Here is a 55,672-nt window from a genome sequence, read left to right on the forward strand (position 1 = left end):
AGTCGGTCTTCTCTTCGACCTCTTCGACAGCAGCGCCAGCAGCAGCCGGGCCGGCGACGGCGACGGGAGCAGCAGCGGTGACCTCGAAGGTCTCCTCGAACAGCTTGACGAACTCGCTGAGCTCGATGAGCGTGAGCTCCTTGAACGCGTTGATCAGTTCTTCGTTTGACAGCTTTGCCATGATTGTTCTCCTTGTTTCATGCCCTGCAACCGCATCACGCGGCGGACAGGTACGGGGTTGATTGTTCGCGGAACCGAATTACTCGGCCGCGGACTCCTGCTTCTCGCGCAGCGCCTCGACCGTGCGAACGGCCTTCGAGAGCGGTGCGTTGAAGAGGTAGGCAGCTCCGAACAGCGAGGCCTTGACGGCGCCGGCAAGCTTTGCCAGCAGCACTTCACGGGACTCGAGGTCGGCGAGCTTGCCGACTTCTTCAGCGGTCAGCGGGTTACCGTCGAAGTAACCGCCCTTGACCACGAGGAGAGGGTTTGCCTTGGCGAAGTCACGAAGAGCCTTCGCGACGGTGACCGGGTCACCGTGCACGAATGCGATCGCGGACGGACCGGCGAGCTCGTCGTCGAACGACGAGATGCCGGCGTTGTTCGCCGCGATCTTGGTCAGCGTGTTCTTCACCACGGCGTAGGTTGCGTCCGCACTGATGCTCTTGCGCAGGTTCTTGAGCTGAGCAACAGTGAGGCCGCGGTACTCGGTCAGCAGAACGGCAGTCGAGCTCTGGAACTTCTCCGTGAGTTCGGCAACCGAGGCTTCCTTGTTCGCCATGGCCACTCCTTTTCGAATCTTGAATGCATGCAGCGGAGGCCGCACACTCCAACCGCCGGGCCGGCGAAGGGTTCGGGCATGAAAAAAGCTCCGGCGCAAGCGCACGGAGCTGGGGAGAGGCGAGCCTCGATCAGATCTTCATACACCTGCGCTGGACGTCTCGTCATGAGAACCTTCGACTGTCTCGTTTGCACGCGACAGTGACCGGCGGTCTTTGGTTTCGACAACCATAACACACCCCCGGCCCCGTTCCGACAGGCGTGCACCGGGCGCTCACGACCGCCCGTCCGGATGTCCGAGGCGACCGGCACCATGGAGCCATGATCCAGACGCTCGCCATCTCCGGCTACCGGTCCATCCGAGACACCGTGCTGCCGCTGCACGGCCTCGACGTCGTGACCGGAGCGAACGGCACCGGCAAGTCCAACCTCTACCGGGCACTCCGACTCCTCGCGAGTGCGGGCGACGGCGATGTCGTCGGATCCCTCGCCCGCGACGGCGGGCTCTCCTCGACACTATGGGCCGGCCCCGAGCACGTGAGTCGCGCCATGGTCGACGGCTCCGTCCCGGTCCAGGGCACGCGCCGTTCGGGTCCGATCAGCCTGCGACTCGGGTTCGCGACGGACACGCTGGGGTATCTCATCGACCTCGGGATCCCGCAGCCGTCCACGACGCTGTTCGGTCGCGACCCCGAGATCAAGCGGGAGCAGATCTTCGCCGGTGCACTGGCCAAACCGAGCAGCCTGCTCGTCGACCGGCACGGTCCGGCGGTCCGGGTCCGCGACGGGTCGTGGCGTCCGATCGGTCGAACGCTCGGCACCTCGGAGAGCATCCTCACCGAGTTCTCGGACGCCGACGCGACGCCCGAGGTCCTCCGCGTGCGCGGCCAGGTGCGCGGCTGGCGGTTCTACGACCAGTTCCGGACCGACCGCGACGCCCCGGCACGTGCGCCGCAGGTCGGGACGAGGACGCCTGTGCTCGGACACGACGGCGCGGACCTCGCCGCCGCGGTGCAGACGATCATCGAGTCCGGCGGACGGGATCGCCTCGACGCAGCCGTCGACGACGCCTTCCCCGGCAGCGTGCTGCGCGTGCGCGCCGACGACGGGGTGTTCCGGCTGGAGCTCGAACAGCCCGGGATGCTCCGTCCGCTCTCGGCCGGCGAGCTGTCCGACGGCACGCTCCGCTACCTGCTGCTCGTCGCGGCGCTCCTCACTCCGCGCCCGCCCGAGCTCATGGTGTTGAACGAGCCCGAGACGAGCCTGCACGGCGACCTCCTCCCCCAGCTCGCTCGGCTCATCACCGCGGCGAGCGCCGACACACAGCTCGTGGTCGTCTCCCACGCCCGCCCACTCATCGAGGCCATGCTCGAGGCCGGCGAGGTGCACGAACACCGGCTGGTGAAGCGACTCGGCGAGACGACCGTCGAGGATCAGGGCCTGCTGTCGACGCCGCCGTGGGCCTGGCCGTCCCGGTGAGCGTCCGGCCCAGGTGACCGCCGGCTAGGCGCGGTCGGCCTGCTTGCCCAGGTAGCGGTCCGAACCGTAGCTGAGGATGAAGAACCCGATCAGCTGGAACAGGACGAGTCCGAAGATCCGGAACACCGTGCTCTTGTCGAACTGCTTGCCGATGTGCCATCCGACGATCCACCCGAACACGATGTTCACGAGCGGGATGAAGTAGAGGATGGTCGCCGCACCCGTGAAGCCGGCGAGCTTCACGACGACGTACCAGTTGTAGATCGGGATGATCGCGGTCCAGCCGGAGCGGCCAGACTTCTCGAACATCCCCCAGACGGATGCGACGAACAGCGCGTAGCCGATGATGCCGCCGAAGACGTTGGCGGGGGCGTTCATGAACTCGATGGCGGCACGACCGTTGTCGTCAGCGGCGAGCAGGATGGTGTCGATCACGGTGGTGGCGCTCCTTGTCGTCATCGCGGTCGACCGACCGCCTCATCCGACGAATGTAGCGCGCGGGTCGCACCCCGGACCAGCGGGTGTCCCGCAGACGCTCAGACGGCCCGGGCGGTGCGGGCGGCGTGCACGAACGAGCGGATGAGCTCCGGCGACTTCACCCCGCGCGAGGACTCGACCCCGCTGGACACGTCGACCCCCCAGGGCCGGAGTTCCGCGATGAGGCCCTGGACGTTCTCCGGCGTGAGACCGCCGGCGAGGATCCACGTGCGGGTGGGTGGGTTCGCCACCAGAGCGATCGTGTCGAAGGTCTTCCCGGCTCCCGGGTCAGGTGCATCGAGGAGCAACAGCTCCTCGGCGTAGGCGGCGCGCTCGGCGGCGTTCTCGGAGGCGTAGTGCACCGCCGAGGTCGCCCGGAGCGTCCGCCATCCCATCGCCTGCAGCTCCTGGAACGCCTCGGGTGGTTCGTCACCGTGGAGCTGGACGGCCTGCACCCCGGCAGCACCGGCGATCCGCGAGACCTCCTCGACCGACTGGCGCCGGAAGACGCCGACCGTCAGCACCGACTCGGGGACGTCGGCGAGCAGCGAGGCGACGCGTTCGGGCTCGATGGTCCGGGGCGACCCCGGCGCGAAGACGAATCCGATCGCGTCGACTCCGGCGTCCACCGCCGCAGCGACGTCGGACGCCTCGGACAGACCGCACACCTTGACCCACATGGGGACCACGCTACCCGGCCGCACGGATCACTCCGCCGTCGGGACGAGGACGTCCGGGGTGGCGACGGCCGGTAGCTCCACGCGGAACACCGTCCGTCCTGGTGTGCTCTCGCACCTGACCGTGCCGTGGTGCGCAGCCACGACGGCGTGCACGATCGCGAGCCCGAGGCCGGTGCTCCCGGTGGCCCGGGAGCGGGAGTCGTCACCGCGGACGAAGCGCTCGAAGAGGTTGGGCTGCAGCGCAGGGTCGATGCCGGGGCCGTCGTCCGACACGGTCAGCACGGCGATCTCGCCCGCAGGACCGCTCTCGACCGCCAGCCCCGTCCGCACGGTCGTCCCGGCGGGCGTGTGGGTCCGCGCGTTGGCGAGTAGGTTGACGATCACCTGTTGCAGTCGGGACGCATCACCCGTGACGAGGACGGGCTCCTCGGGGAAGTCCAGTTCGAACACGTGGTCCGGCCCGGCGACATGGGCGTCGCCGACGGTGTGGATGACGAGTTCGGTGAGGTCGACGGGGCGCTTGGCGAGTTCGCGTCCCTCGTCCAACCGCGCCAGCAGCAGCAGGTCCTCGACGATCGTGGTCATGCGACCGGCCTCGGAGCGGATCCGGCCGAGGGAGTGGGTGACGTCCTCCGGCAGCGCGTCCGACTTCCGGGCGGCGAGTTCCGAGTATCCGGCGATGGACGCCAGCGGGGTCCGGAGCTCGTGGCTCGCGTCCGAGACGAACCGGCGCACCTTGTTCTCGCTCGCCTGCCGGGCGTTCAGCGCGGACGAGACGTGCCCGAGCATGCGGTTGATCGCCGATCCGACGCGTCCGACCTCGGTGCGCGGGTCGGTGTCCGACTCCGGTACCCGGACGGCGAGCGCCACCTCACCGCGGTCGAGGGGCAGTTCGGCGACGACCGCGGCCGTCGCGACGACCCGGTCGAGCGGGCGGAGCGAGTACCGCACGATCGCGAACGCGGCCAGCCCGGCGAGCAGCAGGACCACGACGCTCATGATCGCGATGAGGGTGACGAGCTGCATGACCGTCGACGCGACCTCGGCGAGCGGCAGCCCGATGATCCTCGTCGCGCCGCTCGCGTCGGTGACCGCGACGACGCGGTAGTCGCCGAGATGCTCCCCGAGGTTGATGGTCGACGGTCGGTCACCGGCCGACACCGTGAGGATCATGGCGTCCTGACTCTCGGTGCACGGGACCGTGCTGCCGTCGGCGTTGAGGTATCCGGCGCTGACGATGGTGCCGTCGACGACGATCGCCCCGAGTGCGCCGGGCCCGAGGCCCGGAGCGCCGATGAAGGCGGGCGGCTCGCGCGTGCCCGAACCACCGCCGTAGCCGTCGGGGATGCCGGAGTCCGGCAGGGATTCCGGTGCGGGGAGCTGGCCGTTGCGACCGTAGTCGACGATCCGCTCGGCGGCCTTCGTGAGCTGGTTGTCGACGCCCTCGGTGAGGAGGCCGCTCACCGCTACCGCGCTCGCGACACCGACGACGGCGCTGCCGAGGGCGAGGAGCCCGACGACGACGACCATGAGGCGTCGACGGAGCGTCCACGGAGCGCGCTTGGGGTGGGTGGAGTCGGTGGTCGTCGCTGCCGGGTCGGTGACGGGGGCGCTCGTGGTCACGAACCGACCGTCGGGATCTTCAACATGTAGCCGGCGCCGCGCACGGTGTGGATCATGGGCTCGCGCCCGGCGTCGATCTTCTTCCGCAGGTAGGAGATGTAGATCTCGACGACGCTCGCACGACCGCCGAAGTCGTAGCTCCACACCCGGTCGAGGATCTGGGCCTTGCTCAGTACCCGGCGCGGGTTCCGCATGAGGAACCGCAGCAACTCGAACTCGGTCGCGGTGAGTTCGATGGGCTCGCCGTCGCGCGTCACCTCGTGGCTGTCCTCGTTCAGCACGAGGTCGCCGACCACGATGTCCGGGCCGGACTCGTCGGCGGCCAGCAGGGTCGAGCGGCGGATGAGCCCGCGCAGCCGGGCGACGACCTCCTCGAGGCTGAAGGGCTTGGTCACGTAGTCGTCGCCGCCGGCGGTGAGGCCCGCGATGCGGTCGTCGAGCGAGTCCTTGGCGGTGAGGAACAGGACGGGGACGTCGCTCCCCGAGGTCCGCAGGCGGTTCAGCACCTGCAGGCCGTCCAGGTCGGGCAGCATGATGTCGAGCACGATGGCGTCCGGGCGGAAGTCGCGGGCGGTCGTGAGGGCCTCGCGGCCGTCGGCGGCGGTCCGGATCTCCCAGCCTTCGTAGCGCAGGGCCATCTGCAGGAGGTCCGTGAGCGTCGCCTCGTCGTCGACGACGAGCACACGGACGGCGGTGCCGTCGGCCCGTTTGAGTGCGCTTCGCGCGGCACCGGGCGCCTGGGTCGGGATGTTCACGCGTTCAGTATTCGCCTCCGCCCTATGAGCTGTCTATGAACCGACCAGACGGATGCTGTGCCCTCCCCGAGCCGGCGAGGCGCCCACATCGACCTGGGCCGATTCATAGCCTCGCCGAGGCGCAGGCCAAGCGGGCCTCCGTAGCGTCCGGTCCAAGTCATCCGCGACGTGCGGATCGTCGGCGTCGCGCAACGGGGACGCCGGCACGTGCACCAGAGCAGAAGGAAACACAGACATGTTCGGAACGTATCTCCGGCGGGAACTCGTCGGTCGTCGGAAACAGACGATCATCATCGCCATCGGGATGGCGCTCGCCATCGCCCTCGTGATCATCGTCAACTCGGTCGCAGCCGGTGTGAAGACGGCGCAGGCGTCGGTGCTGGAATCCGTCTACGGGGTCGGAACGGACATCACCGTCAGTCAGGCCGCCGAGGCGCCGACGGAGGGCGGCGGCCCCGGCCAGAACTTCGACTTCGGCTCGGGCGACGGGTCGACGAGCGACGGCACGACGACCGTCAACCAGTCGCGACTCGAGGCGGCTCGAGGCACGTCGACCTTCGACGCGACGGCGCTCGGGACGATCACCGACGTCGCCAACGTCGAGGCCGCCGCAGCCACCCTGTCGCTCACGAACACGACCTTCACGGGCGAGCTGCCCGACTTCTCGCAGGCGCAGGGATCCGACGGGTCGGCAGGCGTGCCCGGCGGTGACGCGTCCGGTGCGACCCCGCCGCAGGGCGGTCCGGACGGCGCAGGCGGGAGTTCCTTCGGCGTCGACTCCTTCACGGTCCTCGGTCTCGACCCCTCGGGCGACGCCGTCGGTCCGCTCTCGGCCGTCACCCTCAGCGACGGTCGCTCGCTCGCAGTCGACGACACGGGCACGGACGTCGCCGTCCTCGACGCCTCCTACGCGACCGAGGCGGGGATCGCCACCGGCGACACGATCGACATCGCGGGCACCACGTTCAGCGTGGTCGGCACGGTGACCGCCTCCGGAGCCGACGCCACGACCGCCTCGAACGTCTACATCCCCCTCGACGTCGCGCAGACGCTCGCCGGACTCGACGGCCAGGTCAGCGACGTGTACGTGCAGGCCGCCTCGTCGACCGACATCACGCAGGTGCAGACGGACATCGAGGCGGCACTGCCCGACGCGACCGTGAGCACCCAGGAGGACCTCGCGTCCACCGTGTCCGGCTCGCTCGCCTCGGCGTCGACGCTCGTGTCCAACCTCGGCACCTGGCTGTCGCTCATCGTGCTCGCCGCCGCGTTCCTCATCGCGATCCTGTTCACGATCTCCGGCGTCACGCGCCGCACTCGCGAGTTCGGCACGCTCAAGGCGATCGGCTGGAGTGACCGGCGCATCGTCGGCCAGGTCGCCGGTGAGTCCGTCGTGCAGTCGCTCATCGGCGGCGCCGTCGGTGTCGCGGTCGGCCTCGTCGGCATCCTCGTCGTGAACCTCGTCGCTCCGACGCTCAGCGCGGCGGCGACGACCTCGGCCGGCGGCGGACTCGGCGGCCCCGGCGGTGCCGCGGGCATGCCGTCGGATGCGGCGGCGGGAGCGGCCGGTGGGTTCGGCGGTGCCCCGGGCGCTGCGGCCGCGACCACCACCGACATCGTCCTCCAGGCCCCCGTGACCGCGTGGATCATCGTCATCGCCGTCGGGATCGCCATCCTCGGCGGGCTGCTCGCGGGTGCCATCGGCGGGTGGCGCGCCTCACGGCTGCGTCCGGCCGAGGCGCTCCGCTCCGTCGCCTAGGCGACGCACCAGACGCCGCCGGGTGGTCGTCTCCCCCGCGACCACCCGGCGGTTTCACTTCTCACTCCGACCAGCAGAACGAAGGACCCCATGTACACGATCACCGGCCTCACCAAGCAGTACCGCCAGGCGAAGCGCTCCGTCACGGCGCTCGACGGCGTCGACCTCGACATCCCCGACGGACAGCTCGTCGCCATCCAAGGTCCGACCGGCGGCGGCAAGTCGACGCTCCTCCAGATGCTCGGCGCGCTGGACCGACCGACCGCCGGCAGCATCTCCCTCGCCGGTGACGACCTCTCGACGCTCAGCGAGACGAAGCTCGGCAGGATCCGCGCCACGGAGATCGGCTTCGTGTTCCAGGGGTTCAACCTCATCCCGACGCTGACGGCACAGGAGAACGTCGAGATGGCCCTGGTCCCGATCGGGACCCCTCGGGCCGAACGCGAGACCAGGGCTCGGGCGGCGCTCGCGTCCGTCGGACTCGCGGAGCGGGGTTCGCACCTCCCCGCCGAGTTGTCCGGCGGGCAGCAGCAGCGGGTGGCGATCGCCCGTGCGCTCGTCAAGGAGCCCGAGGTGCTGCTCGCCGACGAACCGACCGGCAACCTCGACGAGGAGACCCGCGACGAGATCATGGACCTCCTCGAGGGCCTGTGGCGCGACCGCGGGCTCACGGTCATCGTGGTGACGCACGACACCGCGGTCGCCAAGCGCGCCGAGCGTCGTCTCCACATCGCGAACGGGAAGCTCAAGGACGTCACGACTCGGCGCTGATCGGCCACTCGGCAGGCTCGGGGAGCGGCTCACATCCGCTCCCCGAGCCACCTATACCCTGTCGAAGGGCCACGGGAATACCCCGTCGTCGTGATTGGTTGACACTGATCAACTACTTCTCATATAGTTGACGCATATCAACTAGCTGACGTCATCACGATCGCGGAGCCCATGTCACACACCACCTCAACACCCGCCACGCCCGCTCGCGCGGACAACGGCATGACGCATCGCCAGGTGCTCGAGGCCCTCTCCGGCCTCCTCCTCGGCATGTTCGTGTCGATCCTCGCCGGAACCGTCGTCTCGACCTCCCTCCCCCGGATCATTTCCGACCTGAACGGCGACCAGACGGCGTTCACCTGGGTCGTCACGGCCACGTTGCTCGCCACCACCGTCTCGACGCCCATCTGGGGCAAGTTCGCCGACCTCTTCAACCGCAAGCTGCTCATCCAGCTGGCGCTCGGGATCTTCGTCCTCGGCTCGGCGCTCGCGGGCTTCTCCCAGGACACCGGCACGCTCATCGGCTTCCGCGTCCTACAGGGCCTCGGCGCCGGTGGTCTCACGGCACTCAGCCAGATCATCATGGCCGACATCATCAGCCCGCGTGAGCGTGGCCGGTACATGGGCCTCTTCGGTGCGGTCATGGCGGTCGGCACGGTCGGCGGCCCGCTCTTCGGCGGACTCCTCACCGACTCGCTCGGCTGGCGCTGGAACTTCTTCGTCGGCGTCCCCTTCGCGATCGCAGCGATCTTCCTCCTGCAGCGCACGCTCCACCTCCCGAAGCGGAACGTCGGCAAGGTCAAGATCGACTACTTGGGCGCAGCCCTGATCGCCGGCGGCGTCTCGCTGCTGCTCATCTGGGTCACCCTGGCCGGGACGCAGTTCGAGTGGGCGAGCTTCACGACGCTCGTCATGGTGGGCATCTCCGTCCTCCTGCTCGCCGCAGCGGTCATCGTCGAGATCAAGGTCGACGAGCCGATCATCCCGATGTCGCTGTTCAAGAACCGCACCTTCACCCTCGCGGTCGTCGCGAGCATCTCGGTGGGTGTGGCGATGTTCGGCACCTCGGTGTTCCTCAGCCAGTACATGCAGCTGGCGCGTGGAGCGACGCCGACCGAGTCGGGTCTACTGACGCTCCCGATGATCGGCGGCCTCCTGATCGCCTCCATCGTGGTCGGGCAGTTCATCTCCCGCTTCGGGCACTGGAAGCCGTACCTCATCGTGGGTTCGATCCTCCTCACCGTCGGCCTGTTCCTCATGAGCACGATCCACTACGACTCGAACTACCTGCTCGTCTCCGTGTACATGTTCATCCTCGGCGCCGGTGTCGGCATGGTCATGCAGAACCTCGTGCTCGTGGTCCAGAACGACGTCCTGCCGCAGCAGCTGGGCACGGCGAGCGCGGGTGTCGCGTTCTTCCGCAGCCTCGGCGGCACGATCGGCGTCTCGGTCATGGGCTCGGTGCTCGCGACGAAGGTCACCGACATGCTCTCCGACCGACAGGACGACCTGCAGGCGGCAATCGTCGCCCTCGGTGCTCCCGGCGCCAAGATCGCCGAGACGCTCTCGAGCGGCACGATCCCGAAGGTGAGCACGCTGCCCGAGTCGGTGCGGACCATCATCGAATCCGTCTACGGTGACGCGGTCGCCGACATCTTCCTCGTCGCCGCACCACTCGCGATCCTGACGATCATCGCCGTGATCTTCCTGCCGAACAAGAAGCTCGGTTCGAAGAACGCCGTGCAGCGCATGGCGGAGCAGGGCACCGGAGAGCCGGCCCTCGTCGGCGCGGCCACCGGTTCCGTCACGACGGCCACCGCGTCCACGTCGACCCAGTCGTTCGCGACCGGTGCGCTGGACGTGGCCGAGGCCATGATCGGTGGCGAGGCGGACACCCGACTCGAGCGAGGACGGGACGAGACCGCCGACGCCGACAGCGGCTCGGAGGCCGAGGCACACAGCCCCCGCCACGGCCGCTAGTCCGTACAATGCGAACGATGTCCATCGATCACGACGCCCAGGCCGGGCCGGCCGCTGCCGACGACGCAGCGGCCGGTACCGCGCACGACCTCGCGATCGGTGCCGTGGAGGAGCAGTTCGCGCTGCTCATCAACCGCATCCGCAACGGCATCCGCGACCGCGCCGAGCGGATCTCCCCCGGACTCCAGCCGGCCGGCTACAAGCTGCTCAGCATGGTCTCGCGCTCCGGAGCGATCCGCGCCGGTGCCCTGGCCGAGATGCTCGCGACGGACAAGAGCGCGGTGAGCCGCCTCATCCACCAGCTGGAGACGCTCGGCCTCGTGACGAGGACACCGGACCCCGAGGACGGCCGCGCGAGCCTCGTCGTCGCGACCGCCGAGGGCGAGCGCCGGATGGAGTCGACACGGGCCAACGACCAGGCGATGCTCTACCAGCAGCTCTCGTCCTGGGACGAGGCCGAGGTGCGAAGGCTCGCCGAACTCCTCGCGAAGCTCAACGGCGCCCTCTGAAGTCCCTTTCTCAGGAGTCCCCCGGAGCGCCGGGCTCACGAGCGAGTGACGCGCCGAGGAACTCCTGAGAACGGGTCAGCGCCAGCTGTGCTTCGGGTCGTACCCGAGGACCTCGCGCGCGTGGTCGATCGAGAGCAGCGTCCCGTTGCCGGCGATGTCGCCGTTGACGGGCACGTCCGGGAAGACCTCCGCGACGAGCTCGACGTTGTCGCGCGACATGACCGTGTCGGCCGCAGCGATGATGAACCGGTCGAACCCGGTGGCCTGGTGCTCGAGCGCGAGCCGCACGGCCTGCGCGCCGTCACGGCCGTCGATGTAGCCCCAGAGGTTCCACTTGCGGAGGGTGGCGTCGGCGTCGAACGACGGGAACGCCGCGTAGTCGGCCTCGTCCATCACGTTGGAGAAGCGGAGGGCGATGATCTTGAGCTCGGGGTGCCACCGCGTGAGTTCGATCGCCAGCTGTTCCTCGAGGTGCTTCGAGAGCGAGTACGTCGACTCGGGTCGGGCGGCGTAGGCCTCGTCGACGGGGATGTAGGGCGGCGGGGTGTCGAACGGCAGCCCGAGGACGGTCTCGCTCGACGCCGTGACGATGTTCGTGATGCCGGCCTTGATGGCGGCGTTGAACACGTTGTAGGTGCTGAGGATGTTGTTCTGAAAGGTCGCGGTGTTCGTCGAGAGCCCCGGCGCGGGGATGGCGCTCAGGTGGACGACCGCGTCGAACCCGTCGGGCGCCTGCTCGTCGACACCGGTGAGGGCGTCGAACACCTGGCCCGCGTCACGCAGGTCGACGCGGACGAAACCGTCACCGCGCTCTCCCGCCTGGTCGAGGTTGATCACCAGGTGACCGTGCTCCCGAAGATGGCCGACCACTGTTCGCCCGAGCTTGCCCGAGCCTCCCGTCACTGCGATTCTCATGACGCCCATCCTGGTCCATCAACCCGCGATCGCGTGGACGATTGACAACTCCCCCAGGATCGGGCGACCGAAGCGGAATGGTCGACCGCCGGGTCGCGTTGGACGAGACGTGAAGCTCACCCTGTACACCTCCGCGTTCTGCGCTCCCTGCATGCAGGCTCGCGCCGTCCTGGCCGAGGTCCCGGCGCTCGTGGCCGGTGCCGTCGTCGAGGAGCGCGACGTCGCCTTCCGTGCGGCGGAGGCGGAGGCCGACGGCATCCGCTCCACCCCCACGGTCATCATCACGGCCGACGACGGCACCGAGGTGTTCCGTGCGACCGGCGCGCCCACGCTCAACCAGGTGCTGGTGGCCGCGGCGAAGGGGCTGTAACCGGCGACCGCCCTTCGACAAGCTCAGGGACCGAAGAGGCAGCTCAGGGACCGGAGAAGCAGCTCAGGGACCGAAGAAGCAGTTCAGGGTCCGGGGCTACTGCGTGCTGAACGCCGCGTCGAAGGACTGCTCGGGCAGCTTCCAGAGCAGGTTCCGGATGTATCCGACGGCCTCCTCGGCTCCGTGCAGGCGGTCCATGCCGGCGTCCTCCCACTCGATCGAGATCGGCCCGGCGTAGCCGATGCTCGAGAGGGCACGGAAGGCGTCCTCCCACGGCACGTCGCCGTGACCGGTCGACACGAAGTCCCAGCCGCGTCGCGGGTCGCCCCAGGGCAGGTGCGAGCCGACGATGCCGGCGTGACCGGTGGCCGGCCGGATCCGGGTGTCCTTGCAGTCGACGTGGTAGATCCGGTTCGCGAACTCGACGATGAACCCGACCGGGTCGACACCCTGCCACATCATGTGCGACGGGTCCCAGTTGAAACCGAACGCCGGGCGGTGGTCGATCGCCTCGAGGGTCCGGACACTCGTCCAGTAGTCGTAGGCGATCTCGGACGGGTGCACCTCGTGTGCGAAGCGGACCCCTTCGGCGTCGAAGACGTCGAGGATCGGGTTCCAGCGGGTCGCGAAGTCCTCGTACCCGGCGTCGATGACGGAGGCCGGCACCGGCGGGAACATCGCGGAGTACTGCCAGATCTTCGACCCCGTGAAACCGACGACCGTGTCGACGCCGAGCTTGCGCGCGACCCGTGCGGACCGCTTCATGTCCTCGGCCGCCCGCTGGCGCACCCCCTCCGCGTCGCCGTCGCCCCAGGTGTAGTCGCGCACGATCGCCTGGTGGCGGAAGTCGATCGGGTCGTCGCACACGGCCTGGCCGGTGAGGTGGTTCGAGATCGCGAAGACCTCGAGGCCGTGCCGGTCGAGGATGTCGAGGCGGGACTGCAGGTAGGCGTCGTCCTCATCCGCGCGCTTCAGGTCGAGGTGGTCGCCCGAGGCCGCGATCTCGAGGCCGTCGTAGCCCCAGGAGGCGGCGAGGCGGGCGACCTCTTCGAAGGGGAGATCCGCCCACTGTCCGGTGAACAGGGTCACTGGGAGGCGGCTGGCGTACTGCTTGTCGGTGGTGTCGGTCATGCGGTGATCCTCTGCTCGTCGTCGGTGGAGGTGGCGATCGCTTCCCAGCGGCCGGTTTCGGCCGCGTCGAGGACGGCCTCGGTGATGCGCGCGGTGCGGAGTCCGTCGGCGAAGACGGGCAAGCCGTCCGGCGACTGCCCGGCCATCGCCGCGTAGCTGTCGGCCACGAACGCGTTGAAGGCGTCCTGGTAGCCCATCGGGTGCCCCGAGGGGACGATGGACAGGCGTGCGGCGTCCGGGTGCAGCTGGTCGGCGTCGCGCGGCAACACCTGCGTGCCCGACCGACGGCCGAGCCAGAGCGTCTCCGGCGCTTCCTGGTCGAAACCGATGCTGAGTTCGGTCCCGGCGATCTCGAGGTGCAGCCGGTTCTTCCGACCGGGCGCGACCTGCGAGACGAGCAGCGTGCCGATGGCGCCGCCCTCGAGCCGGATGACGACCGCGGCCGCGTCCTCGGTCGTGACCTCCGGGGTGTTCGCGCGTTCGGCGAAGAAGGTGCGGACCGTCGAACTCAGCTCGGTGATGCGCGCGCCCGTGATGAACTCGAGGAGGTCGACGAGGTGCGAACCGATGTCGGCGAAGGCGCGCGAACGGCCCCCGGCCGCCGAGTCGACCCGCCAGTTGTCGTCGGCTTGCGCGAGCAACCAGTCCTGGAGGTACGACCCGCTGATGGTGAGCAGGGTCCCGAGGTCACCGGCGGCGACGCGCGCCCTGGCTTCCCGGACGAGCGGGTGGAAGCGGTACACGAACGGCACCGTGCCGACGACACCGGCCTCGGCAGCGGCGGCGACGAGACGCTCGGCGGTCGCGCCGTCGGTCGCGAGGGGTTTCTCACAGACGACGTGCTTGCCGGCCGCGATGGCCGCGAGTGCCTGCTCGGCGTGGAGCGCGTTCGGTGTGCAGACGTGCACCACGTCGACCGCGGGGTCGGCCAGCAGCTCGTCGAGCGAGCCGTACCCGCGCTCGAACCCGAGGTTCGCGGCGACCTCCCGCGAGCGCTCGGGCGTCGAGGCGACGACACCGACCAGCCGGGCACCCGCAGCGCGGGCCGCCCGGCTGTGGACGGTGGCCATGAAGCCACCGCCCACCACCGCGATACCGGGACCGGCCACGGTCATGCTCCGAAGGTGCCGTCCGCCGGCGTCCACGACTCCGGCAGCGCGGGAGCGAGCTCCACGGTGCTGACGACGTCGACCGAGGTGCGGCTCAGGCCCGACTCGGCCGTCGAGACCATCACGTCGAGCACGTGGTAGGCGAGCTCACCGGAGGCGCGCTCGGGACGACCGGCGCGGATCGCCTGGGCGAGCTCGACCACCCCGGTTCCGCGACCCTGCGTCGGACCGGTCGACGGGATCGACTCGGGCTCCTCGCCACCGCCGTAGACGAGCAGGTCGCCCTCGAAGGTGTTCGGGTCGGGGACGACGAGCGTGCCGGTCGAGCCGGCGACCTCGAACTGCGTGCGGCCGAGCTTGGAGTCGAAGCTGAAGACGCTCTGCGCGAGCTGGCCGCTCTCGAACTCGAAGAGGGCGCTCACGTGCGTCGGCACCGTCACGTCGAACGACTGACCGGCGCGCGGGCCGGATCCGATCGTCCGCTGCGGGAAGGCCTGCGAAGCCAGCGCGGTGACGCGGGCGATCGGACCGAACAGCTGCACGAGCGCCGTGATGTAGTACGGGCCGATGTCGAAGAGCGGACCGGCGCCGTCCTGGAACAGGAAGTCGGGGTTCGGGTGCCACGACTCCGGGCCGGGACTCTGCATGAGGGTCAGCGCGGTGAGGGGCTGGCCGATGCCACCGGCCTCGACGAGTCGGCGAGCGGATTGGATACCGGCGCCGAGGAAGGTGTCCGGAGCCGTGGCGACGCGGAGCCCCTTCTCCTTCGCGGCGGCCAGCAGGGCCTGCCCGCTCTCACGGTCGAGCGCGAAGGGCTTCTCGCTCCACACGTGCTTACCGGCGCCGAGGATCTGCATGGCGACCTCGACGTGGACCTTCGGGATGGTCAGGTTGACGACGATCTCGATCTCGGGGTCGGCCAGGAGTTCGGCGACCGAGCCGTGGCCGGGCACCCCGTACTTCTCGGCCTGCGTCTTCGCCCGCTCGAGGTCGAGGTCCGCGACGAACCGGACGTCGAGGTCGGGGAAGGTGACCATATTGCTGAGGTACTGGTCGCTGATGACGCCGGCGCCGATGAGGCCGACACCGACCGTTCCGGTGCTGTTGCTCATGCCTGGACTCCGTTCGTGGTGAGGTACGTGAAGCTCTGCTCGAGCCCCTGGAAGATGTCGCCGTCGAACGCGTCGAACTCGACGACGCGGAGGGCCTGCGGTGCCGCGGCGAGGATGTCGAGCACCGGGACGACCCCGGCGCCCGCGGGCAGCTGCTTCAGCGTGTCGCGTGAGGCGTCGCCGTCCTTGACGTGGATGAAGCGCACACGATCGCCGATCGCACCGAGGACGTCGACCGCGCGGCGTCCGCCGACCTCGACCCAGTAGGTGTCGACCTCGAACACGACGGCCGGGTCGGTGAGCGCGGCGAGGTGCTCGAGCGGGCTGGCGCCCGCGACGTCGCCCTCGAGCTCCCACCAGTGGTTGTGGTAGCCCACCTGGACCCCGTGACCGGCGGCGACCGCCGCCGCGGCGTTCAGCTCGTCGGCGATCGAAGCGACCGTCTCCGCCGTGGCGAAGCGCTCTTCGGCGATGGCTGGGTCGATGAGGACCTGCACGCCCTGCTCCGCCGCCGCGCCGAAGGCCGCCGACAGGTCGATGTCGTCGGCGATGACCTTGCCGTGCGCGCTCGGGGTGGCGAGGCCGGCATCGTGGATGTCCTGCAGGCTGACGCCGGGACCGAAGCCGAACGGCTCAGCCTGGCGGAAACCGATCTCGGTCAGGCGCTGCAGCGCTGCGGCACGATCCGCGGTGAGCGGCTCCCGTACCGAGTAGAGCTGGACAGAGAGTTGGGAAGTCGACACGATGCTCCTCAATGATGATGGTGTCAGGCAGCCGCTGCTGCGAGATCCAGGCTAACCACACTTCTGTCGGTGGTCAAACAAAAGTCTCCCACCGGTCGCCGCTCCCCCGGCGACGAATACCGCAGGAGTCGGAAGCGTGGGGGACAATGGAGAGGTGAACTCAGCTCTGCTCTCCCGGATCGTCGCTGACTCCAGCGACCGCATCTCGTGGTTGCGGGCTCGTTCGCGCGGGATCACCGCGACCGACGTCGCCACCCTCTCGACCCCGGCCTCGATCCAGCGGGCGGCCGACGCGAAGCTCGGCGGGACGGGCTTCTCCGGCAACGCCTTCACCGACCACGGTCGCGCCCGCGAGCCGGAGATCGCCCGGTGGGTCGCCGCGACGCACGGGATCAACCCCTCGTCGGCGCTCTTCCGGGCCGAGGTCGAACACCGTCACCTCGCCACCCCCGACGGCATCGCCGTGACCGAGCGCGGGGCCGTCGTGCTCGCGGAGATCAAGACCACGACGAAGTCCTGGCGCTCGATCCCCCGCAACTACCTGCGTCAGGTGTGGTGGCAGCAGTACGTGATCGGCGCGGAGCGGACGCTCGTCGTCTGGGAGGAGCATAAGGACTTCGTCCCCATCGACGACGAACCGCTCTGTCGATGGGTCGAGCGGGATGACGTCGAGATCGCGAAGCTTGTGGGCCTTGCGAACGCACTCATCGACGAGCTGTACCACCGCACCAATCCAGCCGCCCGGCGCCCGGTCCTCCCGGAGCCTGCGCCCGTCACTCGGCAGCTCCGGGAACCACTGCTGAGCGCCGACTTCTGACGACAAGTCGACAGAAGTCGGCCGAGGTGGTTGACTGTCGCCATGACCGAGCCGCTACGCCCCTCCCCCGGAGCACCGGGCGCCGGCGACCTCTTCCAACTCTTCCGCGGCGGTGAGGCACGCACGAAGTCGGAGTTGTGCGCCCTGACCGGCCTGGCCCGCTCCACCGTCTCCCTCCGGATCGACGCCCTCGTGGCCGCAGACCTGCTCCGTCCCGCTGGAGAGGCAGCCTCCTCGGGTGGTCGCCCGCCCGCACGGATCGCATTCAACCCGCTCGCGCGCGTCGTCGTCGCCGTCGACCTGGGGGCGACGCACGGGACGGTGGCCGTCACCGACCTGGCCGGCGCGATCCTCGCGACGAGCCGCGCGGAGCTGCAGATCGCCGCAGGACCCGAGCCCGTCCTCGACTGGGTGGTCGAAGCGGCGTCGGCCCTGCTGGCCGCTCCGCAGACCTGGGCCACACCCCAGCCGGTCGCGCCCCCGGTCATCGGGATCGGGATCGGGCTTCCGGGGCCGGTCGAGCACTCGACCGGACGGCCGACGAACCCGCCGATCATGCCGGGCTGGGACCGTTTCGACGTCCCCGCCTACATCCGTCGGACCATCGACGTCCCGGTCCTCGTCGACAACGACGTCAACGTCCTCGCGCTCGGCGAGCACGCGATCTCCTGGCCGGACACCGACGACCTCGTCTACGTGAAGGTGTCCACGGGTATCGGTGCCGGCATCATCGCGGGTGGCGAGCTGCAGCGCGGGGCACTCGGTGCGGCCGGCGACATCGGGCACGTCCAGGTCCCCGTCGGCCGAGACTCCCCGCGCGCTGCGGACGACGAGCGCGACCTCGAGGCCATCGCGAGCGGGCCTGCGATCGCGACCGAGCTCCGCGCCCGCGGGATCGACGCCGTCAGCAGTCGCGACGTCGCAGCACTCATCCGCGCGGGCGACCGTATGGCCATCGAGACCACGCGGCAGGCCGGCCGGGAGATCGGTGAGGTGCTCAGTGTCGTGGTGAACCTCCTGAACCCCTCGGTGATCGTGCTCGGCGGGACGATGACCCGGGCGGGTGAACATCTCCTCACCGGTGTCCGCGAGGTGGTCTACCGCCGGTCGATGCCGCTCGCCACCGGACACCTCGGCATCGTCACCTCGACGGCCGGCGAGGAGGCCGGGGTGTTGGGAGCGGCGATCATGGTGCTGCGCGACGCCCTGTCCGCACCGGCGATCGACGCGATGACTCAGCCCCGGGCGCTCGAGGCCGCGTCGACCTGACGCGCGTCCTCCAGTGCGGAACCAGGGCGTCCGACGTCGTCCGCCTTCCCGACGGCGAGGACTTCCGCCAGGCCGTACCCGACGAGCCAGAACAGGGCGATGGTCATCGCCGCGAACTCCAGCCAACTGCCGACCTGCTGCCCGACCTCCGCGAGTGAGAGCAGGCCACCGAGCCCCGCGACCACCGCGACGGCGGATCCGGCGAACCAGGACAGCCGCCGGACGGCGCGCAGCCGCGACCCGAGGGCCGACCCGATCATCGCCAGGCAGGCGAGGGCGAAGCCCATCACGGCGAAGGAGATGTGCACCGCGTCCTGGAGCGTGAACAGCGGATTCGACGGGATCGGGCACTCGTAGGTGCAGGTCACCCGGGACGCCACGAAGAAGCACAGGCTCGACAGTCCGACGAGCAGCCAGGGGATGAGCAGCAGTCCAACCCTCGTGCGGCGCTGACCGGGCTCGCGGGACGGGACGGCTCGCTGCAGCGCCACAGCGATGCTGAGACCACCGACCGCGACCATGAGCAGTGCGGCGTTGAAGACCGGAGCCGTCACCTCGCCGGTGGCACCGAGGCCGCTCACGTAGCTGTTCTTGCCGAGGCTGAGTCGTGCGGCCCAGATCATGATCGTGGCGACCACGAGGAGCACGCCACCGATGATCGCGAACCCGAGGGCGACGGATCGGCGCCGACGGACGGCCGACGGGCGAGAGACCCGCTGGTCTGATGTGGCCCCCGTCATCCGCGGATGAGCCTCGTCCGGCTCAACGCGATGACGGCGCAGCCCATCAGGCCGATGAACCCGGCGATGGCGATCATGTAGACGACGACGGCTCCCCACCCGCCGGGCTGAGCCGGGTTGAGGAACGGGTACGGGTACCAGCCGACGATCGATCCGCGGATCATCGTGTAGACGGTCCAGACGAGCGGGAACGCGATGATCGCCCACACCTGACGCCATTCCAGGCGGGACTTGCCGGGCGTCACGATCCAGACGAGCACCAGATAGATCGGTGCGATGAGGTGCAGCACCTCGTTCGACCAACCGAGGGTGTGCCCCTGGTCGAGGGCGATGCCGCGGAGCAGCAGGTTGTAGACGACGCCCGTGGTCGCCATGTAGGTCACGACGCAGCCGAGGACCAGGTTGTACCAGGCCGGATCGCGTCGCAGGCGGAAGCAGAACCCGGCGCCGACCAACAGGACGATCGCACTCAGCGCGTTCGACAGGATCGTGAAGTAGCTGAAGAAGTTGACGAAGAAGTCGTCGGGCGCATCACCGAAGGACAGGGTGTAGACGAACTGGCCGACGATGGCGGCGATGATCACCCCACCCGCGATGATCCTGATGACTCCGAACAGTGCGCGCATTGCGCCACTGTATCGGAAGCACGCGCCCGAGGATCGGGCGACAGTCGGGCCGTCGTGTCCCCCGAAGAGAGGGAATCGTTTCCAGCCAATTGACACCCCCGTAACAGCGCCGACTCATTCGACGGCTTTGATGAGAACAGAGCCGGACCACGCACCGGAGCGAGACTCGTCGCCGAGCCGACCTCCGCCGGGTGGAGCTTTCGGGGGATGAACGACGAAGGAGTACTCGATGCGTCAAGGAGTCGGACACTCCTGGTCTCTGGCGACAACCGCGGACGCGGTGAAGCCGGCACCGGAGACCATGCGAGCCGCGGTGATCGACGCCGTCGGCAGCCCAGAGGTCCTCCGGATGGAGACCGTACCGACACCGCGTCCGGTCATGGCGGAGTTCCTCGTGAAGGTCGTCGCGGCCGGCGTGAACCCGGTCGACGCCAAGACCCGCGCGGGCCGGGGCGTCTCCTCTGCCATCACGGCGATGCCGGCCGTCCTCGGGTACGACTTCAGCGGCATCGTGGTCGAGTCGCCCTTCGCTGCCGCCGGCCTCCTGCCCGGTGACGAGGTCTACGGCATGACGAGCTTCCCGCGGACGGGCGGCAGCTACGCCGAGTACGTCGCGGTGTCCTCCCTGAGCCTGACGCGGAAGCCGACGACACTGTCGCACGTCGAGGCCGCCGGGGTCCCTCTCGCCGCGCTCACCGCGTGGGGCATGGTCGTCGACGTCGCGAAGGCGCACGAGGGGCAGCGCATCCTCATCCACGCCGGGAGCGGCGGTGTCGGGCACTTCGCCGTGCAGTTCGCCACCTATTTCGGCGCGCGGGTGATCGCCACCGGCTCCGGTCGCAACGTCGGTTGGCTGCGCGAACTCGGCGCCCATCAGGCGGTCGACCACGAGTTGCACCGGTTCGAGGACGTCGTCGACCAGGTCGACGTCGTGATCGACCTCGTGGGCAACACCGTGGACGACACGGGGTCGCGTTCCCTGCGGGTCCTCCGCCCTGGCGGGCTCATCATCAACGCGCCGACCGGTTCCTGGCCGACACTCGAGGAGGAGGCCCGGGCCGCGGGCGTCCGCGCGACGCGGTTCACCGTGGCCCCCGACGGCGCCACACTCGACACCATCAGCAGGCTGCTGGAGTCCGGGGACGTCCGGGTGTTCGTCGACCAGGTGTTCGACCTCGACGCCGTCCGGCAGGCCCACGTGCTTCTCGAGGGCGGTCACTCACGCGGCAAGATCGTCCTCAAGGTCGCCGACGGCTGACGACCGAGGCCGTCGGGTGACGACGCCGCTACGGCGCCGCCACCCGACGCTCAGCGGACGAGGATGAAGTCGTAGGGCAGTGTCCTGACCACCGTGCCACCCACGGCTTCCGTCACCGTGCCACCCGAGTACCGAGCAGGCAGGTAGTCCGACGGCCAGGTGATGCTCCAGTCGCCCTGCGGTCCGGCCGTGATGCTCCCGAGGTCCGTGCCCCAGGCCCCGCGGATCTTGATCAGGGCGCCGGGGTTCGCGTGGCCTGAGAACACCGGCCGGGTTCCAGCGATGGTGCCGCCGAGTGCGGGCGACACCACCTCGAGGCGTGGGACGACGACGGTGAAGTCGTAGACGACCGAGTGGGTCTGCTCGCCGTCCACGAACTGCCGGACGGTGCCGCCGACGTACCGTGCGGGCAGCAGGGTCTTGTTCCAGGTGATGGTCCATCGGCCGTCGTCGGCGACGCGGTCGACGGCGCCCAGGAGGTCTCCCGATGCACCGCGGATCTCGATCGCCGCACCCGGCTGCGCGGTGCCCGTGAACACGGGGTTGGTCTCCAAGACGATCGCCCCGACCGACGGGGAGGTCACGACGAGGGGCGCCACCCGCCAGTCGACTCGGAAGTCGTAAGGGACGCTCGTGAACGGCTTGCCGTCGAGGTACTGCCGGACCGAACCGCCCGAGTAGGTCCCGGGGGTCAGCGCCTTGTTCCAGGTGAGTGTCCAGGTGGCGTCCGTTTCCACGCGGGTCTCACCCAGGAGCGAACCCCACGCTCCGTAGACCTGGATCAGTGCACCGGGCTGACCGGTCCCGGAGAACACCGGGGCGCCGGGCTCGAGGACCCCACCGATCGCCGGTGAGAGCAGGACGACCGGGGCGTCGGGAACCGGCGCACCGGCCTCGACCGTCGCGGTCCACACCTGGTCGATCCCTGTGGCGCGCACGGCGCCGTCGAACACGCCGACGGCGGCATCGGCGTTCGCGGTCAGCGCCAGGGTGAACGATCGGTTCGCGGCCGTGATCGTGCCCCGGTAGCTGTTGCTCGCGGGGTACCAGCTGAATCCGGCCGGCGCATCGCCGGTGGGCCTGAGCCCGGCCGGGACGACGATCTCCGCGGATCCGGACACCGATTCGGTGAAGGCGACGGGGACCTCGACGGCGTCCCCCTGTCGTACGGTGACGTTCGGGATGGCGACACCAGGCGCGATGGGTGCCGCGAGGACGTTCGCCGTGAAGTCCGCGAGCTTCACCCGGTTCGTGGACCAGCTGACGCTCCCGCCGGTGGCCAGGCCGAGCCGCGCGTCGGCGTCGGCAGTGAGGGTGAAGGTGACGGCGGTGGTGCCGATCGGCAGGGTGCCCCCGGCACCGGTGCCGTCGAGCGCGAATGCCGGGTTCGCCACGGCGGTGATCCTGGTACCGAGCGGCGGCACGATGTCGATCCGTTGACCACCCGCGTCGGTGTTGAAGGTCGCCCGGACCTGGACCGATTCGCCCTGCCGGAGCGACGGGGTCGGCACGGAGGCCGACGGCGACAGGTCCGGCACCAGCTGGCTCATCACCAGCTTGCTGACGTCTGCGTCGTTGTTCGGCCCGAATCCGAGTTGCATGTCCTTCGTGCCGACCCCGAGGACGTTCAGGCGCCGCCCGGACGGATCGGTGAGGAACCCGTCGGCGGCCAGCGTGAACTGCGTGCTCGCCGAGGAGCAGCTCGCCACGCGCACGAGATCGGTCCTCGTGCCGCCCCGGTCCGTGGTGAGGCACTGGCCGTTGATCTCGATCCGACCGCTGGTGCCGACGGCAGGGAAGGTCGCGGTGGCGGCGGCCGCCAGCGCTGCCTCGTACGACAACCCGTAGGGCCCGCCGGTGCCGATCGACTGCGGGTGGGTGAGCCACTGCGAGGACCCCCGCGGCGCCCATCCGTGGAATCCGGTGGACCACGCCGGATCGGTCACGAACTTGCCGCGCAACCGCGGCTGCGTGGCGGTCACCGACGTCTCCGCGTCTGATCCGGCCTGACCGACGGGCGCGGCCGATGCCGGACCGGACGCCAGTGCTGTGGCGGCGACGGCCGTCAGGACGACCATCGAGAGGGTTGTGTGGGGCTTCATGGAGGGGCGTCCTTTCGTGATCGGGCCTGTCGGCCCGCGCCGCCTCGGCCTCCACCAGGAGGGAGACGTGCTTGGGAGGATCGAGGGCGCAGCTCACCGAGCGCCGCTCATTTCTTCCACAAACATATCAGTCGAACAGCTTGCTCGTCCGCACGCTTACCGAGGCCTGCCAGGGCTAGCCGATCAGGCCCCGTTCCGACATCCGCTCCATCACGAAGTCGTCGTGCCGCTCGGGCCCGACCAGGAACGTCTTCGTCCCCACCACCTCGAAGCCGCTCTTGCCGTAGAACCGGATCGCCCTGGCGTTCTGCTGGTTCACCCCGAGCCACACCGATCGCGCCCCGCGCGACCGGGCGTCTTCGAGCGTCGCCTCCATGAGCATGCGCGCTCCGCCGGCACCGTGGCTCGCGGGGAGCACGTACAGCTTGCTGAGTTCCGCTGTCGGGCGGTGCGTGACTGCGGCGAGCACGTCGGGGTCGATCGGATCACTGAAGACGAGCATCGTGTAGCCGATGGCCGTGCCGTCATCGTCGTCGACGAGGAGCCGGAGCGCGCGTCCGGGATCTGCCAGGTAGCCGGTGAACCGGTCGAGGGTGAAGTGCTCGGCGATGAACGCGTCGATGTGCTCCTGCGCGGTGCCGGGTGGGCAGGCGAGGGCGAAGGTCGCTGCGGCGAGCGTGGCGAGGGTGGCGGCGTCGTCGGCCTGAGCAGTGCGGGTGGAGACCATCCCTGCATCGTACGACGCCACCCCGGAGAACGACGAAGGCCCGGTCGCGTGACGCGACCGGACCTTCGTACTGGTGAGACTAGATGGAGTTGACGTCCAGCGGGATGCCGGGGCCGAACGTGGTCGACACGGCGCCCTTCTGGATGTAACGGCCCTTCGAGGAGGACGGCTTGAGGCGGAGGATCTCCTCGAGCGCGGTGTTGATGTTCTCCTCGAGCTGCGATGCGTCGAACGAGGCCTTGCCGACGACGAAGTGCACGTTGGAGTGCTTGTCGACGCGGAACTCGATCTTGCCGCCCTTGATGTCGGACACGGCCTTGGCCACGTCCGGCGTCACGGTGCCGGTCTTGGGGTTCGGCATGAGGCCACGGGGACCGAGGACCTTACCGAGACGACCGACCTTACCCATGAGCTCCGGGGTGGAGACCGCGGAGTCGAACGAGGTGTAGCCCTCGGCGACCTTCGCGATGAGCTCGTCGCCGCCGACCTCGTCAGCACCGGCCGCGATCGCGGCCTCTGCTGCCGGGCCCGTCGCGAAGACGATGACGCGGGCGGTCTTGCCCGTGCCGTGCGGGAGGATGACCGTGCCGCGGACCATCTGGTCCGCCTTGCGCGGGTCGACACCGAGCTTGAGGGCGACCTCGACGGTGCTGTTGAACTTGGCGGAACCGGTCTCCTTGGCGAGGGCGACGGCCTCGTTCGGGGTGTAGAACTTGTCAGCCTCGATCTTCTCGGCTGCGGCCCGGTAGGCCTTCGACTTCTGTGCCATGTGTGTTCTCCTATGAGAAATGTGGTCATCTGCGCCTGGCCGGCGCTGCCACGAGTGAAAAAGAAAGGTGCGAGGGTGTGGCCTGGACGGCTCACCCCGTGCGGTTCGGAAGGACTAGCCCTCGACCGTGATGCCCATGGAGCGGGCGGTGCCGGCGATGATCTTCGCGGCTGCGTCGATGTCGTTCGAGTTCAGGTCAGGAGCCTTCTGCTCGGCGATCTGACGGACCTGCTCCTTGGTGAGCTTCGCGACCTTGACGGTGTGCGGGGTACCGGAGCCCTTGGCGACGCCGGCGGCCTTCTTGATGAGCTCCGCTGCGGGCGGGGTCTTCAGGATGAAGGTGAACGAACGGTCCTCGTAGACGGTGATCTCGACGGGGATGACGTTGCCGCGCTGCGACTCGGTGGCCGCGTTGTACGCCTTGCAGAATTCCATGATGTTGACGCCGTGCTGACCAAGGGCGGGGCCGATGGGGGGAGCGGGGTTTGCGGCGCCGGCCTGGATCTGCAGCTTGATGAGACCCGTGACCTTCTTCTTCGGTGCCATGTTTCTTCCTTCTTCTGGGGTTCGAACGCCATCGGATGATGTGCGCTCTCCCGCGCGCCCGTCGGGCGGCGGTGGACTGTGGAGCCGTGTGGCTTAGAGCTTGGTGACCTGGTCGAAGCTGAGCTCGACCGGCGTCTCGCGCTCGAAGAGGGAGACGAGCACCGTGAGCTTGCCGCTCTCGGGCTTGATCTCGCTGATGGAGCCGGGGAGGCCCGCGAACGAGCCTTCCTTGATCGTGATGGTCTCGCCGATCTCGAAGTCGACCTCGGCGGGGATGACACGCTGCTGCGTGGCGCTGCCCTTGGTGCCGGAGCCCTTGACGGGCGCGGTCTCCTTGACCTCGACGAGCGACTTCAACATGTTGAAGGACTCTTCGAAGCGGAGCGGCGTGGGGTTGTGCGCGTTGCCGACGAAGCCGGTGACGCCAGGCGTGTGGCGGACGACCGACCAGCTGTCCTCGTTGAGGTCCATGCGGACGAGCACGTAGCCGGGGATGCGGACGCGGGTGACCATCTTGCGCTGGCCGTTCTTGATCTCGACCACGTCTTCCATGGGGACCTCGACCTGGTAGATGTAGTCCGCGACCTCGAGCGTCGACTTGCGCTGCTCGATGTTGGCCTTCACCTTGCGCTCGAAACCGGCGTAGGAGTGGATGACGTACCACTTGCCGGGCAGGAAGCGGAGTTCCTTGCGGAACGCGTCGTAAGGGTCTTCCTCGGACTCCTCGGCGGGCTCGGCGTCGGCGTCGGTGGGGTCTGCCTCTTCTTCGGCGATGGCCTCTGCTGCGGCTTCGACCTCGGCTGCCTCGTCGAGTTCGAGGGCGTCGTCGACGACGGCGTCGGCCTCGGGGTCGACGGCCTCGGCCATCGCGTCGAGCACGGCGTCGAGGTCGACCTCGGTGTCGCCGGTCTCCTCGACGTGGACGGCGTTGTGCTCAGCGGGGTCGACGGAGTGCTCGTCGGCCGAGAGCACGTTGCCCTCCTGGGCCTCGTCGTCCTCCGAGGACTGCTCGGCAGCGGTTGCCCAGTCGACGTCGTTCGAGTTTCGCTCAGACACTGATTTCCATTCCGTTTCTGTTGTGCGGATCGTGGGTGATCCCCGACCGCGGCGCCAGATCCTGGCGCGTGACGACTGCGTCGCCGTCTGTGATTGTGGAACCCGGGTGCCGGACCGGAGCACCGGAACCTGAGCGGAACTAGCTCGCGGTACCGAACACCAGCGTGACGACCCAGGCGAAGACGAAGTCGATGCCGTAGACGAGCGCCATCATGATGCAGACGAAGACGAGCACCACGGCCGTGTAGCTGAGGAGTTCCTTCCGCGTCGGCGTGACGACCTTCTTGAGTTCCGCGAAGACCTGCTTCAGGAACAGGACGATGCCCGAGAAGAAGCCGCGCCGTTCGGCACGGTCCGCCTTCGCCTTGACGACGACGTCCTCGCCGGGCGTGTCGGTACTCTTCGGGGCCACTCGTTACACCTTTCGTGTGCCGGTGCATACGCACCGACTCGCAGGGCGGACAGGACTTGAACCTGCAACCTGCGGTTTTGGAGACCGCTGCTCTACCAATTGAGCCACCGCCCTTCAGTGCTGACGCACCGGAGGGGTCGAAGCTACCCTGAACTCCTGAGCGTTGCCTCACCACACGGGTGAAAACAGGCGCAGAAAATCATGGCAGATTTCAACTACCTCCATCCAGTGTACGGCACGGTCGCCCGGCTGTAAAACCGGCGGGACCCTGCAGCCGACCACGGTCGGTCACGGGCGCCCGGCTGCCGCGTGATCGGCGACTTCCTCGACCGACAGCGCGCGCAGATGAACGCCGACGGCGTCGAGGTCGCCCCCGAACCAGGGCGACGTGGGGGCGTTCGGCCAGCCAGCCGTCACGTTGTCGAAACCGATACGCCAGTAGCCGCGGTAGTTCGTGGAACCGGTGCTCGGGTTCGACGCGACCAACTCGCCGTCGAGGTACAGCTCCATTCCTGACGACTCGGACATGACGGCGACCACGTGATGCCACTCGCCGTCCACCACCGGTTCAGGCGACATGACGACCTCAGGCGAACCGGACTGCACGCCGAACACCAGTCGTCCGTCAGGGCCGATGTACAGGTGCCGATCGGCCTTCCAGGACCCGACCGTCTGTGCCACGCCGAAGCCGATCAGCTTGCCCTGCGGGCGCGTGGTGCGGAACCAGGTCTCGAGCGAGAAGGTCCGCGGCGAAGAGACCTGAGGCATCGTCGTGACCTGGGTCCCGACTCCGTCCAGTCGGGCGAAGGGACCGTCGCCACAGACACCGTCGACGCGCACGGCCTCGTTGCTGATGAAGGCGAACCCGGGGCCGGACCCGGCGTTGACGAGCGCCGTACCGCTCGGCTCGTTGAAGTCGAACCACATCTCCGGAGCACCGAGCGGCTGGCCGAGGCAGGAGAACACCTCGGTTCCGAGGTGGTTGCCCGAGGAGTCCGCGGCGCTCGTCCAGGACGCACCGGCGGTCGGCAAGACTGCCGCGATCGCCAGGACACCGGCCAGAGCGACGCCGCCCACCGGGGCCATGGCCTGCAACCGCCCACGCGAGGTCGTGCGGCCACGCTCGTCGACGAGGAACCGCCGCGTCCACACGATGGCGCAGCCGGTCGCCGCCGCCGAAGGGGCGAGCAGGGCCAGCTCCGCCCACCGACCCTCGTGCGCCCAGACGACGGGGAGACCGATGTACGGGACTCGGAGGACGCCGACGCCACGAACGGCGTCGTCTTGGACGAGCTGTCGATCCGGTTGCCGGTTCGCGTCACCCTTCAGGCGGAGTCCCTCCGCCTCCCGCTCGACGACGCGGTGCAGGAGCAGCGCGTCGTCCTCGCCCGGTCCGTCGACGAGGACCACCTGCCCTGCCGCGGCGTCGGCGCCGTCGATCGGCATCGAGACGACGACGTCGCCGGTCCTGATGCGCGGCTCCATGGAACCTGACGCCACGGTGGTCGGAACCCACCCGACGAGCTTCGGCACAGCGGCCCATGCCAGGAGGCACAGCGCGAGCAACGCGAGGACGCGCGCACCGAGGGCGACGACCACGATGACGGACGACACGATGCGCCGGCGGGCGGATGACGGTTCCATGAGAGCTCCCGGAGGGACGAGGTGGACGGGGACAGGCGGGCCGCGGCGCTCCCGTCAGCGGGACGAGAGCACCGGAATCGCCTAGGAGGTGCGACCCTCCCAGACGAGGTCGACCGCCGCCGTGCCGCCCTGGACGGTGTTCGGCGCATCCGGGGACAGCGTGTACGTGACCTTGAAGACGCGCTCCTCGCCGCCGCCGACGGAGGCCCACGAGCCGAGTCCGGACGCGTGGTCGACCGCAGTGTTCGCGAGGCCGGCGAGGGTGCCGCTGTAGACGGACGCGCCCGAGGTCGCGGGGACGAAGTCCTCGCAGGACCCGTAGCCGCCGCCGGCGCCCTGGACGATGTCGAGCTGCAGGTGCTGGTCGAGGTCCTGCGTCTGCGCCGCGTTGTCCGCATAGAGACGGATGTCGGACGACAGCGAGCCGTCCGAGGTGACGGCGATACAGTTCACGCCGGTCGAGCCGGGCTGCAGGTCGTCCGCGGCGAACATGGCGGCGCCGGAGTCGTCATCGCTCAGCGCGATCGCTCCGGCGCTCCAGGCGTTGCCGGCGTTGTCGGTCGACGAGGTGAAGGCGGCGTAGGAGGCGGTCGAGACGATGACGCCGCTCGCCACGACGGCGACGGGCAGCGCGGCCCAGCGGACGAGGCGGCGGGATCGAGGGGACAGTGCGGTGGTCATGGTGATTCTCCAGGGTCGGGGCCGAAATCGGCACGTGTTGTACAACTAATATTCCATATGTTGCTCTGAAATACAACATGTGATGGCGATGTCGGTAGGGTGGACGCACGAATGCACGACGATTCGACCCAGGGGGACCGATGAGCAGCGCAGACGAACACGCAGTGACCGCGAACGCGGCGGAGACGGACCGCAAGGACGATCGCCGGATCCCGGCCCGGTTCGCGGATGACAGCCCGCTCCCGGGCGCCGGCCCGATCCAGGCGTTCCTCCGCTTCTGGAAGCGGTATCCGATCTTCACCGGGCGGGCCAGCCGGAGCGAGTTCTGGTGGTGGGTGGTCGTCCACGCGGTCATCGTCACCGCGCTCCTGGTGATCGGACGCGGTGTCGACGTCGCGACCGGGGTGACGGCCGGTTTCTGGGAGGGTCAGGTCACCGAAGGACCCGCATGGGGTGTCCAGAGCGTCCTGTCCGGGATCTGGGGCCTCGCGACGATCATCCCGGGGCTGTCACTGAACGCCCGTCGCATGCACGACACGGACCACAGCGGCTGGTGGCAGCTCATCAACCTGGTCCCGATCTTCGGCTGGTTCTTCTTCATCTGGCTCGCGGCGCAGCCGAGCGACCGGGGCGGTGCCCGCTACGACACGGGGCCGCACCGCGAGGGCGCCCAGATCAAGCCTGGTGACGCTCCGCAGTGACCCGCCGGTCCGGGAGGACCGTGTCGGCGATCGCGGCGAGGACGAGCACCAGCGTGCAGAGACACCCGAGGACGAGTTCCCCGAGCTGCGGCACGAGGAACGCGGCGACCGCGCAGCCAGCGAGCATCGCTAGGCCGATGACCGGCGCGAGTGGAACGGCACGGTCGACGACGAACCGGAACAGCGACAGCCCGAGGAGGTAGAGGACCGGGCCGCCGAGGATCACGACGCCCCCGGCGAGTTCGACGGCGTCGGCCGGTCGGTCGAGGATCTCCTTGTCCCCCACCGAGACGAGCACGATCCCGGCGACGATCACGACGTGGGCGTAGCTGTATCCGTCGCGCGCGATGCGTCCGAGACGTCCCGGTCCCCGTCGACCGGGACGACCCTCGTCACCGTCGGCGCGGTCGGCCTCCTCCTCGGCGGCCTCGACCGCTCGGCGTCCCGCCGCCTCCGTGCGGTGGAAGTACAACCACCACAGCGCGACCGCGGAGACGAAGGCACTCAGCATCCCGACGACGGCGGCGACCGACGTCTCGAGCTCGACGAACGCGAACCCGGTGACGAGCAGCGACTCGCCGATCGCGATGATGATGAAGAGCGACGCCCGCTCCGAGAGGTGCGCACCGGAGAGCTCCCAGCTCTCGACCTCCGAGGTCCGCACACCCGGCAACCGGAATCCGAGGGCCCCGCCGCCGTACTCGATGGCGACGGCGCAGATCCAGAACGCCAGTTGCCAGTCGGTCGGCACCAGCGCGCCGGCGATCCAGAAGACCGCGGCGAACGCGGTCCAGACGAGGACGCGTGCGAAGCTCAGGGCCACGTCGCGGTCGTGCCGCCAGGTCGCCACGACCATGAACAGCGTCCGGATGAGCTGGAGCACGACGTAGGCGACGGCGAACGCCAGCGCGCGGTCGGTGAACGACGCCGACACCGACACCGCCGCGACGAACGCCAACAGGCCGAAGCCGATGAGCGCGAGTCGCACCGCGAGCCGTTCCGGGTCGAGCCAGTTCGTCACCCAGCTCGTGGACACCCAGGACCACCAGAGCGCCAGGATGAGGACGATCGACTCGAGCGCGGCGGTGACGCTCTGGTCGTCGGCGATGAGCTTGCTCAGCTGGGTGAGCGCGAAGACGAAGACGAGGTCGAAGAACAACTCGACGAAGGTGACGCGCTCGGCGCGTTCACCGGACTCCGGGCGACGGAGGTCGGAGACGAGGCCGAATCTGGGGGCGGGCATCTTCGTATCCTGGCAGGGTTCCCGGTGCCGACGCCTCCCCCTCGGATTCGTCGACACCGGGTCGTGCTCGTCGCGAGCTGCGGGGACAGAGCCCGACGACCACACCGTGAGCCTAGCAAGAAGTATTCCAGATACACAAGGTCCAGAAGCATCATCGGAATATCGACGGCCGCAGCCGGGTTGCGTCCGGAGGCCGCGTCCTCCGCGAGCCGCATCCCCCACGAAAGGCATCACCCGTATGGATCTCTTCGCGCCCGTCCGACTCGGCGACCTCGAACTCGCCAACCGCGTCGTCATGGCCCCGCTCACCCGCATGCGGTCCGGAGCCGACGGCGTCCCCGGCGAACTCGTCGCAGAGCACTACAGCCAGCGCGCAGGGCTCGGGCTCATCATCACGGAGGGCACCTACCCGAGCGCCGAGTCGCGCTCCTACCCGGGCCAGCCCGGCATCGTCACCCCCGAGCAGGTCGAGGGTTGGCGTGGCGTCGCGAAGGCCGTGCACGGAGCGGGCGGGCTCATCGTCATGCAGCTCATGAACGGCGGCCGCGTCTCGCACACCGACATCACGGGCACCGACCGCATCGTCGCGCCGAGCGCGATCGCCATCGCCGGCGAGGTCCGGACGCCGGCGGGCGCCCAGCCGTACCCCGTCCCGCACGCGCTGAGCACCGAGGAGCTCGACACGGTCCGCGAGGAGTTCGTCCAGGCCGCCCGCAACGCGATCGAGGCAGGCCTCGACGGCGTCGAACTCCACGCCGCGAACGGCTACCTGCTGCACCAGTTCCTCTCCCCCGTCTCCAACGTGCGCGACGACCGCGCCGGAGGCAGCCCGGAGGCCCGCGCGTCGTACGTCGCCGAGGTCGTCAGCGCCGTCGCCGAGGCGGTCGGTGCAGCGCGCGTCGGCATCCGCATCTCCCCGATGAACGGCGCCGGTGACACGGCGGAGACCGACGAGGCCGACGTCCGCGCGACCTACGAGGCATTGCTCGACGCCCTGGCACCGCTCGGCCTCGCCTACGTCAGCATCCTCCACGAGGACCCGGCCGGCGCGCTCGTCCAGGACCTGCGTGGTCACTTCGGCGGCAAGCTCATCGTCAACAGCGGCTTCGGCACCGTCACGACGCGCGACGAGGCGATCGCCCTCGTCGAGCACGCGCACGCCGACGCCGTCGCCGTCGGGCGTCTCGCCATCGCGAACCCCGACCTCGTCGAGCGTTGGGCGGGCGAGCACGAGGAGAACACCCCGAACCCGGCCACCTTCTACGGCCCGGGCGCCGAGGGCTACACGGACTACCCGCGCCTCGCGAGCTGATCACGCTGAGGTGAGGCACCTCGTCGCTCGACACCTCGTCGGGCGACGAGCTGCCTCACCTCAGTCCGCCCGCGGCGCGTGCGACTCGAGGAACTCGTACACCTCGACGGAGTCGACCCCCGGGAAGGATCCGGTCGGCAGCGCGGCCAGCAGACTCGTCGGCGTCCGCGCCGCCGGCCAGGCCTTCCCCTCCCACCGTTCGGCGAGCGCCGGCGACGCCCGACGACAGCATCGCTCGTCGGGGCAGTTCGAGGTCGACCGATGCGGCGTCTCGCGTCCGCGGAACCACTTCACGTGCGCGAACGGGACGCCGACGCTGACCGAGTACTCGCCCTCCTTGGCCTTCTCGATCCGCGAGGTGCACCAGAAGGTGCCGGTGTCCATGTCGGTGTACTGATACCAGGGGCTGAAGCGGTCCTCGACGTCGAAGACGGTCCTGGCCGTCCAGTTGCGGCAGACGAGCGAGCCCTCCACTGCTCCGAGGACGTCGGACGGGAACGTCACCCCGTCGTTCTCGTACGCCTTGATGATCGTCCCCGACTCGTGCACCTTCATGAAGTGCACCGGCAGCCCGAGGTGCCTCGTCGCGAGGTTGGTGAAGCGGTGCGCGGCGGTCTCGTACGACACAGCGAACGCGTCGCGCAGGTCCTCCATCGAGATGCGCCGGAGCTGTTTCGCCTCACCGAGGACGCGCACGGCGTCACGCTCGGGCAGCAGGATGGCCGCCGTCAGGTAGTTGGTCTCGACGCGCTGGCGCAGAAAGTCCGCGTAGTTTCCCGGCTCCTCGTGTCCGCACAGGTGACTGGCGAACGCCTGGAGGATGGGGGAACGCGAATCACGGGACATCGAGGGTTCGGTCGGCAGGTAGATCCGACCGTTGCGCCGGTCGGTGACCGAGCGCGTCGAGTGCGGCAGGTCGCCGACGTAGTGGAGCGAGAACCCGAGGTGCTGTGCCATCTCCGCGACCGTCTGGTGCGAGACCGGCCCTCCGGTGTAGCCGACGGCGTCGAGCAGTCCTTTCGCGACGGCCTCGAGCTCGGGGAAGTGGTTGTCGGCCGCGCGCATGTCCGCCCGGAGGACGGCGTTGGCCCGGCGCGCCTCCTCGGGTGTCGCCGCTCGCTCCCGATGCAGGCGGGCGACCTCGTCGTGCAGCGCCAGCACGGTGCGCAGCGTCTCGTCCGCTGTCCCTTTCGAGACGCGGATGGGCGCGATCCCGAGGGCGGAGAAGACGGGCCCCCGCTGGGCACGCTCGACGGCGATCTCGAGCGCGGCCCGGTCGCTCGGCGGTTCGTCACGGAGGAGGTCGTCGACGGTGGTGCCGAGGGCCGCGGCGATGACGCGGAGCATCGACAGGCTCGGCTCCCGATGCCCGTTCTCGATCGCCGACGCCTGCGACGGTGCGCGGTCGATCGCCTGTGCGAGTTCGTCGAGGGTGAGGCCCGCACGGGATCGGGCCTCGCGGATCCGGCGACCGAGGACGAGGGCGTCCGCGTGCGGAGCAGGTCCGTCACCAGCGGTGGCGGAGACGGGTGGAGCAGCGGCGGTGCTGGTCATGGTGATCATGCTCACACGCGCCGGTTGTTCCGGCAAACAGAAGGTCGGCCGTTCTTCTGTCCACGGATGACGTCCGTCGGGGTTGCGGCGAGCGCAGGATCGTTCCCACAGCACGACCCGCCCCACCGACCTCGACACCACAGGAGTCATCGTGAGCAACGAAGCCACCCGACCGACCGACCACCGCACGCCCCTCCGCGCCGGCGACCAGACGCAGACGGCCGAGGAACTGCAGCGCGAGTGGGACACCGACCCGCGCTGGGACGGGGTCCGCCGCGACTACACCGCTGAGGACGTCGTCCGCCTGCGCGGCGGTGTCCGGGAGGAGCCGACGCTCGCCCGCCGAGGGGCGGAGCGCTTGTGGAACCTCCTCCACACCGAGGAGTGGGTGCCTGCCCTCGGCGCGCTGACCGGCAACCAGGCCGTGCAGCAGGTCCGGGCTGGCCTGCAGGCGATCTACCTCTCCGGCTGGCAGGTCGCCGCCGACGCGAACCTCTCCGGGCAGACCTACCCCGATCAGAGCCTCTACCCGGCGAACTCGGTTCCGGCGGTCGTCCGGCGGATCAACAACGCGCTGCTCCGGGCCGAACAGATCGACTTCGCCGAGCGAGCTGTCGGGGAGACGCCGGGACCCGAGGCGATCGACTGGCTCGCGCCGATCGTCGCCGACGCCGAAGCCGGCTTCGGTGGACCGCTGAACGCCTACGAACTCATGGCCGGCATGATCCAGGCCGGCGCCGCGGGCGTCCACTGGGAGGACCAGCTCGCGGCTGAGAAGAAGTGCGGCCACATGGGCGGCAAGGTGCTGGTACCGACGAGCCAGCACATCCGGACCCTCAATGCGGCCCGGCTGGCGGCGGACGTCGCCGGTGTCCCGACCATCGTCATCGCCCGCACCGATGCGCTGGCAGCAACGCTCCTCACGAGTGACATCGACGAACGCGATCTGCCGTTCCTGAACGGGAACCGGACCCCGGAGGGCTTCTACGAGGTGGAGAACGGCATCGGTCCGGTGCTCGCACGCGGCCTCGCCTACGCGGAGTACGCCGACCTGCTCTGGGTCGAGTCCGCGGAACCCGACCTCGACCTCGCCCGGCGGTTCGCCGAGGCCGTCCACGAGCGGTTCCCGGGCAAGCTGCTCGCCTACAACTGCTCGCCGTCGTTCAACTGGAAGTCGCTCCTCGACGATGCGCAGATCGCGTCCTTCCAGCGGGAGCTCGCCGCCATGGGATACGCGTTCCAGTTCATCACCCTCGCCGGCTTCCACGCGTTGAACCACTCGATGTTCACCCTGGCGAGCGACTACCGGGAGCGGGCGATGAGCGCCTACGTCGACCTCCAGGAAGCCGAGTTCGCCGCAGAAGCCAGCGGCTACACCGCCACCAAGCACCAGCGGGAGGTCGGTACCGGCTACTTCGACCTGGTCGCGACCGCCCTCAACCCCGGCAGCGCCACCCTCGCCCTCGCCGGATCGACCGAGGAACAACAGTTCCACTGATCCACACCAGCCCCGCCCTTCGACAAGCTCAGGGACCGCTCGAAGGACCCATCCGACGCACGACCATCCGAAACGGAGTCACCCCATGAACACCCTGCTCGCTTCCCCGTCCACACCCACCACCGGGCCGGTGCCCACGCAGCGCACCGGCCCCGCCATCGAGGTCGTCGGTCGTCTCGGTGACCGGTACGAGGAGATCCTCACCCCGGACGCCCTCGCCTTCCTCGCGGACCTGCACCAGCGGTTCGCGGGTGCGCGGCACGACCGCCTCGCCGAGCGCATGCGCCGACGCTTCGAGATCGGGAACGGCCGCGATCCGCGGTTCCGCGACGACACCGCGGCGATCCGGGAGGACCGCTCCTGGCGCGTCGCCGGCGCCGGGCCAGGTCTCGAGGACCGTCGGGTCGAGATCACCGGCCCCACCGATCCGAAGATGACGATCAACGCCCTCAACTCCGGCGCGAACGTCTGGCTCGCCGACCAGGAGGACGCGACGAGCCCGACGTGGGCCAACGTCATCGGTGGTCAGCTCTCGCTGCGCGACGCCGTCCGCGGTGAGCTGACGTTCACGAACGAGGCGGGGAAGGTGTACCGCGTCACCGCGACGGAGACACCGACGATCGTCATGCGACCGCGCGGCTGGCACCTCGTGGAGAAGCACCTGCGGTTCACCGACCGCTCCGGGGCGGCGATGGCGGCCTCGGGGAGCCTCGTCGACTACGGCCTCTACGTCTTCCACAACGCCCGCCCGCTCATCGACGCCGGCCGCGGGCCCTACTTCTACCTCCCGAAGTTGGAGTCGAGCGAGGAGGCGCGGCTCTGGGACGACGTCTTCACGTTCACCGAGGAACGCCTGGGTCTCGACCACGGCACGATCCGCGCCACCGTGCTCATCGAGACGCTGCCGGCGGCGTTCGAGATGGACGAGATCCTGTACGCGCTCCGCGACCACTGCGCTGGCCTCAACGCCGGCCGGTGGGACTACATCTTCTCGATCATCAAGAACTACCGGGGGCGCGGTGCCCGGTTCGTCCTGCCCGACCGCAGCGAGGTGACGATGACGGTGCCGTTCATGCGCGCCTACACCGAGCTCCTCGTGCAGACGTGCCACCGCCGCGGTGCGCACGCGATCGGCGGGATGTCCGCGTTCATCCCGAACCGGCGCGATCCGGAGGCGACGGCGCGCGCGATCGAGAAGGTCTCAGCCGACAAACGCCGCGAGGCGGGCGACGGATTCGACGGGACCTGGGTGGCGCACCCGGACCTCATCGAGACCGCGAGGGCCGAGTTCGACGCGGTCCTCGGCGATCGTCCGAACCAGCTCGACCGCCTGCGGGAGGACGTGTCGGTGACACCGGCGCAGCTCCTCGACGTCCGCATCGGTCGCGCGGTCACGGACGCCGGTCTCCGCGACAACGTGTCGATCGCCGTCCGCTACCTCGACTCCTGGCTGCGCGGGATCGGCGCCGCGGCGATCGACGGACTCATGGAGGACGCGGCGACGGCGGAGATCAGCCGATCGCAGGTGTGGCAGTGGATCCACCAGGACGTCGCGACCGACGACGGCCGTCCGATCACCCGTGAGCGGGTCGAGGGCCTCCTCGACGAGCTCCTCTCCTCACTCCCCCGCGCCGCGGACGACCGCTTCGACGACGCCGCCGAGCTGTTCCGCGAGGTGGCACTCCGCGACGAGTTCCCGACCTTCCTCACCGTCCCGGCGTACACGCGGTACCTCGTCGACCCCGCGTAGGTGCACCACGTCCACAACTCCTGCTCACCATGGACCGTCAACTCCGGCCCGCGCGCCATCCACGCGCGGCGGTCGAGGCCGTCGGTGCTGGAGCAGGAGTTGTGGACCGGCGCACGGCGGTTCCGGCGCCCTTGTCCGGTCCGCTCGGGCCCCCGTAGAGTCGGGCGTATGACCCGGAACGTGCAGGAAGCATCGACCGTCGGGACCATGTCGCCGGGTGGGCCGTCGTCGGCACTCCAGCAGGCGCATCGATGGAACGCCTCGAGCCGCTACGGCGCCTCGCTCGTGGCCATCGTCCTGGGCGGATACCTCGCCATGCGCGCCGGGCTGAACGTCATGTGGCTCCAGTCGGACGCCGACGTCATCGGCGCACTGCTCCTCCAGTTCTTCGTGGGCGGCGCGGTTCTCGTAGCCGGCGCCCTGATCGCCCCGGCCTCCCTGGCGCGCCGCGTGCTCGCCTCGGCCGTCGTCGTGGCCGGGCTCACGGTCCATGCGGTCGGGTCGGCGTCGGTGACCAACGCGACGCCGCCGTTCCTGCTCTACGGATCGATGTCGGTCACGATCGGCGCCTTCACCGCTGCCGCGGTCTGGTTGATCGTCCGTGGTCGATCCCTGCCGACCTTCGTCCTGCTCCTCGGGTTCGCCACCGTGCCACTGCTGACCGAGCGCCTGACCCACACCGGGTGGTCGGGCGTCACCCGAGACGACCTGCTCACGGCAGCCTCAGCCGCCATCGGCGTCGGGGTGGCCTGGGCGGCAGCGGCCGTCGACGGCGCCCGGTCCCGATAGGCTCCGCCCCCGACAAGGTCCGGTCCGCGTCACGCACTGTCCTCGCGACACCGGGTTCGGTACGCTCGGACTCGTGCCTGAATCGACTCCCACGCCCCGCCTGTCCACGAAGATCTCAGCGATCGCCGAGTCCGCCACGCTGAAGGTGGACGCGAAGGCGAAGGCGCTGCAGGCGCAAGGCCGACCCGTGATCTCCTACGCGGCGGGCGAGCCGGACTTCCCGACGCCCGAGCACATCGTCGAAGCGGCGCTCGTCGCCGCCCGCGACCCGAAGGCGCACCGGTACACCCCAGCGGCCGGCCTGCCGGACCTCCGCGCCGCCATCGCGGAGAAGACGCTCCGCGACTCCGGTCTCGAGGTCGACCCGAGCCGGGTCATCGTCACCAACGGCGGCAAGCAGTCGGTGTACGAGGCGTTCCAGGTCCTCCTGAACCCGGGCGACGAGGTCATCGTGCCGACGCCCTTCTGGACCACCTACCCCGAGGCCATCGCGCTTGCCGACGGTGTCGCGGTCGACGTCTTCGCCGACGCCTCGCAGAACTACCAGGTCACCGTCGAGCAGCTCGAGGCGGCGCGCACCCCGCGCACCAAGGTCCTCCTGTTCGTCTCCCCCTCGAACCCGACCGGGTCCGTCTACTCCCCCGAGCAGACGAAGGCGATCGGCGAGTGGGCGCTCGAGCACGGCATCTGGGTCATCACCGACGAGATCTACCAGAACCTCACCTACGACGGTGTCCGCGCGACGTCGATCGTCGAAGCGGTGCCCGAGCTCGCCGAGCAGACGCTCCTCGTCAACGGCGTCGCCAAGACGTACGCGATGACGGGCTGGCGCGTGGGGTGGACCGTCGGCCCGGCGGACGCGATCAAGGCGCTCGGCAACCTCCAGTCGCACCTCTCCGGCAACGTGAACAACATCGCGCAGCGCGCGGCGATCGCGGCCCTCACCGGTCCGCAGGATGCCGCTGAGGCGATGCGTGAGGCGTTCGACCGCCGCCGCAAGCTCATCGTCGGTGAGCTCAACAAGATCGACGGCTTCGAGACGCCGACCCCGCAGGGCGCCTTCTACGTCTACCCCGACGTCACGGCGCTGCTCGGCCGGACGTTCGGCGGGGTGACGCCCAAGACGTCGCTCGAACTCGCCGACCTCATGCTCGACCAGGCCGAGGTCGCGGCAGTGCCCGGCGAGGCGTTCGGGCCGTCCGGCTACCTGCGCTTCAGCTACGCGCTCGGCGACGACCAGCTCCTCGAGGGCGTCCAGCGCCTCCAGCGCCTGTTCGCATCCTGACCCGAGGTCCGCTCGCTCGTCCCCGGGCGAGCGGACCTCGCATCAGCGTCAGATCGTGACGCCGACCACGACGGGCTCGGGCTGCAGGAGGACGCCGAATTCGGCGTGGACGCGCGCCTGCACGAATCGCGCGAGCTCGGCGATCTCGGTGGCGGTCGCCCCGCCACGGTTCGTCAGGGCGAGCGTGTGCTTCGTGGAGACCGCAGCGTGCGATCCGGGGAGTGCGAACCCGCGACGGACGCCGGCCCGCTCGATCAGCCAGGCGGCCGAGAGCTTCGCGAGGCGCTCGGTCGGGGCCGGACGGGGCGGGTTGACGACCTCGCCGAGCGGGAAGACGTACTCGGTGTCGTCGTCGGCCGGCGGGTCGACGGGCCACCAGGGAGCATCGCCGGGGAGCGAGCGGGCGACGTGCTCCGACACGATCGGGTTCGTGAAGAACGACCCGGCGCTGGCGGTGTCGGGGTCGTCGGGATCGAGCACCATACCCTTCGACGTCCGGAGCGCGAGCACCGTCGTGCGCACCTGGGCCAGGCGGACCTGCTCGCCGACCTCCACGCCGAGCGCGAAGGCGAGCTGCTGATAGGCGATCGGTGCGGCCAGGCCGTCGGCGCCGACGTCGTCGAGGTCGAGGATGATCGCCACGACCACGCCGGAGCGCTCGGGCTCTCCGCCACCGTGGCGCTTCAAGACCGACGTCCGGTACCCGAGACCGAGCTCCGTGGCGGGAACGCGCTCGACGGTCTGCGACTCCTCGTCGAGCAGGTCGACGGCGACGAGCGACGACACGATCTCCTGCCCGTAGGCGCCGATGTTCTGGACGGGGGCCGCCCCGCAGGATCCCGGGATGCCGGAGAGCGCCTCGATGCCCGCCCAGCCGTGCTCCACGGTGAAGGCGACGAGCGCGTCCCAGTCCTCACCGGCCTGCACCCGCAGGCGGACACGGCCGGACGGCGCGTCGAGGCGTTCGATGCCGCGGTTGGCCGCCCGGATGACGGTCGCGTCGACGGGCTCGTCGCCGATCAGCAGGTTCGACCCGCCGCCGAGCAACAGCCACGGCTGGTCGGTGTTCCAGACGTCGAGCACGGCCTCGATCAGCGCTGCCTCGCTCGTGCACTCCGCGAAGGCTGCGGCGGGCCCGCCCACCCCGAGGGTGGTGAGCTCGCTCAGACGGATGGCGTCGTTCATGGTCCTCCGGGTCAGGCGAAGCTGACGACGAGCTGCGCCTTGCCGAGCACCGTCTGCTCGGCGTAGGTGACGGTGAGGTCGACGCGCGCGGTGCGGGCTTCCTCGTCGATCTTGCCGACCTTGGCGACGATCTGGAGGTCGGCGCCGGTCTCGGGGTCGACGACGACCGGTCGGGTGAACCGCACCTGGTACTCGAGCAGGCGACCGGGGTCGCCGATCCAGTCGACCACCGGCTGGGCCGCGATCCCCATCGTCAGCATGCCGTGGGCGAGCACGCCCGGCAGTCCAACGGACGCGGCGACGTCGTCGCGGTAGTGGATGGGGTTGAAGTCCCCGGAGGCGCCGGCGTACCGCACGAGGGCGTCGCGCGTCAGGTGGACGGTCCGCTCCGCGACGACGTCTCCGACAGCCGGCATGGTCGGGGTCTGCTGCACGTCGCTCATCCTTCGTCTCCTCGCACCACGAGCGTCGAGGTCGCGGTGACCACGGGCTCGCCGGTGGCATCGGTCATGACCGAGTCGCACGTCACCATCGAGTGGCCACCCAGGGACTTCACCGCGGTGACGGTCAGCTGCGCGGTGAGCTCGTCACCGGCGACGATCGGTCGATGGTGCACGAAACGCTGGTCGCCGTGGACCACCCGGCTGAAGTCGATACCTGCGTCGGGTGCGGCGAGCAGTTGCTGGAGCGTGTGCTCCTGGACGACGACGGCGAAGGTGGGCGGCGCCACGACGTCGGCGTATCCTGCGGCGCGGGCCGCCTCCGGGTCGAGGTTGATCGGGTTCGTCGCGAAGACGGCCCGCGAGAACTCGCGGATCTTCTCGCGTCCGACCAGGTACGGGGCGACGGGCGGGAAGACCCGACCGGCGAGCTCTGGGTTCACTGACACGCCCTCAAGCCTACCCGCTGCCCTGGCTCGCCGACCGGGCACGGACGGACCGGCAGCGGCCCGTCAGGAGCGCTTGATCGCCTGGAACACCATGCGGATGGCGATGACCACGAGGAACGCCGCGAAGAGCAGGTTGCCGACGAACGGCGGGACGACCGACGCGACGATGGCGCCGAGGGCGGTGGTCGTGCAGGCGGCGATGCCGATGATCGCTGCGGCCGTCAGGTCGACGTTGCCTCGCCGGACGTTGCCGATGGTGCCGGAGATCGCGGTCGGCACCATCATGAGCAGCGAGGTGCCTTTGGCGATGAGGTCGCTCGCGCCGAACAGCAGGATGAGCATCGGCACGACGACGACCCCGCCGCCGATGCCGAGCAGCCCCGACAGGACACCGGTCAGGAAGCCGAGCACGATGAGGCCGATGATCGAGCCGACGTGCAGGTCGATCTCGGCCGTGCGAGACGGGACGATGAGGAACAGCGAGACCACCACGACGAGCAGGAAGCCGATGAAGCCCCACTGGAGCGCCTTCTTGGGGAGCTTGGAGAGGAGGTAGCTGCCGAGTTGTGCCCCGCCGATCGCACCGATCGCCAGGAGGATCGCCGCCACCCAGTCGACGGTCCCGTTCACCGCGTAGGAGAGGACGCCGACGAGCGAGGTCGGGACGATCGCCGCGAGTGAGGTCCCCGCGGCGAGCCGCTGGCCGAAGCCGAGCAGGAAGACGACGGCGGGGACGATGAGGATGCCGCCGCCGACGCCGAACAAGCCGGAGAGGAATCCGGCGGTCAGTCCGATGCCGATGAGCCAGGCGATGCCCGACGGGGAGCGGACCGGACGGCCGGTCGAGTCGCTCCCGCTCACTGCGCGCTGGAGCCGGACAGCGCCGTCTCGAGCGAGGGCGTCGTGCGAGCGGTACCGGCGTCCAGGAGTGACCAACCGGTGTCGGTCGCCTCGATGACCGACACGGAGCAGTTCTCCAGCGGAGGGACCGTCGTACCCGAGAGGTGGCTGAGCGTGAGACGGATGAGCGTTCCGTGGCTGACCACGAGCACGTTCTGGCCGGGGAAGTCACGGGCGATGGCGTCGATGCCGCGGACGCCGCGTTCGATCACCGACTCCTCGGACTCGAGGTTCGGGTACTGGTGGTCGGGCCAGTTCTCGAGGACCATCTGCGCCGTCGCGCCCTCGGCGTCGCCGTAGTGCCGCTCGATGACGTCGGGATAGGACGGGCCGAGCTCCAGTCCGAGCGCGTCGGCGATGATCTGCGCGGTCTCGCGTGCGCGCCCCAACGGGGAGCTGACGACGACATCCCAGGTGCCGGTGAGCCGAGGGGCGACCGTCGCCGCCTGCTCCCGCCCGGTGTCGTTCAGGGGGATGTCCGTCGTGCCCTGCAGCCGTCGTTCGAAGTTCCAGGCGGTCTGTCCGTGACGGATGAGGGCGATGGTCATGTCTCAAGCCTAACCGGCGTCGGACCGAGGTCTTCCGGCCTTCACCGCGACACGGAGCTCACTGCTCGTCGACGGCGTCCTTCGCCCATCGGATCCGGATGGGTCCGCGGACCGTCGCGCGGTCGACCGCCTCGTCGCCCTGTGTGATCCGCACCCGGCCTTCGTCGACCAAGAGCCACGCGACCCGGCGGGTGTCGTCCATCAGCGCTCGCCAGTCGTCGCCACCGACCGCTCGTGCGACGTCGGACGGACAGATGGACGAGGTCGCGGCCCGCTTCCCCAGCAGGTCGAGCATCGTCGACTCCAGGAGGTCGTCGTCCACGGCTGCCGCCGGCGTCGGGTCCGGTGCGGCTTCGTCGGTCATGGTCCCAGTATGCGCGCGCCGCTAGGCGAGGCCGGCGTGCCGGGACAGATCCGCATGCTGCGCGACGAACGCCCGGGCCAGGCGCTTCGTGACGCCGAGTTCGGCGACGAGATGCTCGAGGTCCGGTGCCCAACGCGCGATGGCTCGGAACTCGTCGAGGTCGATGAGGTTCGACGCGGCGAAGCGGTCGGCCTGCACCTCGTGCTTCGGTCGGTCGTCCTCGTGGCCGAGCACGCAGTGCGCGATGCCATGGGCGAGGGCGTTCCGCCGATGCACGGACCGGAGCGACTCCTGGATGACGATCGTGTGCGCGGACGGCAGCCAGCGCTCGTGGGACACCCGCAGGGGCCGGAAGATCACCGCGAGACCGAGCTCCTCCGCGTGCGCATACGGGTCGTAGGCGCGTCCACGCTCACGGGGCTTCCGGCTCGGGTTGCTCCAGTTCTCCATCGGTGATTGCCGCCCCACGTTCCCCCTCCAACTGCTCCGTCGTCCACGACGCAGCTTCCCTCTGCCGGCGTCTGCGATCCAGCTCGTCATTCGTAGCAGTGGTGTCCGACACGGGAGCCACACGCTCGTCGTCGCTCGCCTGCAGTTCGGCCTCGATCCGGGTCATCCCCCCGACCGCTTGCAGGGCGTCGGCCAGGAGTCGCACCGGATCGGCACCGGTCGCGGCGCAGAGCGTGACGAAGGTCGGGCCACTGATCTCGCTGCGACCGGCGAGGACACGTTGCAGCGTCGTCGGACTCATCCCCGTCGCCTCAGCCAGGGCGCGCTGATTCATGCGTCGCCGCTTGTAGGCGGCCACGAGTTCGTCCGCCAACGCCTGATTGACCATCGCCTCTGCTGCGTTCACGTTCCGATCGTAGCCAGAAACCCTGTCACGAACGGCAGAAAAGCTGCCTCATGCGCTCTATAGTGTCACCTCCGACCTGAATGATGCCAGATGAGACAACTTCTGGGAACCATCCGGGTCGCATACCACCACCCACGACGCCTGAGGAGGCACCATGACCAAACACCGGACATCACCGGAACCACCACCAACACCACCGACGCCACCGCCCGTCCCGTTTCCGGCACAGCGGATCATCCGCACCGTGATCCAGACGACCGCGGCCGTGATCCTGAGCTCGGTGGCCTGCGTCACGACCGCGAGCATCATCGCGCCACAACTCCTGGAGGCGATCCGAGAACTCCTCCCGGACGACGTCTACGCCTGGGCGGCGGCAGCAGTGGCCACGACGGCGGCGATCGCCGCAGCACTGGCCCGCATCATGGCGATCCCCGGCGTGAACGGCTTCCTGACCAGGCTGAGCGCAGGATCCGCACCTCGCCACGCTCGACTCGATTCAGACGTCGAATCTGCCACTGGAGAAAGAATTTCAGGATGAATCGGCAAGATGAACTGGACAAGTTGACGAGATGGTCGTAAAGTCTCTCTCGAACACACGTTCGAATGTCGGAGGACACTTCCTCCATCAACAGAAAGGAGGGCTCATGGGCCTGAAGTACCAATACCCGTACGACCTCAGTCATTACGACAGCAGCGACGGGTACAACGCTCCACGAGCCGGCGGCTCAAACCATCGGGGTGCCGACTTCAACGGCTTCCCGGAGGGCACGCCGATTCCCGCGGTCGCAGCCGGAACCGTCGTCGAGAACTACCGGAGCGGAGGGCTCGGATGGCTTGTCGTCCTGGCGCACTCTGACGGTGCGTTCTCGGGGTACTGCCACATGTACCAGCAGTCCCCGCTCGCCATCGGCACCGCCGTCACGCGAGGGCAGATCCTCGGAGGAATCGGTGACACCGGCGAGTACTCCGAAGGCGCCCACCTCCACCTCACCATCGGGCTCAACCAGTCCGGCGCGACGGGCGGAGGCTCCCACTGGATCGATCACACCGATCCGATCCAGTTCATCAACGATCGCCTCAACGGCGACGACCCAGGCAACACCGGCGGACCGACCGCCCCGACTCAGGAAGAAATCGACGAAATGGCAGCTACGAAGAACGCATCGATCGTCCGCGACTACCAGAAGGAGAACGCGGGCACCCTCGCGATCGCCCTCGTGTACCCGGACGGCAAGGCCGTGAAGCTCGCGGGCAACATGGACGTGGACGGAGCGATCACCGCTCACGTGCAGGTCTACGGCATCTCGCCCACCAACCCGAACAACACGGCACTGCGCGACAAGTACGCGTCCCAGCTGACCACTGCTCAGTGGAACGCGTTCTGGGCCGTCTACCCGGGCACCAAGATCGGCTTCTGAGCCGAGGAGCCCCACCCGATGCCCCCGAGCAGACCGTAACTGCTCGGGGGCATCCCCATCGGCACCACGAAAGGAGCCTCATGGTTCTCAAGTATCAGCACCCGTTCGCTCAGATCGACCTCGCCGACGGCTGGGGATCGATGGCCGGCGGACGGACCCAACCGCACCGCGGGCTGGACTACCAGCCCGGCGCCGGAGCCGCGATCCCGGCGGTCGCAGCGGGCGTCGTCTCCGCCAACCGGTGGAACGCGGCCCTGGGGAACGTCCTGGTCATCGCCCACCCCGACGGCATGTACTCGGGCTACTCGCACCTGGCGGCCGCCTCACCGCATCAGGTCGGCGCGGCGGTCGTCCGTGGTGAACCCGTCGGCGTCGTCGGGAACACCGGATCCGCCTCCAGCGGAGCCCATCTGCACCTCACCATCACCTTCACCGCGGACGGCACGTGGAACAACGCCGACATCCGCGTCACCACCGATCCGTATCCGTTCATCAACGCTCGCCTGAACGGCGAGGACCCCGTCCAACCACTCAAGGAGTCAGACATGCCCAAGATCATCAGCGTGCCAGGCGGCACCATCGCACTCGTCACCGAGACGTTCGGCACGATGTACACCTCCACCAGCGGCGGGCAGGGGTTCTCCATCGCCGCCAACACGAAGGCGTACGGGCAGGTCACCGGCCTGACCCAGGACCAGGTCACGACGCTCGTCGCCGAGGCGAACGCCCGAGGCCAGCGCATCGCCGACCTCGTCGCGGCCGCGCGGTAACCCAGGCCGGAATGGAGGAAGCCCCCGAGCAGACCGTAACTGCTCGGGGGCTTCCTCCATTCTGCACCGTGCACGTCTCGTGCACAGCGCCCAGGCTCGATGCTCAGGCGAACTGCGCGTAGAACGCGTCAGGGTCGTGGGCGAGCGAGGCCTTGACCATGGCGCTCCAGTCGTCGACGACGACCTCGGAAGCGCCGTCCGCGACGCCGTCGAGGCTCGCCCGCGCGACGTCCGCGGGGTCGACCATGGGGCCGTCGTAGCCGGCCATGATGTCGGTGTCGGCGGCCCCGAGGTGGAGGCCCTGCACCGTGATGCCCTTCGAGGCGAGTTCCAAGCGGACCGCGTTCGTCATGTTCCACTCCGCCGCCTTGGCAGCTGCGTATCCGCCGGAGCCGGGGTGGGCGAACCAGCTCAGGGCGGAGAGCACGTTGACGATCGTCCCTCCGCCGTTCGCCTCGATCACCGGCGCGAACGCACGCACCATGGCGAGGTTGCCCCAGTAGTGCGTGTCCATCTCCCGCCGAGCGTTCGCGAGGTCGTCGGTCAGCATCGAGCCCTGCGTCGCGATCCCGGCGTTGTTGACGAGCAACGTGACGTCGGTCGCGATCTCGGCCGCCGCAGCGACGGACGCCTGATCGGTGATGTCGAGCTGCAGCACCTCCACGCCCGGGATGTCGACGAGGTCCGGGCGCCGCGCGGTCGCGTACACCTTCGAGGCGCCGCGCTCGAGCAGCTGCACGACGAACCTGCGTCCGATGCCCCGGTTCGAGCCGGTGACGAGTGCGACGGATCCTGCAATGTCCATGATTCCCTTCCGCGTGCGGGTCGATCCCGCAGCAGCCTGGTTAGGCTAAGACCTCACATCAATGTCAGGTGCAAGCCAGGAACGGAAGATCGATGCGCATCGGAGATCTCGCGGCTCGGACCGGGGTGAGCGTCCGCTCGCTCCGCTACTACGAGGAGCAGGGGCTGCTTACCGCCATCCGCACGACGAGTGGCCAGCGGACCTATGAACGAGCGGCGGTTGAACGCGTCGAGCTCGTGCAGCAGCTCTTCGCCGCCGGCCTGCCGAGCCGCACGATCGTCCAGCTGCTCCCCTGCGTCGATGCCGGTGTCGCGACGCCGGAGTCGCTCGAGCTGCTCCGGACCGAACGCGACCGCATCACCGCGCAGATGGCCGACCTCGAAGCAGCACGCGCCCGCTTGGAAGCGGTCATCGACATCACCCTCCACCCGACGCCGGAGCACTGCCCCGCCCTGCGGGAGGATCGACTCCCAGACCTTGATGCCGCCTGAGCGCCGCCCGCGCAGCTGATGCGGGCGGCGCTCAGGACCGACGTTCGGGTTCCGTCACGAGGAGTGCGAACGTCCGGGATCGGACTCGGCCCGCGCCTCCGTGATCCCGCACCACTCGGCGATGAACAGCGCGATGGACTTGGTGATGCGGCGGACCGACTCGATGCTCACGCGTTCGTCGTACCCGTGGATTGCCTCCGAGATCGGGCCGTACACCAGCGCGGGGATCCCGGCGTACTGGGTGAAGACCCGGCCGTCCAGGTAGCCGGGGGTCGTGAAGGTGCGCAACTCGTCGCCGAACACCTCGCGGTGCGTGCCCCGGAGGACGTTCTCGGCGTCGCTGCCCTCGTCGAGGACGTACCCCTCGGCGAAGAAGCCGTTGCGGGTGGTCCTGGCGGTGATCGGGTGCCCATGCTCGTCGTCGACGACCGTGGCCAGGTGGTCGGTGATCTCCGTCCACGCGTCTTCGGCGGTCACCCCCGGGTACAGTGCCACGCGCAAGTCGACCTCGCACCAGGCGGGGACACTGGATGCCCAGTCTCCACCGGCGATCTTGCCGAGGTTGAAGTTGATGGGGTGTTCGAGATCCTCGAAGTACCGGTGCGAGTCCTTCTGCGCATTCCACCGGTCCTCGAGCTCCCGCAGCCGACCCACGACGTGGTGAGCGGCGTCGATGGCGTTGAAGCCGGAGGACATCTCGCGAGGGTGGGTGGGTTTGCCAGACACTCGGAGCCGGAACCAGATGACGCCGACGTTGGCGCGGACGAGCATGTCCTCCTCGGGCTCGGGGATGACGACGGCCTCAGCCGTGTACCCGCGCTGCAGTGCGGCCAGCGACCCGTTCCCGGTGCACTCCTCCTCCACGACGGACTGGAAGTGGATGCGCCCGGCTGGGCTGAGCCCCGCCCGACGGATGGCGTCGAAAGCGAACAGGTTGGCGACGAGACCGGCCTTCATATCCCCGCTACCCCGCCCGGTCAGCCAGTCCCCGTCGATCCGCGAGTCCCACGGGGACGTCGCCCATTCGCTCTCCGGACCCGTGGGGACGACGTCGATGTGACCGTTCAGGATGAGGGAGCGGCCGGCTTCCAACGCGGGGTGGTAGGTGCCGACGACGTTGTCCACGTCGTCGTAGGAGACGTCGATGATGCCGGCGCCCTCATGCGACGCGATGTCGTCGACGTCCAGCTCCCAACGGTCCATCTCGAGGCCGCGATCCTGCATCGCCGCGAACATGAGGTCCTGCGCGCTGCTCTCCTCCGTTCGGAGCGAGGGGTGGCGGACGAGTTCCTGCGTGAAGGCGAGCTGTGCGTCGAACCCGGCATCCACCTCGGCGAGGATGCGTTCACGGGTGGCGTTGTCGAGTGTCATGCGGGTGACCTTTCGGTGTCGGCGGTGACGACGGCGTCTCGGATCCGGAGACGCTCTCCGATGAGACCGCCGACCGCGGTGATGAGGGATACGGCGACGAGCAGGAGCGCAGCGGACCAGGACTGGTTGCCGCTGGACGCGAGGAACGCCGTGGCGATGAGCGGCAGGAAACCACTGATGGCGCCGGCGAGGTTGTAGCCCAGCGCGACACCGCTGTACCGGAGGTGCGGCGGGAACAGATCGGTGAGCAAAGCGCCGGTGACGGCGTACGCGAGGGTGATCAGGAGGATACCGATACTCACTGCGGCGATGATCCCGATCGGGTTCTGCGTGTCGATGAGCCAGAAGAGCGGGAAGGCGGCTGCGGCGGTGAGGAGCGCACCGAACAGGGTCATGCGCCCGGGACCGAACCGTTCGGCGAGCCGCCCCGAGAAGATCGTCATCGGGATCTGCAGCACGGCGGCGACGAGCGTCGCATTGACCATCACCCCGCGGTCCACGCCGAGGGTGTTCGAGCCGTAGCTGACGACGAAGGTGGTCATCAGATAGAACCCGCCGACGCCGAGGAGGGCGGCCGCGATGGCGACGAGCAGGCGACCCCAGGCCTTCGTGAACACCTGCAACGCCGGGACCTTGACCCGCTCCTCCTGTTGGACGAGCTGCGTGAAGACCGGCGACTCCTCGACCTTGAACCGGATGTAGAGGGCTACGGCGAGCAACGGGAACGCGCCGAGGAACGGCAGGCGCCATCCCCAGGCGTCGAACGCCTCGGCCGGCAGGAGGAGGACGAGCGCGAAAGCACTGGAGGAGAGCAGGGTTCCCACTGGCGAACCGATCTGCACGAGTGCCGCGTACCGTGCACGCTTCTCGATGGGCGCGTGTTCCACGGCGATGGTGACCGCGCCGCCCCACTCCCCGCCGACGGCCAGACCCTGCACGAGCCGGAGGATCGCGAGCATGACGGGCGCCGCCACTCCGACGGCGAGGTAGTCGGGGAGTACACCGATGAGGCCGGTCGCGACGCCGATCATGACGATCGTCACCAGCAGCGCCGGGCGACGGCCGAACCGGTCGCCGATGATCCCGAACACGAACGCACCGATGGGGCGTGCTGCGAATCCGACGCCGAAGGTGGCGAACGCGGCGAGCGTCGCTGCGGTCGCGTCGAGGTCCGTGAAGAACAGGCGGTTGAAGACGAGGGCTGCTGCAGTGCCGAAGAGGAAGTAGTCGTACCACTCGAGCGCCGTGCCGACGAACGCAGCCCCGGCGATGCGCCGCGCGTCCTTCGAGCTGACGTGGACGGGAGCGGTGGAGCGCGGGGATGAGCGTTGCGTCATGAGTGCCTCCGGAAGTCGGGATGGGGACCTGCGCTTCAATACTCCGAAGGCGCTCGCCCGGTCGCAATGCCACCCTGCATCGTCTTGGGCCCTCTAATGTGTGCATATGCACACCACAGCGCTCCGCGACGTCGCCGACCGATGCCGCGGCCGCCTGTCCAAGATCGCCGAGGAGTACGCGCAAGAGGTGCGCCGACTCCCTGGGTACGCAGTGGCGACGGTGACGGACGACGAGCTCTCCCGCACCGCCCGCGAGGTCCTGGACCTCCTCATGCGGATGCTCGCGGGCGACGACGTCCGCGGCACGCTGAGCGCTGTCTCCGAGCGGGTCGGGAGGCATCGCGCACAACAGGGCCTCGCACTGGACTCGCTCCTGCGGGCAGTCCGGATGGACTTCCGGTTCCTCTGGGAGGTGCTCCGCGACGAGGCGGATGCGGACGAGGTCCTCGCGCTCTCCGAGGAGGTGGCCACGGTCTGGGAGGCGGTCGAGGTCCACACCAGCCACATCCAGGCCGCCTACATCGACGAGCTCGTGTCGATGAACCGGCAGTTGGAGCTCGAACGGGCCTCATTGCTCCGGCGCCTCCTCGTCGGCGAGACGAGCGACCCGACGCAGCTCGCACACCTGGCGTCGGCGCTCGGCCTGCCGGTCCTCGGCCGGTATCGGGTCCTCGTGGCGGCCCCGCGCTTCGCGGACGCCTTCCGACGCTGGGCGAAGGAACACGTGGCAGGTGCCGACCTGCACGTGATCGACGGCACGCAGTTCCTCATCGTCGAGCGATCCGGGCCGCGGACGCCGCCCGAGGCCCGGCTACAATCCGCGCCGGCGGGCCTGTCGCCCACCATCGACGGACTGGCGGGCCTCGGCGTCGGCTGGCAGATCGCCCGCCGTCTGGCCGACGAGGTGACGGAGCCGCAGAACGCCGCGACGCTGCTCACCCACTGGCCGATGCTCGTCGAGGAGGGCCTCGGCGAGGCCTGGCCGATCGCTCGTCGTGAACTCACGAGCCGACTCGACGCACTCTCGGCGGGGAAACGGAGTGCCATCGTCGACACGGTTCGTGCCTACCAGTCTTCCGGATCGATCGGCGACACGGCTTCCCGACTCTTCGTCCATCGCAACACCCTCCTGAAACGCCTGCAGCGGTTCACCGAGCTCACCGGTCTCGACCCCACGGTTCCGTCCGACGCCGCGCTCATCACCCTGATCCTCGCGCGGCCGTAGCGTTCCATCGCGGCTACCATGTCGATGTCGGAGGCCCGGGATGCGAGCCGGGCTCCGTCGTCATGGCAACCGAGCCGGGCCTGTTCGAGCCCGGCTCCCGATCCGGGGGTCAGCGATGAGTGAACCAGCGAAGCAGGGACCAGCGACCGCAACCGAGTCTGTCGCCGCCCAGGCGGTGCGCACCCGGCTCGAGGAGCGCGTGGCGGGCATCGAGTCGATCCTGATCTCGGTCCCGATGCTGCTGCTCGAGATCGCCCTCATCCTCTCGCTGTTCGTCCCCTACGCGAGCCAGACGAAGACGGATGAGGACCCTGAGTCCTTCAACCTGTTCTTCTTCCTTGCGGGATTCGCCGATCGCGACGACGACGGCGACCCGGAGGCCGCCTCGATCCTGTTCGCGAGTGCGTTCCTGATACTCATCGTCGTGATCGTCGGCACGATCTGCACCGCGCCGACCCTCGCGGGCAAGCGGGTCTCGTCGCGAGCGGGAGCGACCGCGGTGACCTTCATCATCGTGCTCATCCTCGGCAACATCGGCGCCTGGATGGTCATGCTGATGGGGGTCTACGCCGACTCGCCCTGGACCATCGGTCCAGCTCTGCCACTGCTCAACCTCGGCACCCTGCTCGCGGCGATGATCGCCTTCATGCCCGGCTACCGTCGCATCTGGGAGCGATGAGGCAGCCCAGTCCCCCGCCGATGCGATCAGCTAGTGCGCCTGGAGGACCGCCCAGGCGATGAGGCTGTCCAGACGACGGACGTCCACGCCCTTCGCGAGTTTGACCTTGATGTGCCCGGCCCGGGTCCAGAGCTCGATCTCGGAGTTCCAGTCGAGCGTTCCGGCGTTCTCCGATGACCACATGTTGATCGAGCTGTACGGCAGGGAGTAGATCTCGACCTTCTTGCCGGAGATGCCCTGCGCATCGCGCACAATCAGGCGCTTGGTCGTGAACACCGCGGAGTCGCGGAACGTCTTGAACGCTGCAACGGCCTGCTCACCCTGCACGAGCAGCTGTGTCACATCGGCGGGGATCGGAATCTCGTTCTGCAGTGTCCAGGCCATGATCGGTGCGCTTTCCATGGCCTGAGTGTGGCAGAGGATGGCGGTGGTGCGGTCGCATCGGGATGGGGACCTCTCCCCATCCGTCATTCACGTCGCAGTCCCGCGCCGTTGACATACTTGCTGCATGCCCGGAACCGACGACACCCGATGAGTGTGCTCGAGGACTATCAGTGGGCCGTGGACGCCGAGCTGCAGAACACCCCATTCACCGTCACCAGCCTCCCCGACGGGTTCCAGGTCGGATACGACCTGGCGGACGCCCGCTGGTGGAACGTCCTCCAGCTGAACGAGGTGTCCGACAGCATCACCTACACCGTGCGGGTCGATGAGCGACGGCGGCGGTTCAGCATCATCGACACGGTCAAGCGGATGAGCTGGTCGGCTGGTGTCTCCGGCTTCGTGCCGCGCCTCTCCTGGTCGTTCTCCTGGCAGTCCGGCCGTGTCCGGTACGGCAGGGTCATCATGCTCGGGACCTCTCCCGGCGGGTTCGAGATCGCGTTCAGCCCCGAGAACGAACGCGCGCGTATCAAGGAGATCGGCGAAGAACTCGGTCTGCGTCCTCGCATGAGCCCCCATGTCAGCATCGGGCTCTGGGCGGCGGCCGGTGGCGTCGCGATCGGCCTGATCGTGCCCGCCATCATCATGCTGAGTCTTTCCCTCACCGGGAACCACTGATGCAGGAGCTTCGAATCGGGACGGTGGCGCACTGGTGATGGCAAGCAAGCGCGCGGCGGGCGACACACGGGGCTTCCTGCACAGCAGGGTGTTCCAGACGGCGGCGATCGTCCTGATGCTGTTGGCCGGTCCGGTGGCCGTGGTCGTCGGCTCCTTCATGATGGCTGCCGACAGCGACCTGTTGCAGAACGGGGAGCGGACGAGTGGGACGGTCACCGAGGTCGACGACGGCCGGAAGGCATCTCACCACCGGTTCAGGACCGACTATCTGGCACCCGACGGTTCGCCACAGCGGGTCTGGTCGGACTGGCCCCTCGACGGCAAACCCGCCGTCGGCGACGTCGTCACGGTGATCTACCGCGCGGACGACCCCGGCACGGCGGTGCTCGAGGGCTATGACGGACCGGGGACATCGGTCGTCGGGATCGGTGTCGTGCTGACCGGCGTGAGTCTCCTGATCGGTACCGCGATGCTCGTCGGGGTCTTGCTTCGAGCAGGCCGGGGGCCAGACCCCGAGGGGATCTCGAAGCCGTGAACGTGCGGTGACCGAGGTCGCCGCGCGTCCGAGCATCTCGTCCACCGGGTCGACTCGCACAGCTCCTCGCTCTTGACGGACCAGGTCTGCATGCGCCAGGGTCGACATCACGATGTGAGCGATCACAATCCGTGACCCTGATCCCGAGACGATGGAGTTTCCAGGTGAGTCCACAACGCCTATCGACCATGCGACCCCGGCACCTGTCCCGTAACTGGACAACCCCGCTGGTGGCCTCACCCAAGCGGGCCGCTGCCTGGGGCGCGATGATCATGGTAGGAGTCATCTCCGCTCTGGGCGCCACGCCGGCGACGGCAGCCGCCGACTCGAGTGCACTGCTGCACTATCGATTCGACACGGCCGCGAACGGTGTGGTGCCGGATGTGAGCGGTAACGGCAACGACGGGACGCTCAGGAACGTGGGCGGCACGGTCGCCGACGGCCTGCTCACCCTGCCCGGCGGCTCGGCCGACTCGGCGCCCTATCTCGACATCCCGACCGACGATCTGGCCGGGGTGCAGACGTTGACCTCGAGCATCTGGCTCGAGTCGCAGTCACCAGCTGGGAACACCGCTGCAGCCTTCATCGGCACCCCGGTCGGCGATGGCCAGTTCTCAGCGGGCTACTGGTTGCTCAATCCGGCGAATCCGAACGGGTACGTCAAGTCCGTCATCACGGATTCGGTGAACCCCGGAGCACCCTGGACGACCGAGGTGGGCGCCGGTTCGACCAACGCGCCCACCAGCGGACTCCGGACCCCGACCGGGATGGCGCTCTACACGACCGTGATCGACGGCCCGGCCGGAACGTTGACGAGCTACGTGAACGGTGAGCGGATCGCGCAGACCGCCATCACGCGCGACGTGGCGTCCTTCGGCTCGGACCTCGTCGCCTACCTCGGCCGCTCCACCTACGCGGACGCCGGGTGGAAGGGCTCCATCGACGAGGTCGTCCTGAGCGATGTCGCGATGACGGCGACGGAGGTCCAGGACGCGTTCATCGAGCAGTCGATCGAGAAGGCGTCGTCCGGGCTGCGCGTACCGACGGAGGCGACGAGCGACTTCCCACTCCCCTCGACCTCCTATGGCACGCGTCTGAGCTGGACCTCGGATGACGCCGCCATCGTCGTGGAGGACGGGCTCGCGCGGGTGGTCCGGCCGACGAATGGCGAGCAGGACGCCACGGTGACCCTCACAGCCACGGTGACCGCCGGAGACCGACAGGAGACGCTGGCATTCCCCGTCCGGGTCGCCGCCGACCGCTCCGACGCTGAGAAGCTCGCCCTCGACCTGGAGGGCATCCGGATCACCAATTCGGATGACATCCGGTCCAACTTCTCCGTCCCAGGCGCGGGCCCGAACGGATCGTCCTTCACCTGGTCCGTCATCGGCGGCACCGAGGCGGCGACGGTCCGCGCGGGAGTCGACGAATCGTCGATGACCACCGACGTCGTACGCCCCGCCACCGGAAGTGCCGTGACCGTGACGCTCCGCGCCACCGCGCGCATCGCCGGATCCGAACTGACGCGGGACATCACCGTGTCCGTCCAGCCGCTGCCGGTGGACCAGCCGGATCCCGAAGCCTATGTGTGGGCGTTCTTCACCGGGGAGGGCAGTGGTGCCGAGCAGGTCAGCCTCGCTGCATCCAAGGGCAACGACGCGTTGAGCTGGAACACGCTGAACGAGGGCAAGCCGATCTTCACGTCGACCCAGGGCACGACCGGCCTGCGCGACCCGTTCATCCTCCGCTCCCCCGATGGCGACCGGTTCTTCATGATCGCCACCGACCTGAAGATCGACGGTCTTCCCGGCGGCTTCGCCACGGCCCAGATCAGTGGGTCGCGGTACATCGAGGTCTGGGAGTCGAACGACCTGGTCACCTGGTCCGAGCAACGACATGTGAAGGTCTCCTCGGACTTCGCCGGGAACACCTGGGCGCCCGAAGCCTACTGGGACGACAAGCTGGACACCTTCGTCGTGTTCTGGGCCTCGAACCTGTACGACACCACGGACGAGAGCCAGCGGACGAACGTGACCTACAACCGGATGATGTACGCGACGACCGACGACTTCATCACCTTCTCCGATCCCGAGCCGTGGATCGACGTCTCGCGTGGGCCCGGTCTCGGCACGATCGACTCCTCGGTCACGAAGTCGGGCGACTACTACTACCGGTTCACGAAGGACGAGGGGACGCTGACCATCCGCGAGGAGCGGTCGACGGATCTCCTCGCCACCGAGACGGGGACCCTGCCCGGTGCGGGAGGACCCG

The 55,672-nt window shown here is 69.1% G+C and carries 59 protein-coding genes and 1 tRNA gene (2 of these 60 only partly in view); 24 read left to right on the top strand and 36 right to left on the bottom strand.

Features of this window, described 5'->3' with window-relative positions; all coding sequences use genetic code 11:
• Positions 1-181 carry the 5' portion of a 50S ribosomal protein L7/L12 gene (rplL, locus tag IFU30_RS15200; RefSeq protein ID WP_056014124.1) on the bottom strand. The gene continues 203 nt to the left of window position 1, outside the view, so the window shows 181 of its 384 coding nt (coding positions 1-181); the start codon lies at positions 179-181; its stop codon lies beyond the left edge, outside the window.
• 78 nt (positions 182-259) lie between these two features.
• On the bottom strand, positions 260-778 hold the full coding sequence (gene rplJ / locus IFU30_RS15205) for a 50S ribosomal protein L10 (protein ID WP_079706724.1): 519 nt from the start codon (positions 776-778) through the stop codon (positions 260-262).
• Positions 779-1,098: 320 nt separating this feature from the next.
• On the opposite strand from rplJ, the gene IFU30_RS15210 reads away from it, so the two are divergent.
• On the top strand, positions 1,099-2,256 hold the full coding sequence (locus IFU30_RS15210) for an AAA family ATPase (protein WP_192005847.1): 1,158 nt from the start codon (positions 1,099-1,101) through the stop codon (positions 2,254-2,256).
• Between the two features lie 24 nt (positions 2,257-2,280).
• Here IFU30_RS15210 and IFU30_RS15215 read toward each other — a convergent pair whose 3' ends face one another.
• From IFU30_RS15215 to IFU30_RS15230, 4 genes are all read right to left on the bottom strand, one after another.
• Positions 2,281-2,691, bottom strand: a complete 411-nt coding sequence (locus tag IFU30_RS15215) for a DUF5684 domain-containing protein (RefSeq protein ID WP_079706722.1) — start codon at positions 2,689-2,691, stop codon at positions 2,281-2,283.
• 101 nt (positions 2,692-2,792) lie between these two features.
• Positions 2,793-3,413 (bottom strand): phosphoribosylanthranilate isomerase, encoded by a 621-nt coding sequence (locus tag IFU30_RS15220; RefSeq protein WP_124767341.1) that lies wholly within the window; start codon positions 3,411-3,413, stop codon positions 2,793-2,795.
• A gap of 27 nt (positions 3,414-3,440) precedes the next feature.
• A complete protein-coding gene (locus IFU30_RS15225) occupies positions 3,441-5,036 on the bottom strand; it encodes a sensor histidine kinase (protein ID WP_274500401.1) in 1,596 nt (531 codons plus the stop codon).
• Positions 5,033-5,791 (bottom strand): response regulator transcription factor, encoded by a 759-nt coding sequence (locus IFU30_RS15230; RefSeq protein WP_124767343.1) that lies wholly within the window; start codon positions 5,789-5,791, stop codon positions 5,033-5,035. Before IFU30_RS15230 ends, IFU30_RS15225 begins: the two co-directional genes overlap by 4 nt.
• A gap of 235 nt (positions 5,792-6,026) precedes the next feature.
• Here IFU30_RS15230 and IFU30_RS15235 point away from each other — a divergent pair, with 235 nt between their 5' ends.
• The 4 genes from IFU30_RS15235 (at position 6,027) to IFU30_RS15250 (ending at position 10,810) form a co-directional block, all read left to right on the top strand.
• Positions 6,027-7,550, top strand: a complete 1,524-nt coding sequence (locus IFU30_RS15235) for an ABC transporter permease (RefSeq protein ID WP_192005849.1) — start codon at positions 6,027-6,029, stop codon at positions 7,548-7,550.
• 90 nt (positions 7,551-7,640) lie between these two features.
• On the top strand, positions 7,641-8,321 hold the full coding sequence (locus tag IFU30_RS15240; protein ID WP_192005851.1) for an ABC transporter ATP-binding protein: 681 nt from the start codon (positions 7,641-7,643) through the stop codon (positions 8,319-8,321).
• 222 nt (positions 8,322-8,543) lie between these two features.
• Complete coding sequence (locus IFU30_RS15245) at positions 8,544-10,301, top strand: MDR family MFS transporter (RefSeq protein ID WP_192006451.1); 1,758 nt, start codon at positions 8,544-8,546, stop codon at positions 10,299-10,301.
• A 17-nt stretch (positions 10,302-10,318) separates the two neighbouring features.
• On the top strand, positions 10,319-10,810 hold the full coding sequence (locus IFU30_RS15250) for a MarR family winged helix-turn-helix transcriptional regulator (protein ID WP_192005853.1): 492 nt from the start codon (positions 10,319-10,321) through the stop codon (positions 10,808-10,810).
• A gap of 75 nt (positions 10,811-10,885) precedes the next feature.
• On the opposite strand, the gene IFU30_RS15255 is transcribed toward IFU30_RS15250, so the two are convergent.
• Entirely contained in the window at positions 10,886-11,725 is an 840-nt protein-coding gene (locus tag IFU30_RS15255; RefSeq protein WP_192005855.1) for an NAD-dependent epimerase/dehydratase family protein, read from the bottom strand.
• Between the two features lie 109 nt (positions 11,726-11,834).
• On the opposite strand from IFU30_RS15255, the gene IFU30_RS15260 reads away from it, so the two are divergent.
• Positions 11,835-12,095: a thioredoxin gene (locus IFU30_RS15260; protein WP_192005857.1), complete on the top strand. Its 261-nt coding sequence runs from the start codon at positions 11,835-11,837 to the stop codon at positions 12,093-12,095.
• A gap of 96 nt (positions 12,096-12,191) precedes the next feature.
• Here IFU30_RS15260 and IFU30_RS15265 read toward each other — a convergent pair whose 3' ends face one another.
• From IFU30_RS15265 to IFU30_RS15280, 4 genes are read right to left on the bottom strand one after another with little or no spacing between them, the layout of a single operon-like run.
• Positions 12,192-13,226: a sugar phosphate isomerase/epimerase family protein gene (locus tag IFU30_RS15265; protein ID WP_064294543.1), complete on the bottom strand. Its 1,035-nt coding sequence runs from the start codon at positions 13,224-13,226 to the stop codon at positions 12,192-12,194.
• A complete protein-coding gene (locus IFU30_RS15270; protein WP_192005859.1) occupies positions 13,223-14,341 on the bottom strand; it encodes a Gfo/Idh/MocA family protein in 1,119 nt (372 codons plus the stop codon). Before IFU30_RS15270 ends, IFU30_RS15265 begins: the two co-directional genes overlap by 4 nt.
• Complete coding sequence (locus IFU30_RS15275; protein WP_192005861.1) at positions 14,338-15,447, bottom strand: Gfo/Idh/MocA family protein; 1,110 nt, start codon at positions 15,445-15,447, stop codon at positions 14,338-14,340. The genes IFU30_RS15270 and IFU30_RS15275 overlap by 4 nt, the downstream gene beginning before the upstream one ends.
• Entirely contained in the window at positions 15,444-16,190 is a 747-nt protein-coding gene (locus IFU30_RS15280) for a TIM barrel protein (RefSeq protein WP_192005863.1), read from the bottom strand. The genes IFU30_RS15275 and IFU30_RS15280 overlap by 4 nt, the downstream gene beginning before the upstream one ends.
• A 154-nt stretch (positions 16,191-16,344) precedes the next feature.
• Here IFU30_RS15280 and IFU30_RS15285 point away from each other — a divergent pair, with 154 nt between their 5' ends.
• Both IFU30_RS15285 and IFU30_RS15290 read left to right on the top strand, forming a co-directional pair.
• Positions 16,345-17,007 carry a YqaJ viral recombinase family protein gene (locus IFU30_RS15285; protein WP_124767348.1) on the top strand — a complete coding sequence of 221 codons (663 nt, stop codon included), beginning with the start codon at positions 16,345-16,347 and terminating at the stop codon, positions 17,005-17,007.
• Between the two features lie 42 nt (positions 17,008-17,049).
• Positions 17,050-18,276, top strand: a complete 1,227-nt coding sequence (locus IFU30_RS15290; RefSeq protein WP_192005865.1) for an ROK family transcriptional regulator — start codon at positions 17,050-17,052, stop codon at positions 18,274-18,276.
• Here IFU30_RS15290 and IFU30_RS15295 read toward each other — a convergent pair.
• Both IFU30_RS15295 and IFU30_RS15300 read right to left on the bottom strand, forming a co-directional pair.
• Positions 18,243-19,016: a DUF998 domain-containing protein gene (locus tag IFU30_RS15295; protein WP_192005867.1), complete on the bottom strand. Its 774-nt coding sequence runs from the start codon at positions 19,014-19,016 to the stop codon at positions 18,243-18,245. The two genes, IFU30_RS15290 and IFU30_RS15295, sit on opposite strands and share 34 nt — an antisense overlap.
• On the bottom strand, positions 19,013-19,642 hold the full coding sequence (locus tag IFU30_RS15300) for a Pr6Pr family membrane protein (protein WP_159879921.1): 630 nt from the start codon (positions 19,640-19,642) through the stop codon (positions 19,013-19,015). The genes IFU30_RS15295 and IFU30_RS15300 overlap by 4 nt, the downstream gene beginning before the upstream one ends.
• A 301-nt stretch (positions 19,643-19,943) precedes the next feature.
• On the opposite strand from IFU30_RS15300, the gene IFU30_RS15305 reads away from it, so the two are divergent.
• Positions 19,944-20,900, top strand: a complete 957-nt coding sequence (locus IFU30_RS15305) for an NADP-dependent oxidoreductase (protein WP_124770005.1) — start codon at positions 19,944-19,946, stop codon at positions 20,898-20,900.
• 50 nt (positions 20,901-20,950) lie between these two features.
• Here the strand turns inward: IFU30_RS15305 and IFU30_RS15310 are convergent, their stop codons facing one another.
• The 9 genes from IFU30_RS15310 to IFU30_RS15350 form a co-directional block, all read right to left on the bottom strand.
• Positions 20,951-23,002, bottom strand: a complete 2,052-nt coding sequence (locus IFU30_RS15310; RefSeq protein WP_192005869.1) for a hypothetical protein — start codon at positions 23,000-23,002, stop codon at positions 20,951-20,953.
• 175 nt (positions 23,003-23,177) lie between these two features.
• Complete coding sequence (locus IFU30_RS15315) at positions 23,178-23,729, bottom strand: GNAT family N-acetyltransferase (RefSeq protein ID WP_192005870.1); 552 nt, start codon at positions 23,727-23,729, stop codon at positions 23,178-23,180.
• A 79-nt stretch (positions 23,730-23,808) separates the two neighbouring features.
• Positions 23,809-24,498 carry a 50S ribosomal protein L1 gene (rplA, locus tag IFU30_RS15320; protein ID WP_079706704.1) on the bottom strand — a complete coding sequence of 230 codons (690 nt, stop codon included), beginning with the start codon at positions 24,496-24,498 and terminating at the stop codon, positions 23,809-23,811.
• A gap of 114 nt (positions 24,499-24,612) precedes the next feature.
• Entirely contained in the window at positions 24,613-25,044 is a 432-nt protein-coding gene (gene rplK / locus IFU30_RS15325; protein ID WP_056014074.1) for a 50S ribosomal protein L11, read from the bottom strand.
• A 93-nt stretch (positions 25,045-25,137) separates the two neighbouring features.
• On the bottom strand, positions 25,138-26,100 hold the full coding sequence (nusG, locus tag IFU30_RS15330) for a transcription termination/antitermination protein NusG (protein ID WP_079706703.1): 963 nt from the start codon (positions 26,098-26,100) through the stop codon (positions 25,138-25,140).
• A gap of 139 nt (positions 26,101-26,239) precedes the next feature.
• The gene (secE, locus tag IFU30_RS15335) at positions 26,240-26,512 is read right to left on the bottom strand and encodes a preprotein translocase subunit SecE (protein ID WP_079706702.1); all 273 of its coding nucleotides are present in this window, start codon (positions 26,510-26,512) and stop codon (positions 26,240-26,242) included.
• A 41-nt stretch (positions 26,513-26,553) separates the two neighbouring features.
• A tRNA-Trp gene (locus IFU30_RS15340) sits at positions 26,554-26,626 on the bottom strand.
• A 174-nt stretch (positions 26,627-26,800) separates the two neighbouring features.
• A complete protein-coding gene (locus tag IFU30_RS15345; protein ID WP_192005872.1) occupies positions 26,801-28,156 on the bottom strand; it encodes a signal peptidase I in 1,356 nt (451 codons plus the stop codon).
• A gap of 81 nt (positions 28,157-28,237) precedes the next feature.
• The gene (locus IFU30_RS15350; RefSeq protein ID WP_192005874.1) at positions 28,238-28,837 is read right to left on the bottom strand and encodes a hypothetical protein; all 600 of its coding nucleotides are present in this window, start codon (positions 28,835-28,837) and stop codon (positions 28,238-28,240) included.
• A gap of 140 nt (positions 28,838-28,977) precedes the next feature.
• Here IFU30_RS15350 and IFU30_RS15355 point away from each other — a divergent pair, with 140 nt between their 5' ends.
• Positions 28,978-29,538: a DUF805 domain-containing protein gene (locus tag IFU30_RS15355; RefSeq protein WP_137243902.1), complete on the top strand. Its 561-nt coding sequence runs from the start codon at positions 28,978-28,980 to the stop codon at positions 29,536-29,538.
• On the opposite strand, the gene IFU30_RS15360 is transcribed toward IFU30_RS15355, so the two are convergent.
• A complete protein-coding gene (locus IFU30_RS15360; protein ID WP_164486849.1) occupies positions 29,513-30,781 on the bottom strand; it encodes a low temperature requirement protein A in 1,269 nt (422 codons plus the stop codon). The genes IFU30_RS15355 and IFU30_RS15360 overlap by 26 nt on opposite strands.
• A 238-nt stretch (positions 30,782-31,019) precedes the next feature.
• Here IFU30_RS15360 and IFU30_RS15365 point away from each other — a divergent pair, with 238 nt between their 5' ends.
• Positions 31,020-32,093, top strand: coding sequence for an alkene reductase (locus tag IFU30_RS15365; RefSeq protein ID WP_192005875.1), 1,074 nt, complete (start codon positions 31,020-31,022; stop codon positions 32,091-32,093).
• A gap of 60 nt (positions 32,094-32,153) precedes the next feature.
• On the opposite strand, the gene IFU30_RS15370 is transcribed toward IFU30_RS15365, so the two are convergent.
• Positions 32,154-33,647 carry a helix-turn-helix transcriptional regulator gene (locus tag IFU30_RS15370; RefSeq protein WP_192005877.1) on the bottom strand — a complete coding sequence of 498 codons (1,494 nt, stop codon included), beginning with the start codon at positions 33,645-33,647 and terminating at the stop codon, positions 32,154-32,156.
• A gap of 151 nt (positions 33,648-33,798) precedes the next feature.
• On the opposite strand from IFU30_RS15370, the gene aceA reads away from it, so the two are divergent.
• The 4 genes from aceA (at position 33,799) to IFU30_RS15390 (ending at position 38,969) form a co-directional block, all read left to right on the top strand.
• Positions 33,799-35,145, top strand: coding sequence for an isocitrate lyase (gene aceA / locus IFU30_RS15375; protein ID WP_192005878.1), 1,347 nt, complete (start codon positions 33,799-33,801; stop codon positions 35,143-35,145).
• An 85-nt stretch (positions 35,146-35,230) separates the two neighbouring features.
• Entirely contained in the window at positions 35,231-36,895 is a 1,665-nt protein-coding gene (aceB, locus tag IFU30_RS15380; protein WP_192005880.1) for a malate synthase A, read from the top strand.
• A gap of 168 nt (positions 36,896-37,063) precedes the next feature.
• Positions 37,064-37,684, top strand: coding sequence for a hypothetical protein (locus IFU30_RS15385; protein ID WP_192005882.1), 621 nt, complete (start codon positions 37,064-37,066; stop codon positions 37,682-37,684).
• Positions 37,685-37,757: 73 nt separating this feature from the next.
• Positions 37,758-38,969 (top strand): pyridoxal phosphate-dependent aminotransferase, encoded by a 1,212-nt coding sequence (locus IFU30_RS15390; protein WP_192005884.1) that lies wholly within the window; start codon positions 37,758-37,760, stop codon positions 38,967-38,969.
• 48 nt (positions 38,970-39,017) lie between these two features.
• On the opposite strand, the gene IFU30_RS15395 is transcribed toward IFU30_RS15390, so the two are convergent.
• From IFU30_RS15395 to IFU30_RS15430, 8 genes are all read right to left on the bottom strand, one after another.
• Positions 39,018-40,154 (bottom strand): UDP-N-acetylmuramate dehydrogenase, encoded by a 1,137-nt coding sequence (locus IFU30_RS15395; protein ID WP_192005886.1) that lies wholly within the window; start codon positions 40,152-40,154, stop codon positions 39,018-39,020.
• An 11-nt stretch (positions 40,155-40,165) separates the two neighbouring features.
• Positions 40,166-40,597, bottom strand: coding sequence for a MaoC family dehydratase (locus IFU30_RS15400; protein WP_249404838.1), 432 nt, complete (start codon positions 40,595-40,597; stop codon positions 40,166-40,168).
• Entirely contained in the window at positions 40,594-41,043 is a 450-nt protein-coding gene (locus IFU30_RS15405; protein WP_085512810.1) for a MaoC family dehydratase N-terminal domain-containing protein, read from the bottom strand. Before IFU30_RS15405 ends, IFU30_RS15400 begins: the two co-directional genes overlap by 4 nt.
• Positions 41,044-41,106: 63 nt before the next feature.
• A complete protein-coding gene (locus IFU30_RS15410) occupies positions 41,107-41,904 on the bottom strand; it encodes a TSUP family transporter (RefSeq protein ID WP_192005888.1) in 798 nt (265 codons plus the stop codon).
• The gene (locus IFU30_RS15415) at positions 41,901-42,491 is read right to left on the bottom strand and encodes a histidine phosphatase family protein (protein WP_124767362.1); all 591 of its coding nucleotides are present in this window, start codon (positions 42,489-42,491) and stop codon (positions 41,901-41,903) included. The genes IFU30_RS15410 and IFU30_RS15415 overlap by 4 nt, the downstream gene beginning before the upstream one ends.
• Before the next feature lie 58 nt (positions 42,492-42,549).
• Positions 42,550-42,855, bottom strand: coding sequence for a DUF3253 domain-containing protein (locus tag IFU30_RS15420; RefSeq protein WP_192005890.1), 306 nt, complete (start codon positions 42,853-42,855; stop codon positions 42,550-42,552).
• 21 nt (positions 42,856-42,876) lie between these two features.
• Positions 42,877-43,323, bottom strand: a complete 447-nt coding sequence (locus tag IFU30_RS15425; protein ID WP_192005892.1) for an ImmA/IrrE family metallo-endopeptidase — start codon at positions 43,321-43,323, stop codon at positions 42,877-42,879.
• The gene (locus tag IFU30_RS15430) at positions 43,268-43,711 is read right to left on the bottom strand and encodes a helix-turn-helix domain-containing protein (protein WP_192005894.1); all 444 of its coding nucleotides are present in this window, start codon (positions 43,709-43,711) and stop codon (positions 43,268-43,270) included. The genes IFU30_RS15425 and IFU30_RS15430 overlap by 56 nt, the downstream gene beginning before the upstream one ends.
• Before the next feature lie 244 nt (positions 43,712-43,955).
• Between IFU30_RS15430 and IFU30_RS15435 the strand changes: the two genes are divergently transcribed.
• From IFU30_RS15435 to IFU30_RS15445, 3 genes are all read left to right on the top strand, one after another.
• Positions 43,956-44,249 (top strand): hypothetical protein, encoded by a 294-nt coding sequence (locus tag IFU30_RS15435; RefSeq protein ID WP_192005896.1) that lies wholly within the window; start codon positions 43,956-43,958, stop codon positions 44,247-44,249.
• Between the two features lie 106 nt (positions 44,250-44,355).
• Positions 44,356-45,129, top strand: coding sequence for a M23 family metallopeptidase (locus IFU30_RS15440; protein ID WP_192005898.1), 774 nt, complete (start codon positions 44,356-44,358; stop codon positions 45,127-45,129).
• Positions 45,130-45,209: 80 nt separating this feature from the next.
• Positions 45,210-45,899 (top strand): M23 family metallopeptidase, encoded by a 690-nt coding sequence (locus IFU30_RS15445; RefSeq protein WP_192005900.1) that lies wholly within the window; start codon positions 45,210-45,212, stop codon positions 45,897-45,899.
• Between the two features lie 103 nt (positions 45,900-46,002).
• On the opposite strand, the gene IFU30_RS15450 is transcribed toward IFU30_RS15445, so the two are convergent.
• Positions 46,003-46,704, bottom strand: coding sequence for an SDR family oxidoreductase (locus IFU30_RS15450; RefSeq protein WP_192005902.1), 702 nt, complete (start codon positions 46,702-46,704; stop codon positions 46,003-46,005).
• A gap of 92 nt (positions 46,705-46,796) precedes the next feature.
• Here IFU30_RS15450 and IFU30_RS15455 point away from each other — a divergent pair, with 92 nt between their 5' ends.
• Complete coding sequence (locus tag IFU30_RS15455) at positions 46,797-47,195, top strand: MerR family transcriptional regulator (RefSeq protein WP_192005903.1); 399 nt, start codon at positions 46,797-46,799, stop codon at positions 47,193-47,195.
• A 54-nt stretch (positions 47,196-47,249) separates the two neighbouring features.
• Here the strand turns inward: IFU30_RS15455 and IFU30_RS15460 are convergent, their stop codons facing one another.
• Both IFU30_RS15460 and IFU30_RS15465 read right to left on the bottom strand, forming a co-directional pair.
• A complete protein-coding gene (locus IFU30_RS15460; protein ID WP_192005905.1) occupies positions 47,250-48,566 on the bottom strand; it encodes an ArgE/DapE family deacylase in 1,317 nt (438 codons plus the stop codon).
• Positions 48,563-49,903: an MFS transporter gene (locus tag IFU30_RS15465; protein ID WP_079706684.1), complete on the bottom strand. Its 1,341-nt coding sequence runs from the start codon at positions 49,901-49,903 to the stop codon at positions 48,563-48,565. Before IFU30_RS15465 ends, IFU30_RS15460 begins: the two co-directional genes overlap by 4 nt.
• A gap of 106 nt (positions 49,904-50,009) precedes the next feature.
• Between IFU30_RS15465 and IFU30_RS15470 the strand changes: the two genes are divergently transcribed.
• Positions 50,010-51,128 carry a PucR family transcriptional regulator gene (locus IFU30_RS15470; protein WP_082915928.1) on the top strand — a complete coding sequence of 373 codons (1,119 nt, stop codon included), beginning with the start codon at positions 50,010-50,012 and terminating at the stop codon, positions 51,126-51,128.
• Between the two features lie 115 nt (positions 51,129-51,243).
• Positions 51,244-51,807, top strand: a complete 564-nt coding sequence (locus IFU30_RS15475; RefSeq protein ID WP_192005907.1) for a hypothetical protein — start codon at positions 51,244-51,246, stop codon at positions 51,805-51,807.
• 30 nt (positions 51,808-51,837) lie between these two features.
• Here the strand turns inward: IFU30_RS15475 and IFU30_RS15480 are convergent, their stop codons facing one another.
• Positions 51,838-52,209 carry a PH domain-containing protein gene (locus tag IFU30_RS15480; RefSeq protein WP_056014031.1) on the bottom strand — a complete coding sequence of 124 codons (372 nt, stop codon included), beginning with the start codon at positions 52,207-52,209 and terminating at the stop codon, positions 51,838-51,840.
• Positions 52,210-52,338: 129 nt separating this feature from the next.
• Here IFU30_RS15480 and IFU30_RS15485 point away from each other — a divergent pair, with 129 nt between their 5' ends.
• The 3 genes from IFU30_RS15485 to IFU30_RS15495 form a co-directional block, all read left to right on the top strand.
• Positions 52,339-52,866, top strand: a complete 528-nt coding sequence (locus IFU30_RS15485; RefSeq protein WP_192005909.1) for a hypothetical protein — start codon at positions 52,339-52,341, stop codon at positions 52,864-52,866.
• A 37-nt stretch (positions 52,867-52,903) separates the two neighbouring features.
• Positions 52,904-53,401: a DUF3592 domain-containing protein gene (locus tag IFU30_RS15490; RefSeq protein WP_192005911.1), complete on the top strand. Its 498-nt coding sequence runs from the start codon at positions 52,904-52,906 to the stop codon at positions 53,399-53,401.
• A gap of 272 nt (positions 53,402-53,673) precedes the next feature.
• Positions 53,674-55,672 carry the 5' portion of an immunoglobulin-like domain-containing protein gene (locus tag IFU30_RS15495; protein ID WP_192005912.1) on the top strand. The gene runs 803 nt beyond the window's last position, so the window shows 1,999 of its 2,802 coding nt (coding positions 1-1,999); the start codon lies at positions 53,674-53,676; its stop codon lies beyond the right edge, outside the window.

This window comes from Plantibacter sp. CFBP 8798, from assembly GCF_014841195.1.
Classification (GTDB): Bacteria; Actinomycetota; Actinomycetes; order Actinomycetales; family Microbacteriaceae; genus Plantibacter; species Plantibacter auratus.

Coding starts and splice junctions, on each gene's coding strand:
- IFU30_RS15350 (WP_192005874.1), bottom strand. CDS start 28,837: ATGACCACCGCACTGTCCCCTCGATCCCGCCGCCTCGTCCGCTGGGCC.
- IFU30_RS15450 (WP_192005902.1), bottom strand. CDS start 46,704: ATGGACATTGCAGGATCCGTCGCACTCGTCACCGGCTCGAACCGGGGC.
- rplK (WP_056014074.1), bottom strand. CDS start 25,044: ATGGCACCGAAGAAGAAGGTCACGGGTCTCATCAAGCTGCAGATCCAG.
- IFU30_RS15245 (WP_192006451.1), top strand. CDS start 8,544: ATGACGCATCGCCAGGTGCTCGAGGCCCTCTCCGGCCTCCTCCTCGGC.
- IFU30_RS15400 (WP_249404838.1), bottom strand. CDS start 40,597: ATGAGCGACGTGCAGCAGACCCCGACCATGCCGGCTGTCGGAGACGTC.
- IFU30_RS15395 (WP_192005886.1), bottom strand. CDS start 40,154: ATGAACGACGCCATCCGTCTGAGCGAGCTCACCACCCTCGGGGTGGGC.
- IFU30_RS15240 (WP_192005851.1), top strand. CDS start 7,641: ATGTACACGATCACCGGCCTCACCAAGCAGTACCGCCAGGCGAAGCGC.
- rplA (WP_079706704.1), bottom strand. CDS start 24,498: ATGGCACAGAAGTCGAAGGCCTACCGGGCCGCAGCCGAGAAGATCGAG.
- IFU30_RS15295 (WP_192005867.1), bottom strand. CDS start 19,016: ATGACGGGGGCCACATCAGACCAGCGGGTCTCTCGCCCGTCGGCCGTC.
- IFU30_RS15305 (WP_124770005.1), top strand. CDS start 19,944: ATGCGAGCCGCGGTGATCGACGCCGTCGGCAGCCCAGAGGTCCTCCGG.
- IFU30_RS15275 (WP_192005861.1), bottom strand. CDS start 15,447: ATGAGCAACAGCACCGGAACGGTCGGTGTCGGCCTCATCGGCGCCGGC.
- IFU30_RS15360 (WP_164486849.1), bottom strand. CDS start 30,781: ATGCCCGCCCCCAGATTCGGCCTCGTCTCCGACCTCCGTCGCCCGGAG.
- IFU30_RS15445 (WP_192005900.1), top strand. CDS start 45,210: ATGGTTCTCAAGTATCAGCACCCGTTCGCTCAGATCGACCTCGCCGAC.
- IFU30_RS15355 (WP_137243902.1), top strand. CDS start 28,978: ATGAGCAGCGCAGACGAACACGCAGTGACCGCGAACGCGGCGGAGACG.
- IFU30_RS15385 (WP_192005882.1), top strand. CDS start 37,064: ATGACCCGGAACGTGCAGGAAGCATCGACCGTCGGGACCATGTCGCCG.
- IFU30_RS15475 (WP_192005907.1), top strand. CDS start 51,244: ATGAGTGAACCAGCGAAGCAGGGACCAGCGACCGCAACCGAGTCTGTC.
- IFU30_RS15270 (WP_192005859.1), bottom strand. CDS start 14,341: ATGACCGTGGCCGGTCCCGGTATCGCGGTGGTGGGCGGTGGCTTCATG.
- IFU30_RS15345 (WP_192005872.1), bottom strand. CDS start 28,156: ATGGAACCGTCATCCGCCCGCCGGCGCATCGTGTCGTCCGTCATCGTG.
- IFU30_RS15300 (WP_159879921.1), bottom strand. CDS start 19,642: ATGCGCGCACTGTTCGGAGTCATCAGGATCATCGCGGGTGGGGTGATC.
- aceB (WP_192005880.1), top strand. CDS start 35,231: ATGAACACCCTGCTCGCTTCCCCGTCCACACCCACCACCGGGCCGGTG.
- IFU30_RS15220 (WP_124767341.1), bottom strand. CDS start 3,413: ATGTGGGTCAAGGTGTGCGGTCTGTCCGAGGCGTCCGACGTCGCTGCG.
- IFU30_RS15235 (WP_192005849.1), top strand. CDS start 6,027: ATGTTCGGAACGTATCTCCGGCGGGAACTCGTCGGTCGTCGGAAACAG.
- IFU30_RS15455 (WP_192005903.1), top strand. CDS start 46,797: ATGCGCATCGGAGATCTCGCGGCTCGGACCGGGGTGAGCGTCCGCTCG.
- IFU30_RS15290 (WP_192005865.1), top strand. CDS start 17,050: ATGACCGAGCCGCTACGCCCCTCCCCCGGAGCACCGGGCGCCGGCGAC.
- IFU30_RS15440 (WP_192005898.1), top strand. CDS start 44,356: ATGGGCCTGAAGTACCAATACCCGTACGACCTCAGTCATTACGACAGC.
- IFU30_RS15310 (WP_192005869.1), bottom strand. CDS start 23,002: ATGAAGCCCCACACAACCCTCTCGATGGTCGTCCTGACGGCCGTCGCC.
- IFU30_RS15480 (WP_056014031.1), bottom strand. CDS start 52,209: ATGGAAAGCGCACCGATCATGGCCTGGACACTGCAGAACGAGATTCCG.
- IFU30_RS15470 (WP_082915928.1), top strand. CDS start 50,010: ATGCACACCACAGCGCTCCGCGACGTCGCCGACCGATGCCGCGGCCGC.
- IFU30_RS15460 (WP_192005905.1), bottom strand. CDS start 48,566: ATGACACTCGACAACGCCACCCGTGAACGCATCCTCGCCGAGGTGGAT.
- rplJ (WP_079706724.1), bottom strand. CDS start 778: ATGGCGAACAAGGAAGCCTCGGTTGCCGAACTCACGGAGAAGTTCCAG.
- IFU30_RS15210 (WP_192005847.1), top strand. CDS start 1,099: ATGATCCAGACGCTCGCCATCTCCGGCTACCGGTCCATCCGAGACACC.
- IFU30_RS15365 (WP_192005875.1), top strand. CDS start 31,020: ATGGATCTCTTCGCGCCCGTCCGACTCGGCGACCTCGAACTCGCCAAC.
- IFU30_RS15370 (WP_192005877.1), bottom strand. CDS start 33,647: ATGACCAGCACCGCCGCTGCTCCACCCGTCTCCGCCACCGCTGGTGAC.
- IFU30_RS15490 (WP_192005911.1), top strand. CDS start 52,904: ATGGCAAGCAAGCGCGCGGCGGGCGACACACGGGGCTTCCTGCACAGC.
- IFU30_RS15415 (WP_124767362.1), bottom strand. CDS start 42,491: ATGACCATCGCCCTCATCCGTCACGGACAGACCGCCTGGAACTTCGAA.
- IFU30_RS15465 (WP_079706684.1), bottom strand. CDS start 49,903: ATGACGCAACGCTCATCCCCGCGCTCCACCGCTCCCGTCCACGTCAGC.
- IFU30_RS15315 (WP_192005870.1), bottom strand. CDS start 23,729: ATGGTCTCCACCCGCACTGCTCAGGCCGACGACGCCGCCACCCTCGCC.
- IFU30_RS15420 (WP_192005890.1), bottom strand. CDS start 42,855: ATGACCGACGAAGCCGCACCGGACCCGACGCCGGCGGCAGCCGTGGAC.
- IFU30_RS15250 (WP_192005853.1), top strand. CDS start 10,319: ATGTCCATCGATCACGACGCCCAGGCCGGGCCGGCCGCTGCCGACGAC.
- IFU30_RS15265 (WP_064294543.1), bottom strand. CDS start 13,226: ATGACCGACACCACCGACAAGCAGTACGCCAGCCGCCTCCCAGTGACC.
- IFU30_RS15485 (WP_192005909.1), top strand. CDS start 52,339: ATGAGTGTGCTCGAGGACTATCAGTGGGCCGTGGACGCCGAGCTGCAG.
- IFU30_RS15255 (WP_192005855.1), bottom strand. CDS start 11,725: ATGAGAATCGCAGTGACGGGAGGCTCGGGCAAGCTCGGGCGAACAGTG.